The organism is Cryobacterium sp. TMT4-10 (assembly GCF_004403275.1).
Lineage (GTDB): Bacteria > Actinomycetota > Actinomycetes > Actinomycetales > Microbacteriaceae > Cryobacterium > Cryobacterium shii.
This window is the reverse complement of record NZ_SOGU01000030.1, coordinates 1-54,441: the sequence shown is the minus strand read 5'-3', so window position 1 is coordinate 54,441 and position 54,441 is coordinate 1. Positions and strand designations below refer to the sequence as shown.

Below are 54,441 nucleotides of genomic sequence, written 5' to 3'. Positions count from 1 at the left end.
CCGGGCCGCGGCGCGCGTATGCCGCGCTGCGGGCGGTGCCCGCGCTCTGAGCCGCCAACGCGCTGGCCGCGCTGGCCGCGCTGGCCGGGCTGGCCGGGCTGTGATCCCGCCCGCGCCCCTAACGAATTCGACGGAGTTTTTGCCGGAATCGGGCTGAAACAGTCCGGATCCGGGTTTTTAGAGCAGTATCTCCGTCGAATTGGTTCGGCACGGGAGTCAGACGGGAGTCACACGGGAGCTAGACGTCGATGGCGTAGACCAGGGACTCCTGCACCATGCCGAGCCACTCGTAGATGCCGTGCAGGAAGGGCGCCTCGTCCTCGGCGAGGTGAACGACCCCGTCGGGCGAGATCTCCAGGCGTTCGGCCAGGGTCAGGCGCAGATCGGTCAGCGTGCGGAGCCAGGACTGCACGTCGTCCCGGTCGAGGGTGATCGTCGTCGCCGGCTCGTCGAAGTCGTCGTCGTTGAGCGTCTCGGGCGCGTCGTCGGCGATCTCGTCCGCCAACTCCTCTCCGAGTGTGGCGATCACGACGCGAGCATTCCGCACCTTGCGTTCGAGCAGGTCGCCGGCCGTGAACCGGCGGAATTCCGCGGCGGCCTCCGGGTCGTCGGTGTAGGCATCCGGCAGCAGCCGTCGCAGGGCAGGGTCGACCGATGTCCCGAGCGCGTGGGACTCCGCGGCCTCCAGCAGCTCGATCAGCTGGCTTGCGGCCATGCGGAGCAGCCCGACCTCGGCCGGTTCGAACTGCGCGGTCACGCTGCCGGCGCTCTCGCCGGTGGGGCTGGCACGGCCGGCCTGACCGGCCTGACCGGCCTGACCGGCCTGGCCGTCCTGACCGGCATGGCCGCCCTTGCCGGCCTGGCCGTCCTGACCGGCATGGCCGCCCTTGCCGGCCTGGCCGTCCTGACCGGCATGGCCGCCCTTGCCGGCCTGGCTGTCCTTGCCGGCCCGGCCGTTCGAGCGGTCCCGACCGGTTTCCCCTCCTGCGGGCAGGAATTCCATCAGGTCTCGTCCTTGGCGAGGGTGGCCCAGAGCCCGTAGCCGTGCATCGCTTCCACGTGGCGTTCCATCGCTTCCCGGTTGCCGGTCGCGACCACGGCCCGGCCGTTGTTGTGTACCTGCAGCATCAGACGTTCGGCTTCCTCGGCGGAGACGCCGAAGTAGCTGCGGAACACGTAGGAGACATAGCTCATCAGGTTCACTGGGTCGTCCCAGACGATGGTGATCCAGGGGCGGTCGAGGACGACGGCTTCTCGCAGATCGACGCGTTCATCTGTTTTCGGCACCCCTTAAGCCTCACACGGAGTGGGGCGCAATTCCACCCGGTGCGGCGACCGGTGCGGCGACCGGATTCGGCGACCGGATTCCGGGGCTGAGGTCACGGCGCGTGGTGCGGCCGTCCGGCGGCGTGGCCGATGGCGGTCACGGTGAGGGTGATCAGCGCCGACAGGGCGACGCCCCAGGCGATGTTGAACGTCAGCAGCAGCGCCCCGACGCCCGCCCCGAGCAGGATCAGCACGATCGCGGCCAGGCGCCGAAACCACGGCTGGCCTTTGCCGCCGCCGAGCCGCGAGTCCGCCGCGAACCCGGTGATCGTGGACGTGACCACCACGGTCGTGACATCCTTGACCCCGATATGCCGGGCGACGGATGCCTGCAGCCCCATCACGGCGGCCAGAGAACCAGTGATCAGGAGGCCGAACGGGTGCGGCGGCACGCCGCCGCCGGCGAAGAGCACCATTGCCAGGACCAGCATGATCAGGCCCTGCGCGCCGAACAGGACGGTGGCGTGGGTGGACCAGCCGATGGCGACCGGGCGCAGCACCCGTCCGCCGACGGCGGCGCCGAGCATGAAGGTGAACAGGGCCAGCAGGGGCCCGGCCACGGGAAGTCCCGGGGCGCCCGCGATGGCCATCCCGAGGATGACGACGTTGCCGGTCATGTTGCCGGTGAAGACCTTGTCCAGGCCGAGGTATCCGACCGCGTCCGCCACGCCCGTGGAAAATGTCAGGGCCAGCATCAGCCCCAGGTGCAGATTCGCGGGGTGGCGGCGGAGTTTCTCAAGCACGGGGGTCCTATCGGAGAGCGCGACTGCGGGCTGGCGGCGGGCTGGCTGCGGGGTGGCTGCGGGGGTGGGACCGGGGCCGAATCTAGGTCTCATGATTCCACGGATGCCGGGCGCATCGGCGCAGGTCGGCGCAGGTCGGCGCAGCTGCGGCGCGTGGCTGGGCGAGGTCGGCGCGGCGAGCAGCCTGCTGACGAGCGGTCGGTCCGGCCGGTGTTCTCTCCGGTCAGTCTCTCCGGTGGTCTTTCCGGTCAGTCTCTCCGGTCAATGTCGAGACCGGTCTCGAGGTCGGAGCACTCGACCAGGTGGGCGTGGTGGGCCTGCAGATAGGGTCGGGCTCCGGTGTCGGCGCCACTTGATCGGATCAGCTCGGGCCAATGCGCGCGCCCGATCACCACGGGATGCCCCGGTCGTCCGAGGAAACCGGCCTGCCGGAGCGTGTCCGGACCGACGGATGCCTCCGATCCCGTCTTGCCGGCCCTGGTGCCGGGCAGCGGCGCGATGAGGCGTGCCACCGTGCTCGAGCGGAGCCCCGGGACGTCGACCGGCACGATCGCCACGGCTTCGGGCTCCGGCGCAAGCGACGTCGCGGCCCGGAGGCCCGCGCGGAGCGACGCGGAGAGTCCTTCCGCCCAGTCTTCGGCCTGCACCACGAGGACCGGCGGGGTCGGGGCGCCGGTCCTCGTGGCGGTGCCGGGGACATCCGTTGCCCCGGTCAGGGCGAATTCGACCAGGAGCGCCCTGGCGTCGTCGGCTCGGGCGCCGAGCACGACGATCACGGGCGAGCAGCAGGCGTCGGCGAGCGTGCGGATCGTGCGAACCAGCCAGGGGACGCCGTCGCCGCCGCCCGCAAGGGCTTTCGGCAGGCCGTACCGCGAGCCGGCGCCGGCCGCCAGCACGAGGCCGGCGATCGATGTGGGGGAGGAGGGGGGCATGCCTGCCATCGTAGGGCGCGGGCCGGTGGGGAGCCCGGTCGGCACGTCCGGCCCCTCGCACACCCGAGCCTCAGGCTTCCGCACCTCAGGTACCCGAGCCCCTAACGAATTCGACGGAGATTTTGACGATTTCGGGCCGAAACGGATGCTACGGGTCTTTTTAAAGCAGAATCTCCGTCGAATTCGTTGGGTCGCCGCCGGGACGGGACGGGGACGGGACGGGGACGGGACGGGGACGGGACGGGGACGGTGAGGGTGCCCGGGGCGGGGCCAATTCCGGGGCGAGCACCCGGCGGCCGCGCACGTAGACGCCGGTGATCGCCGGCTGGCGGAGAGCCAGCAGCAGCGCGAACAGGGTCTGTTCGGTGGCCATCGCCTCGTCGTCGGCACGGATGCCGCGTTCCAGCACGCTGGCGAGCGGCTCCCAGCGGTCCGGCTCGATCAGCAGGAAGTCGGCGTCCTTGCCCACGTCGAAGTTGCCGAACCGGGTCTCCATGTCCAGCGCGCGCGCCCCGGCCAGTGTGCCCGTGAAGAGCAGAGCGGCGGGGTCGATCGACAGGCCCGCGTCACCGGGCTCGGACAGGTGCACCTTGAAGCAGTCGTTGAGCACCCGCGACACCAGCCACTCGTCGCCGGCGCCGATGTCCGAGCCGATGGCCACGTTCACGCCGAACGACGTGGTGCGCAGCCACGGCATGGTGCCCGAGCCGAGGAACTGCTGCGAGGTCGGGCAGTGCGCCACCGAGGTGCCGGTCTCGGCCAGCCGGGCGAGCTCTTCGTCCTCGCAGTGCACGGCGTGGGCGAGGATGCTGCGCCGCCCCAGCAGGCTCGACCCGCCCCGGGCGGACCCCGGCAGGAACCGGCCGTCGTACGTGTCCAGGTACGTGTCGACCTGGTAGACCGACTTCACGGCGTCGATCTCGCCGGTGCCGGGCCGGTTGTTCTCGTTCAGGTGGCTGTGGAAGTAGACGCCGCGGCCGCGCACCCCGTCGTAGAGATCGCCGAGGCCGGCCAGGGTCGTCGGCGTAACCGACAGGCTGAACCGGGGCACCACGGCCACCTGCAGCAGTGCGGTCGCCGGGTCGCCGGTGTCCACGGCGTGCCAGCGGTCGATCTCGGCCGAGACCAGGTCGAGCGCCTCGGTCTCGCCCGTGAGCAGGGCCCGGGAGGGCTCCGAGCCCACGGTCTGGATGCCGCGGCCGCTGACCAGGCGCAGGCCGGCCCGCTGCGACTCGGCGAACAGGGCGTCCTGGGCGTGGGGGAAGGCCGAGCCGAAGACGAGGGCGCTGGTCGTGCCCGCGGCGATGCGGCGCCGGGTGAAGTCCCGGGCGATGCGCTCACCGAACGCGGGGTCGCCGAGCCGGGCCTCCGCCGGGAAGACGCAGTTGTCGAGCCACTCCAGCAGTTGGCCGCCGCCGTAGGCATCCGTGGAGTAGGTCTGCGGAAAGTGCAGGTGCGTGTCCACGAAGCCGGGCAGGATGAAGCCGCCGCGATTGTCGGTCACCGGCAGGCCCGCGAAGGCCGCGGGCAGGTCGGCGAAGCTGCCCACCCAGGCGATCCGGCCCGTCTTGGTCGTGACCAGGGCGCCGTCCGGCAGGGACACCAGGTTCTCGCGGGCGGTGGCGACCGTGGGGGAGCCGGCGACGTGGAAGATGTGGCCGCGGTAGACCCGGCTGGAGGGTGTCACGGAGGGGTCCGTTCTGGCTGGTGCTGCGGGTATGGCCGGTGGCGGTGCCGCGGGTGACCGCGGGCGGGACGCCCCCAGTGTATTGGGCGACGGCCGGGAGAAACGGCTCCGGCTCAGCCTGCAGCCCGCTCGGGGTGCAGCAGCCGCCAGATCCGGTCGCGGGACATGGGCAGCTCGGTGGGACGGATGCCGATCGCGTCGCGCACCGCATTCGCCAGTGCCGGCGCCACCGGGTTGTACGGCGACTCGCTCATCGACTTGGCGCCGAACGGGCCGAGGACGTCCGACGTGTCCGCGAAGTACACCTCGGTCGGCGGCAGGTCGGCCAGCAGGGGGATGTGGTAGTTGCGCAGCACGCTGGTGGTGACGGTGCCCGCGCCGTCGAGGACGACCTCCTCGTAGAGTGCGGTGCCGATCGCCTGCGCGACCCCACCCTCGATCTGGCCGCGGCACTGCTCCGGGTTCATCACGACCCCGGCATCCGCGGCCTGGATGGACTGCAGGATGCGAACCTCGCCGGTCAGGGTGCTCACGGCCACCCGGAAGGCGTGCACGTTGAACGCCACCGAGCGGCGGGCGCCATCTTCCGCGCCGGTACCGCGCAGAACGGATGCTCCGGCGTGCTCGGCCAGCTCGGCCAGCGGCACGAACGCCGTCCCGCTGCGCAGCCCGTCGGGTTCCAGGGTCCACTCGGCGGAGGCGATCGGCGGGCGTCGCTCGCTGGCGGCCGACCGCAGCCGGGCGGCCAGGTCGTTCGCCGCGGCCAGCACGGCCTTGCCTGCGATGACGATCCCGGCCGACCCGAACGCGCCGGTGTCGTAACCGATGGCATCCGTGTCCGACTGCAGGATCTCGATCCGGTCAGGCGTCGTGCCCAGGGCGGTGGCTGCGAGCTGCGCGTGCACGGTGGTCGTGCCGTTGCCGAACTCGGCCGTGCCCACCCGCACGGTGTAGCGGCCCGGGTTGGCGGCCGTCACGTCACCGAACGTGTCGCCGAACGTGTCGCCGAGCGTGACGGATGCCTGCGCGTAGTGACCACGCGGCGGGGTGGTCGCGATCATGGCGGTGGCCATGCCCTCGCCGACCTTCCACTCCGCGCCGGCGGGGACGGCCTGGCCGTTGCCGCGGGCCAGCGCCGCCTGGGCCAGGTCGAGGCACTGGTCGAGGCCGTAGCTGCCGAAGATCAGGTCCTCGCCCTCCACATGCGTCACCACGAGGGGGTCGGCCGGGCCGACCGAGTTCAGCCGACGCAGGTCGAACGGGTTCAGCCCCACGGTGCGGGCGAGCTCGTCCAGGGCGGACTCGACGCCGAAGATGACCTGGCCGAGGCCGTAACCGCGGAAGGCGCCGGACGGGAGGTTGTTCGTGTAGACGCTCTGCGCATCCACCCGCTTGTTGGGCACCCGGTAGAGGCTGACCGATTCGGAGCTGCCGTGGTACATCACGCCGGGGCCGTGATTGCCGTAGGCGCCGGTGTCGGCGAGCACGCCCAGCTTGAGAGCGGTGAGGCGGCCGGTGTCGTCGGCGCCGAGGGTGACGTCGATGCGCATGGGGTGCCGGGCCGGGGACAGGGTGAACTCGTCGGAGCGGCTGAACTCGTACTGCACCGGGCGCCGGGTCTTCAGCACGGCGAGGGTGACGATGTCCTCGGTCAGGATCTCCTGCTTGCCGCCGAAGCCGCCGCCGACCCGGGCGGTGAACACGCGCAGGCGGAAGGGTTCGAGGTCGAACAGGCGGCAGATCTCGCGGTGCACCAGGAACGGCACCTGGGAGCTGGTGCGCAGGATCAGGCGCTCGCCGGTGCCCTCGTTCTCGCCGTCGGGTCCGGGCTCGAGCCAGCCGATGGTGGCGTGCGTCTCCAGGTGCGTGTGCGCCACCCGCTGGGTCTGCCAGCTGCCGCTCACGGTGTGGGCGGCGCCGGCCAGGCCGGCCGCGATGTCGCCGTACTCGCCGTGCAGCTCGGCCACCAGGTTGTGCTGCGGGTCGGCGAGGCGGCTGGCCGCGGCATCCTTGTCGCCGTGCACCAGGGCGGCGCCGGGCCGGAGCGCCTCGGCCGGGTCGAAGACGGCCGGGAGCGGCTCGTAGTCGACCTCGATCAGCCGGCAGGCGGCTTCGGCGATGGCGACCGTGTCCGCCACGACGGCCGCGACCCGCTGGCCGCGGAACCGCACGACCGGGTCGAGCACGAGGGTGTCGTCCGGGTCGTCGAGGCGGTCCTCGTGCCGGGCGGTGGAGTAGAGCGTTGCGGGGGAGTCGGCGTGGGTGAGCACGGCGTGCACCCCGGGCAGGGCGGCCGCCGCGTCGGTCCGGATCGAACGGATGCGCGCATGCGCCTGCGTGCTCGGCAGCACACTGAGGTGCAGCAGCCCGGGCACCGTGACGTCCAGCGTGTACGGTTCCCGCCCGCTCACCACGCGCTCGCCGGCCGGGGCGCCCAGGGAGGTGCCGACGGTGCCGGGGCGACGGCCGGTCTGGACCACCGGGCCCAGACCGGTGCGGCCGGAGCCGTCGGCGGGGGTGTGCGTGCCACGGATCGCGTCCTCGATGGCGCGGTAGCCGGTGCAGCGGCAGAGGTTGCCCTTGAGCAGGCGAGGGAGGTCGTCCAGGTCTGGTTCGGTCAGGGTGGAGGCGGTCACGATCATGCCCGCGGTGCAGAACCCGCACTGGAAGCCGGCGGCGTCCACGAAGCGCTGCTGGAGCGGGGCGAGGTCGCCGGGCCGGCCGAGCCCGGCGACCGTGGTGACGTCGGCGCCCTCGGCGCGGAACGCGGGGTAGATGCAGGAGTGCACGGGGGTGCCGTCGACCAGCACGGAGCAGGCGCCGCAGTCCCCGGTATCGCAGCCCTTCTTGACCTCGAAGTGCTCCTGGTCGCGGATGAAGGAGCGCAGGCACTGGCCGGGCGCCGGAGTGGCGTCGACCGGTTCACCGTTGATCTGGAACCTCATGGGTGCTCTCCGTTTTCGAGTGCGGCGCCTTCGAGTTCCGCGCGGATCTCCTCGCCCAGCACCCCGCTCACCGCGCGTCGCCAGTCGGCGGCGCCGTGGGCATCCGTGAACCAGTAGTCGATGGCGGCGATATCGCGGGCGAGCGCGCTCGCCGCGGGCAGTGACGGGTAGCGCAGCTGCACCGGGCGCACCGTGCCGGCGGTGACGGTGAGCACGAAACCGCCGGCCGGGTCGAGGCGACCCACGAGCACGGCGCCGGAGCGGCCGAGCGGGGAGAGGGCGATCTTGCGGTACACGGTGCGGGACGCCAGCGAGGAGGCCGGAACGTGAATGGACCGCAGCACGTCGCCGGTGCCGAGCACGTTGGTGGTGTTGCCGGTCACGAAGGCGGCGGCCGGCATCCGTTCGTCGCTGCCGTCGGCGCGCCAGATCAGCACCTCGGCCTCGAGGGCGGCCGCGAGGGTGGTCATCGGGCCGGCGGGCAGGGAGGCGCAGAGGTTGCCGCCGACGGTGGCGACATTCCAGATCTTGAAGGAGCCGTAGAGGGCGGTGCAGCACTGGAACAACAACGGATGCGCCGCCCAGCCGGGCGCGGCCGGCAGCCGGGACAGCTCCGCGAGGGTGCACGTTGCCGCGATCTCGAGGCCGCTCACGCCGCCGGGGTCACCCGGGTCGGTGCCGGTCACCGCGTCGGTCACCGCGTCGGCCACCCCGTCGGCCACCGCGTCGGCCACCCCGTCGGCCACCCCGTCGGCCACCCCGTCGGCCACGGCGTCGGCCGCCGCGTCGGCCACGGAGCCGGTCACCGTGAGCGCCGGCCAGCGCAGCGTCTGCAGGTCGACGAGCCCGGTGAGGTGCACCTGCGGGTCGGCGAACAGATCGGATCCGCCGGCCAGGGGAGCCACGCGGGGGCTCAGGGCGCGCAGATCTTCGCGGCTGCGCGCCGGGGTGATCGTCAGTACGGTGTTCAGGTCCATCGTTCCCCCTGCAGGGCAGTGTGTCGGGCGGTGCTTCCCCGGCGCCGGGTGCCGGGCTCACGCGCTGGATACCTGAAATTATCCGCGCGGAGGCCCCCGCCCGCGAGTCGACGCGCTCGCTCGCGGCATCCTCACGGCCAGGGCCGGGGGTCTGCACCCGGGGCCTCCACCCCGTGCCGCCGTGAACCTGCTTCCCCGCTGTGAACCAATTCGACGGAGATTTTGATCTAAAACGCCCGTTTTCAACGTTTTGGCGCCGATTCGGGCAAAATCTCCGTCGAATTCGTTCGGGGGCTAGTGGTCCAGACCGTGCAGCTGGTCCAGGATGTGGTCGAGCACGTCCTCGAGCAGGCCCAGGCCGTCTTTCACGCCGCCGGGGGATCCCGGCAGGTTGATGATCAGGGTGCGGCCCCGGCAGATCCCGGCGTAGCCGCGGGAGAGCACGGCCAGGGGAGTCGAGGACGAGCCGCGGCGACGCAGCTCTTCCATCAGGCCGGGGAGTTGCCGGTCGAGGAAGGGCAGCGTCTGCTCGGGCGTGTGGTCGTGGGGGCTGACGCCCGTTCCGCCGGTGGTGACGACCAGGTCGCAGCCGGAATCCACGGCCGCGGCCAGGGCTGCGCCGACCGCGTCGCCGTCGGGAACCACGCGGCGCTCCCGCAGCGTCCAGCCGCGCTCGCCGAGCCAGGCGTCGATCACGGGGCCGGTGCGGTCGGGGTAGACGCCGCCCGCCGCCCGGGTCGACGCCACGATCACCTGCGCGAAGCGCGCGGTCCGAGGCTTCGTGGGGCCTTGAGTCGGGGGCTGCGACTGATGCTGCGGCGGGGCCTGCGACGGATGCTCGGACCGCTGCCGGGCAGGAGGCGGCAACGGGGCCGGCGTCATCGCATTGCCCGTCGCCTCGCCCGTCGCCTTGCTCGCTGCTGCGTTCACGTGCTCCATCCTGCCCCACTCCCGTCCGACCGCAGCCTCACCCCCGTCTACGCGCTCTGCCTCGCTCCCGACCGACCGCTGCCTCGCTCCCGTCCACGACCGCTGCCTCGCTCCTCGGTCGGGCCGGTGGGCATTGCCGGGAGGAGGGAATACGCTGGAAGGATGACGTCTTCCGTTCCACCGTCCCCCCGTGCGAACGCTCGCCCGCTGACGGACGAGGAAGTCGATCGCATTCGCAACGATTTCCCGATCCTCGCCCAGCAGGTGAACGGGCATCCGCTCAACTACCTCGACTCAGGTGCCACCTCGCAGAACCCGGTCAGCGTGATGGAGGCCGAGCAGGAGTTCTACGAGCAGCGCAACGCCGCCGTGCACCGCGGGGCGCACACTCTCGCGTTCGGCGCGACCGAGACGTTCGAGGCCGCCCGGACGACCGTCGCCGCCTTCATCGGGGCCCGGGACGACGAGGTCGTCTGGACCTCCAACGCGACCGAGGCCGTGAACCTCGTGGCCTACTCGTTCTCGAACGCGTCGCTCGGCCTCGGCGGCCCGGCGGCCCGGCGCTTCCGGCTCGGGGCGGGCGACGAGATCGTCGTCACCGAGATGGAGCACCACGCCAACCTCATCCCGTGGCAGCAGCTTGCCCTTCGCACCGGCGCGACCCTGCGGTTCATCCCGGTTCTGGACGACGGCACCCTGGACCTGGCCGCCGCGGCCGGAGTCGTCGGGCCTCGCACCCGGGTGCTGGCGTTCACTCACGCCTCGAACGTGGTCGGCACGGTCAACCCGGTCGACGAGCTCGTCGCCCTGGCCCGCTCGGTCGGCGCGCTCGTGCTGCTCGACGCCTGCCAATCGGTGCCGCACATGCCCGTGGACGTGGCCGCGCTCGACGTGGACTTCGCCGTCTTCTCCGGCCACAAAATGCTCGGCCCGACCGGGATCGGCGTGCTCTTCGGCAAGTACGAGCTGCTCGCCGACATGCCGCCGTTCCTCACCGGCGGGTCCATGATCACCACCGTCGACATGCACACCGCCGAGTTCCTGGCACCGCCGCAGCGGTTCGAGGCCGGCACCCAGCGCATCTCGCAGGCGATCGCCCTCGCCGCCGCCGTGGACTACCTGACCGAGACGGGCATGGAGCGCATCGCGGCCAGGGAGGCCGAGTTGGGCCAGCGTCTCGTCGCCGGGCTCACCGACATCCCCGGCGTGCGCCTGCTGGGGCCTCCCCTCGGGGTGGAGCGCATCGGGCTGGCCAGCTTCGACCTGGCCGGCGTGCACGCCCACGACGTGGGACAGTACCTCGACGAGGCGGGCATCGCCGTGCGGATCGGGCACCATTGCGCCCAGCCGCTGCACCGCCGTCTCGGCGTGACCGCGTCGACCCGCGCGAGCACCTACCTGTACACCACCACCGACGAGGTGGACCAGTTCCTGGCGACCCTGCGCGAGGTTGCGCCTTTCTTCGGAGTGCACTCATGACCAACAGCGCCATGCAGCAGCTGTACCAGCAGATCATCCTCGACCACGCCAAGTCCCGGCACGGCGCCTCGCCGGACGAGCTGCCTCCCCTGGCGGAGGCTGCGGCCGCAGCGGATGCCCGGGGGCTGCACCTGACCGAGTCGCACCAGGTCAACACGACCTGCGGCGACGAGGTGACGGTGCGCATGGGCGTGCGCGCCGATCCGGATCGGGCCGACGGTGATGCGGATGGCGATGCGGTGATCGACGAGCTCGTCTGGCGCGGCGACGGATGCTCGATCTCGATGGCATCCGCCTCCGTGCTCAGCGACAGCGTGCGCGGGACCACCGTGGCGGAGTCGCGTGCCCTGCTCGACACCTTCCGGGAGATGCTGCGTTCCCGCGGCACCATCGAACCCGACGAAGAGGTGCTCGGCGACGCCGCCGCCTTCGGGGGAGTCTCCCGCTACCCGGCCAGGGTCAAGTGCGCCATGCTGGCCTGGGTCGCGTTCGAGGCGGCCCTGCTCGGTCCGTAGGACCCGTGCGTCAGCGGCTTGACGCGCGTGGACCGAACGAATTCGACGGAGATTCTGCCCAAATCAGGCTCCAACGGTCGGAATGTCTGTTTTTAGAGCAGAATCTCCGTCGAATTGGTGGGCCGCCGGACCTGCGTCGGGGCGGGCGCACCGCCCGCGCGGTGAGTGAACAACCAGCTGACGTGGGCGGCCCCGCAATTTCGTGCGGGACCCCTTTATCGACGCCGACGGGCGGCGTATTATGAGTAGTCGAAATGCGATAGCCAACGCTCGCCTGGCCGGGATTACAGCCCGGCGAACGAAGAGTACCGGCCACGATTCGCGCCAGCGGCTGTACTGCAGCCGGCACTCTCACCCAGGGAAGCACGCCGCCGTCGGCATCCGATCCGGCGCGGGATCCGTGACCAGTTCGATTGAGGAGCGCTTCCGCCGAATACCTCCAGATGCGCCAAGGAGGCGTTGAACATGCTGAAGGAACTCCACACCGTATTGCCGGCCGCCGATCTCAGACGCGCTCAAGCGTTCTATCACGATGCTCTCGAACTTGACCCCGCCGAGGCCCACGAGGAAAGCCGAACCCTCGTGTACCGCACGGGGGCCGGAGGCACGTTCGAGATCTATGAGACGAGCAACGCCGGCACCGCCCGGAACACCCAGATGTGCTGGACCACCGACGATCTCGATGCCGAAATGAGCCGGCTCCGCGAACGCGGCGTCGTGTTCGAGGACTACGACGTCCCGGGACTGAAGACCGTCAACGGTGTCGCCGCGACGGACGAGATGAAGTCGGCCTGGTTCAGGGACACCGAAGGCAATTTCATCTGCATCTTCCAGATGCTCTAGCCGGGATCGCTCAGTGCTCGCAGAGACCGCCGCAGGCAGGACGCCCTGCACGAGGTGAAGGGCCCGGCAGCGTCCGGGCCCCTCACCGGTCTGTTCCGCTACCAGCCGATGCGGCCTACAGCCCGTCTCGCTGGTGCGCCAGCTCGCGAAGCACCACGGCCACGCGCTCGGCGAAACCCTCGGGGACCTGCTCGGGCAGCGCATCCGTCGGCCACCACCGCACGTCTTCGCTTTCCGGGCTGACCACGGGCGTGGCATCCGTGGGCGCAATGGCCACATAGCCGACGTCCCAGTGCGTGGTGCAGCGGCCGAATCGTGAACTCAGCGCGTGCCGGTGCACGTCGACCGGCGGCGGGCCCGCCGGGCCCGCCGGGCGGAGGCCGGTGATGCCGCCCTCCTCCCGGGCCTCGCGGAGGGCCGCGGCGGCCACGGATGCGTCGGCCGGCTCGACATGGCCGCCCAGTTGCACCCAGAACCGGCCCTTCTTGTGGAAGCAGAGCAGCAGGTGGCTGAGGTGCGGGTTGAAGACGAAGCAACTGGCAGTGACATGCTCGGCGCCGCCATCCCGGTCCAGGGCGGCGTCGCCTCCCGCGCGCACGAACGACAGGTACTCGGCTCGGAGGCTCGCCTGGGCGGGGTCGACGGGCAGCCAGGTGGCCAGGGACGTCTCGAAGGCCTGCGCGGTGTTCGAGTGGATGGCAGTACTCATAGAGGAAGGCTAGCCCTGCGCGGAGGCCACCCGGTCGCGCAGCGCGCTCTCCGTGCCCAGGCGGGCGAGGAGTGCCGCACCGTCGAGGCCGTTCCCGGCCGGCTCACGCAGGTCCAGGTGCGGGTAGAGCGCGCGCAGGCCCGCTTCGAAGGGGGCGGCGATCTCGGGCGCCTGCAACACGGCGCCGAGACCGCAGACGACCGGTGCCCCGAGGGGCCCTTCGCCCACGATTCGCAGCCCGGTCGAGACGGAGAGCACGAGTTCGGCGGCGGCGGCGGCGCAGATTGCGGCGGCGACGGCATCCGTCGGGGCGAGGGCCGTGACGTGGCGGGAGTAGGCGGCGATGCGGCTCACCCGGGCGGGGTCGGCCTGCAGCTGGGTGTAGGCGGTCTCGAGGTTCGGGAAGTCGCCGCGCACGAGTTCGGTCAGGGCGGTGCGGGCGCCGCGGCCGTCGTAGTCGCGCATGACCGCGTCCAGGGCGGCGCGGCCGATCCAGTACCCGCTGCCCGCGTCACCGAGCAGGTAGCCCCAGCCGTCGATGCGGGTCACCCGGTGTGAGCCGACGGCGAGGGTGACGACGCCGGTGCCGACCGCGATCACGGCCCCGAGGGTGTCGCCGAGGGCGCCGAGGTAGGAGGTCACCGAATCGTGGGCGAGTTGCACCTCCCGCACCCCGAATGCGCCCGTCGCGGCCTGCATCTGCACGGCCTGGTCGGTGGAGTTGGTGTAACCGGAGATGCCGGCGCTCACCGTGTGGATCGGCGCCCCGCAGGCCTGGGCGACCTGGGCCACCACGGCGACGAGCTGGGGGATCAGGGCAGAGTCGGTACGGATGCCGTCGAAGTCATAGAGGTCGCCGCGCCTGTCCTCGCGTCGCAGCCGGGCCCGGATGCCGGTCTGGCCGGCATCGATCGCGAGGTGGGAGGCGAGCGGTTGGACAGAGGACATGAACATGCTCCCAAGGTGGCACGACGACGGACGACTCGGCTGCGCGTCCATGAACCTGAGCTTATCTTAGGTGGATTAAGAAAGCATCCGTTCGGGGGACGGGTCGGCGGCGCCTCACCCGCTCCGCCTGGCGTAGTAATCCCGCCAGACCAGGCGATGCACCGGTATCCACCGCGGGATGTCGCGGAGTACCGGGATGAAGGACACCAGCATGAGCAGCAGGCTGAGGACCAGCATCAGGAGCACGATGAGGAGGTCCGCATTCTCGGCGGAGGCGAAGGGTTCCACCTGGTACCAGAAGGAGAACAGCCACAGCCAGGACTGGCCGGGGGTGTTTCCGGTCTCGTTCATCATTCCCCACTGATCCCCGGTCAGATGCGCCGCGGCAGCCAGATCGGGGAAGTAGGTGCCGTCCCCGAGGAAGAGCGTGCCGCGGGTGTAGTCGAAGTTGTAGAACGCGTCCTTCGCCTGCAGCACCCCGTCCAGCGCGCCCTGCTGCGCCATGGTGAGCAGGGCGCCGGTCAGCTCCGGCACGGGGCCGTAGGAGCCCCCGGCCACCCTGGCCGGGTCGTTGTCGGGCGCTTTCGCCAGCGCATCCGTGTAGGCCGTGGCCCAGTCGCCGCGTTGGGTGTCGGACGCGCTGTCCCAGATCGCCAAACCGGCCGGGGGATCGTTCAGCGTCGACAGCGGGCCGGTCACGAGATCTGTGGCCGTGTCGATCGGGATCTGCACGCCGGACAGGCTCTGGAGGTCAAGTGGGCCGATGGTCTGGGTGGCGTCGGGGGTCGAATTGTACGGTGGTCCGTAGCCGGCGGTCTCGCTGGTGCCGGCGAGCTCGGCGGTCGCGGTGGTGACGAAGTCGTCCGGCGCCGCCGCCCAGGATTTCATGGTGATGCTCTTCTCGTCCGGCGACCCGAACACGGCCGACAGGGTGAGGGTGACCAGGCCCACCACGACGAGGGCGACGGTCAGTTCCTTGAACAGGTCGTATTCGCGCACCGCGCCACGCCACGGACGGCGGGCGAGGTCGTCGCTGTCCGTGCCGCGACGGGGTGGGCGTGCCGGCGCGGCGCTCATCGGCCGGCCTCCCCGGGGGTCGCGGTCGTGGCACCGGGTGTCAGCTGGGCATCCGTCTCGGCCGCATCGATCGGCGGGACGACGCCGTGCATGCGCACCTGCAGCACGTGCAGAGCCACGATCGCGCCGACCAGAAGCGGCAGCAGCATGATGTGGAAGCCCAAGATCTGACCGAGGTCGGCCACGTTGAACCAGGCCCCGATACCGGCGGCGTTCAACGCATCCTTGCCTTCGAAGGCGATCCACTGCGAGTCGAAGTTGGTCTGCAGCAGGTAGCCCGTGAAGGCGGCGACGATCGAGATCAGGAATGACACCACGCCCGTGATCCAGGTGAGCGCGCGCCCGCCACGCCAGGCCGCCATCCAGTACTTGCCCCAGAGGTGAACGACCATGGTCATGAAGAAGAGCTCGACGTTCCACAGGTGGGTGCTGTTCACAAACCGGCCCAGGTCCGACACGTGGTACCAGGACGGTCCGTTCAGTGACAGGACGATCCCCGAGACGAAGATGTAGACGAGGGAGACGAGCGCGGCCATGCCGAAGACGTAGATCCAGGATGCGATGTAGCTGGGCTGGTCTTCCGGCAGCAGCTTGTCGGCGGGCAGGTGGCGCAGCAGCCAGCCGCGGGCCTTGCCGGTCCAGGTGTGGTACTCGGCCTCGTCCGGATCCGTGTTCTCCGCTGACGTGCGGGTCGGCTCCTCGCGGAGGCTCGTCGGCGTTTCTTCCCGCTCGGGAACGGCAGGACCAGGGCCAGGGCCAGGACGAACAGAAGGATCATGACGAGGATCACGATCAGATTGCCGAGCTGGATTTGGAAGGCCCCCCAGCCGAGGTAGATGCTCGGACTGTCCAGGCTGGCGAATATGCTGACGAGCACATGCATGAGCAGCTCCGTAACTTGGACGACCTTCGTCGGGGAGATGTCCATCGACGGGCGGTGCTGTACCCGCAAACGTATTCCCCGGGGGCGGATTGGTCGCCATGGTTGACACGGAAGAATTATGAGAATACGTACAGGAATGGAGTCGGCTGGTGGGGCCCAGGCAGCCGACTGGCCGGGCCGGACGGAGCGGGGCCCGGCGGAGCGGCTAGGCGGAGCGGTCGCCGAGCTCCGCGCGGAGCGGCCAGTTCTGGCCCTCCAGGATGATCTGGGCGCAGCAACCGGTGCGGGCGTTAACCACGATCGGGGCCATCAGGTTGACGGTCGTGCCACCCTCGCCCGGGTTGGTCACCACGAGAATCAAGGCGTCGTCGGGTCCGGCGAGTTCGAGCGCCGACGCGTTGTCGTCGCTGATCACGGGGGAGTAGTCGGGCAGGTAGACGGAGGCGTCGAGCACGAACAGGCGGGTGTGGGCATCCGCTGCCGCCTGCAGGGTGAACAGACCGGCCGCCCCGGGGATCTCGGTCAGCGCGAACTCGGTCAGCGGTGCGAGGCCGGGCGGAGGGGAGACGAAAGTCAGCCTGGCGCTCAGTGTGGGCGCATCCGTCGGGTCTGCGGACTGCGGGGCGGCTGTTTTCAGTGCAGTTTTCATCGGAGGAAATCCATCAGGGTCGGCTGGAGCACCTTGGCGGTGACGGCGAGAGCCGACTGGTAGGTGACTTCCTGCAATTTGAGATCGAGGATGGCCTGACCGAGGTCGACGTCTTCGATCGAGGAACGTTGGGCTTCGAGGGCGCCGGTGCGCTGCACGAGGGTGTCTCCTGCCTTCTGAATCTGGGCCTGGCGCACACCGACATCCGCCTGCGCGGAGAGCACGGTCTTCATTCGCGAATCCACGGCGGTGAGGAACGGACCCACGTTGGCCGGTGGCGTCGTGGCCGTGCCACGCAGTGCTGCGCTGATGTTCGTGAGCAGGTCGAACACGGAGACGGGGTTCTCCGCCGTCGCCCCGAAGATCGCGGCGCCGTCTGCGTTCACCGCGACGGTCGTGTCGGCTCCGATGCGACGTTCGACGGTCGCCCCGGCAACACCCGTGAAGCTGAAGTCGGACTTGAACGCGACGCCGGCATCCGAGCTGCCGGCGAAGACGGTGCGGCCGAGGTAGGCCGTGTTGGCCTGCGCGAGCAGATCCTGTTTGAGACTGTCCAGTTCCGCCGCGATCGCTTCCTTCGCGGTGGGCGAGAGGATGTCGTTGACGCCCTGGAGGGTAAGGTCGCGCACCCGGTTCAGCAGGTCGGTGGTCGCACCGAGGGCGGTGTCTGCGCTGGTCAGCCAGCCGTTCCCGTTGTCGGCGTTGCGGCTGTACTGGGTGACGGCGCGCTGCTCGGCCCGCACGGCCAGGGCGTCGGCTGCCCTGGCCGGGTCGTCGGAGGGCCGCTCGATGGCCTTGAGCGAGGATGCCCGCTCCTGGAGCTGGGCCATCCGGGCAAGGTTGGTCTGCAGGTTGCTCTGCGCGGAGCGCATCTGGGTCGACGTGGTGACGCGGGCGATCATGGCTTACCTTCCCACCAGTCCGGTGCGGTTGATCAGGGTGTCGAGCATCTCGTCCACGGCCGTCATCACCCGGGCGGCGCCCTGGTAGGCGTGCTGGAACATGAGCAGGTTCACGTTCTCTTCGTCGAGGTCGACGGAGGCGTTCGAGAGTTGCGCGCTGACCGCGGCGGTCGAGGTGAGGTCGGCCAGCGAGGCGTGCTGCAGCTCGGTTTTGGTCTTGACCGCGAACCCGGTGACGAAGTTCGACCAGTCGGTCGTGGGGGACTGGATCGAGGTTCCGGCCGTCGTGACGGCCTTGCCGGCGCCGAGTTGGGCGATCTGATCGGCGACCGAGCCGTCGAGCTTGCCCTTCGAGAGGTCACCCGTCGCCAGCTCTGCCGCCGTTTTCGGAATCACGCTCAGGCCCGTCGCTGCCGGGACACCGGCCGTGACCTTGAAGAAGTCCCCGGGGGTCGGCAGGCTCGAGTTCGTGCCTGTCTTGTAGATCGTGTTGACCTTGTCGGTCAGGTTCCGGGCGAACGTGTTGTACGACTCGCCAGCCTCGGCGAGGGCGCCGCCGGTACCCGCGCCGGTACCCGAGGTCACGGCCGGGGCAAGCAGGGAGAGTGCGCCGGCGAGTTCGCCACCGTCGACGGCCACGGCGCCGGCGGCGGGCTTCCCGGCCCACTCGAGGTGCACGGTTCCGGTGCCCGCCATGCTCGTGGCGCCGACCGCCACGAGTTTCTGGGCAGAGTCCCCGGTGACGAGCCCGTTGCCGCCGACGAGCACGTCGACGGTGCCGTCACCGCGGTCGACGACCGTGCCCCCGGTGAGGGCGGCGAGGGTCGTGGTGAGCTGGCTGCGCCGGTCGAGGAGCTCATTGGCGCTTCCGCCGCCGGCCAGCTCCGAACGGATCTGGCCGTTGAGCGCGGCCACCTGGCTTGCCGCCCCGTTGATCTCGGCGACCATGCCGTCGACACTGCCGCGCACGCTCGACCACTCGGTGGCTACGGCCTGGTAGCCCTGTGCGATCTGCGTGGTGAGCGCTGCGGCCTGGCTGAGTAGGACGCCGGCGGGGGCGGTGCTTCCGCCGGCGTTCGACACGTCCTGCCAGCCGGCCCAGAACTCCTGCAACTGGGCGGACAGCCCGTTCTCACCCGGTTCGTGCATCGAAGCTTCGACGGCGCTCAGAGCGTTGGAGCGCACCGCTGAGTAACCGGCAGCCGCGGCGGATGACCGCACCTGGGCATCCAGCTGGGCGCTGCCAAGGCGGGCGATGCCGTCGACGCTGACGCCCTGGCCGGCCTGCAGGCCGGCGCTCATCAGGCCGACCCGGGTGGCCGCGTCAACGGCAGAGGTCGAGATGCGCTGGCGGGTGTAGCCCTCTGTGTTGGCGTTGGCGATGTTCTGCCCCACGACCTCGAGCCCTTGTCGGGCGGCGATCAGGCCGGTGTACGCGGTGTTGAGTCCTCCGAACGTGCTCATCGCGGCATCCTCACAAAATCTGGTCGAACAGTCGGGAGCCGGCGGCGCTGGCGTCAGCCGTGCCGCGGGCGTCGTAGGTGCGGGTCGCGGTGCGCACGTCGGCGAGCGTTTCCTGGCTCGAGCGGGCGGCGGCGCGCAGCAACACTTCGTTCGCGTCGCGCAGTTCCTTGATCTGGGTCGTGAGGTCGCCCATGGCCTTGAGGTGCGCGGCCATGATCTCGCTCCAGGGGCCGGCGGGTGCGTGAACGACGAGTTCGCGCAGAGTGGCATCTTCGGCGGTGCCCCACTCGAGGGCGACTGCGGCCACCTCGACCGATCGGGCCAGGCCGGCATCGCGCACGTGTCCCAGCACCTGCTCGACCTCACGGGTGCCCTGTTGCAGCCAGCGGGTCCGGCCGTTGGTCAGGAGGAGTTGCTCCTCGTCGAGCTTGAAGACGAGCAGCTCGAGAAGTTCCCGCTCGCGCCACAGCAACGCTGAAAGTTCATTGGCCCCCACGTCTCCTCCAACTGCCTTTCGATGTCGATTCAGGCTCGGCTCACGCTGGGTCGCATGTCCAGTGCCTCTATTGGTCACTATCGGCAGGGCCGCTCGCACGGTAAGCCGAGACCTTCGATTCAGACTGCCAGTCAGCCGGTGCGGTGTCCACTAAAGAGAGGACACAGTGAGCATCCGTTCTCTGCGACCCCACCCCGTTGAGGGGTGATCTGCCCCGTTGTGGGGGTATTTTCCCCCGTTGTGGGGGGTGCTGCCGGTGGTTGGCCGGGAAAGCGCTCGCCTACGTTTTAAAACAAAGGAAATGTTTTTTCTGGGGGCCCCGAAACCCTGATTCCTTCACTAGTCCTCGTGCTCACCCGGCAAAAGCGAATCAGCTGGCCCAGCCAGTCGATTAGCTCCTCATCCGAAGCAAGCACTCAGGGAGATTCACTGTGAATCGGGCAGAACGCAACAAGCTGGTGATCGACAATCTCCCCCTGGTCGGCTACCTCGTCTCCGAGGTCTGGGCCAAGGCCCGCCACCTCTCGCGCGACGACCTGGCCTCGGCCGGAGCCCTCGCCCTGATCACCTCCGCCGACGCCTTCGATCCCGACCTCGGGGTGCCGTTCGGAGCTTTCGCCCGTCGCCGCATCATCGGCTCCTTCGCTGACGAGATGCGCTCCAACGACTGGGCCACCCGGATGGCGCGCCGCCGCATTAAGGAGACCCGCGCCGTTCAAGAGACGCTGGCTGCGGCTCTCGGCCGCGCGGCATCCGTCGACGAGGTGGCCGCGGCGCTCGGCGTCGACCGGGAGACCGCCCTGGCCGGCCTGTCCGACTCCGAGCGCACCGTGTCCACGCTCGACGACGCCACCGCCGAGTTCCTGGTGTCGGGCACCGAGCTGCCGGAGGATTCCCTACTGTCGGCCGAGCGCCTCTCCTATTTGCGCGCGGCCATCGACGTACTGCCGGACAAGATGCGCGACATCATCCAGCAGGTCTACTTCGACGACCGCTCCGTGAAGGAGATCGCGGCCGATCTCGGCATCACGCACTCCGCCGTCTCGCAGCAGCGGGCCGAAGCCATCCGTCTGCTCCGCGATGGCCTGGGCACGCACTACTCGGACGACGCCGAGGTCGAGTACGTGCCGGAGTCCCGCATCGCGCCGGCCCGTCGCAGCGCTTACCTGGCCCGCCTCGCGGACCAGGCGATGCTCGGCCTGGCGACGGCGTCGGGCACGGCCTATGCGGCGGATACCGGCGATTCTCCGGATTTAGCGCCGCGCGAAGTTTTTTCGGTCAACGGCTAACGCGCTACTTAGCGGGGCCGATAGCTCAAGGTGTCAGGCCATGGATGGCCTGGCTAACACCACCCAATCACGGAGGATTTCATCATGGGTATGCAGGTCAACACCAACCTCGCGGCAAACAACACGTACCGCAACCTCGCCGCAACACAGAACGACATGTCCAAGTCGCTGGAGAAGCTGTCCAGCGGCCTCCGCATCAACCGTGCTTCGGATGACGCGGCAGGCCTCACCATCTCGGAGGGCCTCAAGTCGCAGGTCGGTGGCCTCATGGTCGCCAGCCGCAACGCCCAGGACGGCATCTCGGTTGTCCAGACCGCTGAAGGTTCCTTGAGCGAGGTGCAGTCCATTCTGCAGCGCGTTCGTGACCTCGCCGTTCAGGCCGGTAACGACTCGAACAACACCGACTCACGCACCGCGATCAAGACCGAGGTGACTGCGCTTACTTCGGAACTGACGAGGATCGCGGGTTCGACCAACTTCAACGGTACTCAGCTCCTGGATGGCAAAAAGGGCTCCTTGAGCTTTCAGATCGGAGCGAATGCAGGCAACAGCAGCCAGATCGTCGTTGACCTGTCCAAGGTCGACGTCTCAAAGGTTGCGTCCGCGCTCACGACTTCGTCCGGATCGTCGGGCTCGGCTTTCGCGATCTCGAGCTTCAGCGCTCTGGACGGTTCTGCAGCCAAGTTCAAGAGCACTACTGCGGGTGGAGTTGTGACGTCCGTCACCACGCTGGCGCTGACGGACGCAACAGGTGCCGCTCAGACATCCTTCGCGAGTGTCGACGATTACGCATCAGCCCTCGGTCGGGATGCGGCGTTCTCGGCCAACTTCAGCGTCAGCGTCACGAAAGACACAAACGGCGCGGGAACTGGACTTGTGGTCACCGCTCTGAATGGTGGAACAGTGTCCACCGCTGTAGCAGATTCGGCGGCTGTAGGTCTGGCCAACGGCGGCGCGACGAACGCACCGGCTGCAGCAGGACTTGACTTCTCGACCGCCGCGGGTGCCAAGGCCGCAATCGCGACCATTGACACACAGCTCAACTACGTATCCACCGCTCGCGCCAACCTCGGCGCCGTCCAGAACCGGTTCGAGTCCGTCGTCAAGACGCTCGCCGTCTCGACGGAGAACCTGACCGCTGCCGGTTCGCGAATCCGCGACACCGACATGGCCGCCGAAATGGTCAAGTACACCCGTTCCAGCATCCTGACCCAGGCCGGTACCGCCATGCTCGCGCAGGCGAACCAGTCCAACCAGGGCGTGCTCTCGCTTCTCCGCTAACCCGGAGTAGCAGAACCTTTCGGGAAACCGCACGGTGAACTATGGCTGGTGGTGACCGAGAGATGAACTGGACCTCATCCCTCGGCCGCCACCAGCCATTCACTGTTTCACTCGCTCAATAATCGTCACGATCACAGCCGGAACGGAGATGCGATGACGAACGCAATTGACGGCCTCGTCAGTGGGCTCGACACTACCTCTCTCATCAACTCCCTGATGAAGGTCGAAGCCGCACCGCAGGCGCTGCTGAAGGCAAAGGTCGCCACCTCCCAGACCTTCATCTCAGCGCTCCAGGGACTCAACAGCCAGGTAGCGGCCCTCGGAACCCTCGCCGCGAACGCCGCGAAGCCCGCCGCCCTCGACCTCTACTCCTCGACCAGTAGCTCGCCGACCATCACGACATCCGTCTCGGCCGGAGCCAGCGCCGGCCAACTCGACGTCGTCGTCGGCGCCCTCGCCTCCAGCCAGGTCGAAGTCTCCGCCGCCCTGACCGTCTGGCCTGCCACGCCGCCCGTGCTCACAATCGTGTCGGGCGGGGTGAGCACCGAAATCACCGCAGCGTCGACCTCGCTTGACGACGTCGTCACCGCCATCAACGCTGCCAACACCGGGGTGACAGCGACCAGGGTCGCATCCGGTGTTGATGCTCTCGGGGCCCCGCAGTACCGCCTGCAGTTCACCGGGACGGCCACCGGTGCCGCAAAATCCTTCGAGGTGCACCAGGGAGCCAAAGCCGATGTGGCCCCGGCCAACGATCTTCTCGCCGCCCCCGGTTCCGCGGTCATTCGCACAGCCAAGGATGCGAGCGTCACCCTCTGGGCCGGCACCGGCGCCGCGCAGACCATCACCTCAGCGACCAACACGTTCTCCAACCTGCTCCCCGGCGTTGCGGTGACCGTATCCGCCATCTCGGTCGACCCGGTGACGATCAAGGTCGCCCGCGACGACGCCCAAATCGGCTCCCTGGCTTCGGGCCTGGTCAGTTCCGTCAACGGCATCTTCGCGCTGATCTCGACGAAGTCCGTGGTCGTCAACAGCACCAACGCCGCGGGTGCCGCCGTGATGTCGCCCGGCGTCTTCACCGGTAAGAGCAGTGTGCGGGACGTCAACCAGAAGATCCTCACGGCCGCGTCGGCTCCGGTCAACGGGCACTCCCCGTCCGAGTACGGCATCAGCATTACGAAGTCCGGCACGATGGAGTTCGACGCGGCCAAGTTCGCCACCGTACTGGCCAAGGACCCGACCACCGTCAAAGCTGCCGTGCAGGAGATCGCCGCCCGGGTCGCCGCCGTGGCCACCGCGGCATCCGACAAGTACACCGGGCAGATCACGTCCCAGATCACCGGCCAGCAGTCCACGGTCAAAGACCTCGGCAACCGGATCGATGCCTGGGACATCAGCCTGGCCACCCGCCGGGCGACCCTGCAGAGCACCTACACCGCGCTGGAGACCCAGCTCAGCAAGCTGAAGGCGCAATCGACCTGGCTGACCGCGCAACTCCCGACCACGACCTCGACCACAGGATGATGATGGCTGTTATGAGCATGATGGGCGGGGCGGCAGCCCGACGCGCACAATTCAACCGCGACGCGATCCTCTCGGCCACCCCGGTGCGCCTGCTGACGATGCTGTACGACCGCCTGCTGCTCGACCTGAACCGCGCTGAGGCCGCGCAGGTGGTCGAGAACTGGCAGATCGCATCCGACAACCTGCAGCACGCCCAGGCGATCGTCTCCGAGCTGATGTCGTCGCTCAAGGTGGACGCGTGGGAGGGCGGCGAAGGACTCTTCGCGATCTACACCTACGTGTCGAACGCGCTGATGAGCGCCAACATCCATCGGGATGTCGACCGTACAAGGGAGAGCATCGCCCTGCTCGATCCGCTGCGCCAGACCTGGCATGAAGCCGCCGACCAGCTTCCCGCGCAGACCACGTCGGCACAATTCGGCGGGGAGTACGGCATTGCCTAGGCCGGCGGGAGCCCGCGAGGAATGGCTGCACGTGCTCGACCAGCTCGAAACGAGCCTGGGCTCCGGGGCACGTGACGCCGTGCTCGCCGTGGAGGGGGAGCGCCTCTCCACCGGGGTGCAGTGGCGCGCCCCCGAACACCTCGGCCAGCTGCCGGCCGACCTCGAGAAACGCGCGAGGCGTCTCATCGCCGGCCAGCTCGAACTCATCCGCGAGATCGAGGATGCCCGCCGTTCGGCCGGCATGCACCTCGCCGCCGTCCGCACGATCCTCTCGGCCCAGCGTACCGACCAGTCCGTCTACCTCGACGTCGCCGGCTAGGCATCCGTCGCCCCGCACCCTGCCTAGCCACCCTCGCGACCCTCGCCGAGCCGTGAGTAAAGCTCCTCAAAACGTCGAAAAGAGGAGCGAAACTCTCGGCTCGGCGAGGTCCGGGGGCGGATTCGGCGCCGATGGGGGAATGTCAGTGCCATGCGCGAGCATGGTGGACGACGGATGTCACGTCATGGCTATGGGGGTGGTGACTCCGGTGGAATCAGTCCCATCAGTAACATCGGCCTCATTCGTATCTATCTCCTAAATAAGCTCAGAAGTATGTGAGTAAGTCTCGACATGGCGTTCGATTTGGTCTACACTCGGGGCATGGCAGGAGCATCCGCACCGCAGTCACCAGCTGCCTCGGCCGAGGTGGCAGATTCGCCCGCGCAGCGAATCGAGTTGGCCGCTCGGGCCATTGTCGCCGTCCTCGACGACATCATGTTCCCGTTGCTGAGCGACGCCGACGCCCTGACTGTGCTCGGCGCGGTCGAGCAGCTCGGCCGCCGGGTTGATGCGGCCCGGGTGTCCACGGCGACGGATGTCGCGGACCGTTCCCGCAGCATCCTCGGCCACGACTCCCTCGCCTGGAAGCAGGGCGCGCGCAACGACGTCGACCTGATCACCCGCTTGACCCGGGTGTCGGCGCGGGAAGCGAACCGGCGGGTGCGGCTCGGCGGCAACGTCAGCCAGCGCCGGGCCGGCACGAGCATGCTCCCGCCCTACTACCCGACCGTCGCCGCGGGGCTGACCAGCGGTGACCTCGGCGTCGACGCGGCGGAGGCCATCGTCACGACCCTCGACAAGGTCAGCCCGAGCGTCGCGCCCGACGACGTCCTCACCGCCGAACGGGCTCTGGTTGCAGCGGCGACCGGCGCGATCACCGAAGAGACCCAGGGGTTGCCCGGGGAGGGGTTCGCGTTCTCCGCAGACCTGATCCGGGGCATGGCCGTGCAGTGGCAGGCGCGGCTGGACCCCGACGGCACAGCCCCGAACGAAGACGTCGCCGAACCGCGCAGCACCGTCGGTTTCGGCGTCCTCCGGGACGGCCTTTACCCCTTGCGGGGCGCGGTCACGGCGGAGCTGCGCGGCATCATGAACGGCATTTTCGACACGTACCTGTCCGCGCACGCCGCTCCGGCGTTCCCCACGGAGGAGGAGCAGGCACGGATGGACTCGGGGGCGTTCATCCCCGGGGCAGAGGCCGCCGCTCTCGGCGACGACCGCAACGGCGGCGAGAAGCGCGCAGACATCCTCCGCGGCATCTTCGAGGCAGCGTCCCGCGACCCGGGCACCCCGTCCATGGGCGGCGCGGCCCCGACCGTGATGGTGCACGTGAACGCCGTCGACCTCGCCGACGGGCACGGCGTCGGTTGGATCGACGGGGTCGAGGCCCCGATCTCGATGCGCACCGTGAACCGGCTGATCTGCGCGGGCGGGTACCGCAAGATCGCGTTCGGTGAGCATGGCGAGGTCCTCCACCTGGGCGTCAGGCAACGATTCTTCAACCGGGCCCAACGCCGGGCGATCGCCGCCCGTGACGGCGGCTGCATCATCCCGGGCTGCCCGGTCAGCGCGGCCTGGGCCGAGGTACACCATGTGATCCCGTGGCTACAGCACGGCCCGACGAATATCGACAACGGAGTTCTCTTGTGCTGGCTGCACCACCACAGCATCGAGACCTCCGGGTGGCTCATCCGCATGGTCCGTGGCAAACCCGAGGTCATGGCACCGGTCTGCTACGACTCAGCACGAGTCTGGGTCCCCGCCCAGCAACACCGGGCCACGGCCAAAGCGAAATAGTCCCGCCGATTCGAGCCCGCACGTTGGCGAAGGCGACGGCGAGACCCCCCCCCTTACGAGTCGAGTTCAGATTCCTGCTTACGAGTGCTCGTCGCCGGCCGATAGCTAGGCACGAGCAGGGATAGCTCACCCACAGGCCACGGATCGGCCGTCATGTCTTCACTGACGACGAATCGGGTAACCGTGCTTGAATCCGTGACCGCCACCGCGTTGACCAGCGCACTGGACGGGCTGGCCCTCCGTCAGCGCACCATCGCGAATAACATCGCCAACGTCAACACCCCGGGCTACCACGCCAAGCGCGTCGCCTTCGAGAGCGCCCTGGCGAAGTCGGTCGCGGCCGGCGACGGCCACACCGCCGCCACCACGGCCAGCTCCCTCGAGCCCACCCGGCTCGACGGCAACAACGTGAACCTCGACACCGAGACCCTCTCCAACACCGAGACCGTGCTGCGCTACCAGTTCGCGGCTCAGGCCGTCAACGGACCGTTCACGGCCATCCGCTCCGCGATGCGCACCAACTGAGGGGCGGCCAGTAATGAGCATCGACGCGATCGGCATCGCCGGTACCGGCCTCACCCTGCACCGCAAATGGCTCGACGCGGTCGCCGACAACATCGCCAACATCAACACCGTCACCCCCACCAGCGGCAAGGCCTTCCAGGCCCGCTACATCGTCGCCCAGGAGGGGCAGGGCACGACCGGTGCCTACGTCTCCGGCACGGCTCTCGGTTCCGAGACCGGCATCCTCACCTACGAGCCCAGCAACCCGCTCGCGGATGCGACCGGTTACGTGCGCCACCCCGACATCGACCTCGGCGAGCAGATGGGCGAGCTGATCATGGCCCAGCGCGGCTACCAGGCCAACGCGGCCGTCGTCGACCGCGCCAAGACCACCTACGAAGCAGCACTGCAGATCGGACGCGGCTGATGACCATCGGATCGATCCCCTCCGTGCAGGCCGTGGCCGGCACCGGCTACCTGTCCGGCATTCAGAACACAGGGAACACGCAGGCGACGGACGGCTCCGGCTTCGGCACCGCACTCGCCGGGGCGGTCGACAACCTCCAGGCCCTGCAGTCCACCTCTAACACCCTCGCGGTGCAGGCGGTCACCGGCAACTTGAACGACATCCACTCCGCCACCATCGCGGCCACCCGCGCCCAGGTCACGCTCGAGCTTGTGGCCGCCGTGCGCAACAAGGGTATTGACGCGTTCAACGAGATCATGAGGATGCAGGCCTGATGCCCCGTCCGATCAGCAACGCCCTACAGGGCCTGGGCCGCGGCATCCAGAGTTTCAGCGTGGCCCAGCGCACGGTTGCCATCATCGGCCTCGCGGTTCTCGTGCTCGGCATCTCGGCGCTCACGATGTGGGCGTCGAAGCCGGCCTACACACCCCTTTTCTCGGGGCTGAGCGGCGCCGACGCGAGTTCGATCGTCGACCAATTGCGCACCGACAGCGTCGACTACCAGCTCAGCGACGGCGGGGCCACGATCCTCGTTCCCGAGGCGAGCGTCTACGACGAACGCCTCAAGGCGGCCGCGGCGGGCCTGCCCACCTCGAGCACGGGCGGCTACGCCCTGCTCGACAAGATGGGCGTCACGTCCTCCGAGTTCCAGCAGTCGGTCACCTACAAGCGGGCGATCGAAGGCGAAATAGCCAACACGATCGGTGCCATGAAGGGCGTCAAGACCGCATCCGTGCGGCTGGCCATCCCCAAGGACAGCGTCTTCGTCTCGGAGAAAAGCGACCCGACGGCATCCGTCTTCGTGGCAACCGAGAATGGCGTGAACCTCAGCTCCGACCAGGTTCAGGCCATCGTCCATCTCACCAGCGCATCGATTGAGGGAATGAAGCCCGCCGATGTCGCCGTGATCGACGCGAAGGGCATCGTGCTCTCCGCGGTCGGCACCGGCACCACCGGCGGCGCCGACCAGCAGGCGAGCGATTACGAACAGCGCGTCCGCGGTGCCGTACAGGCGATGCTCGACCGTGTCGTCGGCCCCGGCAACGCCACCGTCGTTGTCGCCGCCGACATGAGCGCCCAGTCCGCCCAGCGGGTCGAGGAATCGTTCACCACGCCCACGAACGCCCCCTCGCTCAACGAAGCCGTAAAAACCGAGACGTACAGCGGAACGGGCGGCGCCGCCGGTTCGGCCGCGGGCGTCCTCGGCCCCGACAACATCGCGGTGCCCGCCGGCGCCGGCAAGGACGGCACGTTCACCTCCTCCGACACCACCAAGAACAATGCCGTGAACAAGGTCACCGAGACCCGGACGATCCCGGCCGGGTCCATGAACCGGCAGACCGTGTCCGTGGCCCTCAATAAGGATGCCGCCGCCAAGCTCAACATTTCCGACGTCACCTCCCTGGTCTCCTCCGCCGCCGGCATCGACACGAAACGCGGGGACGCGGTCACGGTGCAGGTTGTCAGCTTCAACGGTGCCGGGGCCGCCGACGCAGCGACAGCCCTCGCCGCCGCGGACGCCTCTGCCGCGGCCGACCGGTTTGCCGGCATCCTGCGGGTCGCCATCATCACCGTGGGCACCGTGCTCACGTTCATGCTCGGCCTCTTGCTGTATGCGCGCCGCTCACGCCGCCAGAGCCGGGAAGCCATCGAGCTTGACGAGATGATCGAGGCACGGCCTGTCCTGACCGCCCCGGTGGTCCCGTTTCCGATGCCGGCGGCAGCCACTCCGCTCTACATCGACCCGACTCCCACGGTCGCGTTCGCCGGCCTTCCCGACGCCGATCGCATGCGCGTGGAGATCGACGCCCTTGCCCAGCGCGACCCGGGAAAGACGGCCGAATACCTGCGCAGCCTGATGGATGATCGGCAGCCCGTATGATCGACGCGTCCACGGTGCTGACCGGAACCCAGAAGGTCGCCGTGCTGCTGATGAGCATGGAGCGCCAGCACGCGACGGAGGTGATGAAGCAATTCACCGAGAGTGAAGCCGCGGATATCACCGCCGAGATCGTGCAGATGCGCCGGGTCGACCCCGACGTCACCGAAACGGCCGTCCTGGAATTCCACGACCTGACCCAGAAGGGCACGCGCAACTCACGCGGCGGTCACGCCTACGCGGTCGGCCTGCTCGAGGCCTCCTTCGGCGCCGATAAGGCCGCCGGCGTCATGAGCAAGGTGGCGTCCTCGATGGCCGGCAAGGCGTTCGAATTTCTCGACGCGGCCGAACCGATCCAGGTACTCACCCTGCTCGACGGGGAACTGCCGCAGACGATCGCACTGGTGCTCGCGCACCTGCGACCCGAGCACGCCTCTGCGGTGCTCGGCGGGCTGGACAGCCCGATCCGCACCCAGGTCGCGCAGTGCATCGCCGGAATGGGCACGGCTACGCCCGAAGGGATCCGAGTCGTCACGGAAACCCTCAAGGCCCGGGTTGGGACCGTCTCGACGACCCGCGACGCAGTGCAGGTCGTCGGTGGTATTGAGCCTCTCGTCGAGATCATCAACCGTTCTGACGTGGCGACCGAGCGGGCGCTGCTCGAGGCGCTCGACGCCAGCGACCCGGTGCTCGCCGAAGAGGTGCGCTCACGGATGCTCACCTTCGGCGACATCATCAAACTGGAGAACCGCGACGTGCAGCAGGTCCTGCGCGGGATCGATGCCGCGATCCTCGCCATTGCGATGAAGGGCTCTACCGACGGGGTGGTCGAGATCATCCGCACCAACCTCTCCGAGCGCAACCGGGAGATCCTCGACGACGAGGTCAAGGCCATGGCGCCCGTGCGGGTGTCCCAGGTCGAGGAGGCCCGCGCCACGATCGTGCGCGCGATCCGCGACCTCGAGGCCCAGGGGACCATCACCGTCAAACGGGCGGACGAGGACGACTATGTCGTCTGAGGCGCGGTCGTCTGAGGCGCGATTCTCGACGGTGTCGTTCCCGAATCTGCGCGACGTGAACCGTGACCGGGTCGACGAACAGTCCCGCGCCCGCGGCCACGCCGCCGGCTACGCCGAGGGACTGCGCGCCGCCGCCCAGGCGGTCGACGCCCGGATGGCCCGGCTCGACGCCGAACACGCCGCCGTCGTGTTGAGAGGGCAGGCCGAGATCGACCGCGCCATCGTCCTGCTCGGAGCCGCCGCCGCGGCGCTCGACGAGCGCACGGTACCCGTGTTGCGGGAGGCCGAAGCCACCCTGGTCGCGACAGCACTCGAACTGGCCGAGGCGATTCTCGGGCACGAGCTCAGCGACGCCGGCAATTCCTCCCGGTTCGCTCTCGGCCGGGCCCTCGACCACGCGGCCGACGACACCCCCCACACGGTGCGGATGAACCCCGAGGACCTCGACGTGATCGACCGGGCCACCCGGGAGCGGGCCGGCGTCCGTTTCACGGCGGACCCGAGCCTGGTTCGCGGCGACGCGATCACCGAATTCGCGGACGGTTTCCTCGACGCCCGCATCAGCACCGCCCTCGAGCGGGCGAAGGCCGCGCTGCAGGGTGAGACAGCATGAGCCTGGCCACCGCCATCCGTCTGGCTCGCCCTCAACGGGTCGGCGTCGTCTCCTCGATCGTCGGCCTCGGGCTCGAAGTTCGCGGCTTGAACTCGGCGATCGGCGACCTCGTCACGATCGGCGAACTCCGCGAGGTGGACGCCGAAGTGGTGGCCACGACTCGGGACGGCATCCGGTGCATGCCCCTGGGCCGGATGACCGGGATCCGCATCGGGGCCCCGGTCCGTTCCGACGGAACGCCGCACCTCGTGCCCACCGGCACCGGGCTCTTCGGCCGCGTCATCGACGGGCTCGGCCGCCCGATCGACGGCAAGGGTCCGCTCGCCGTTGATTCCTTCGTCTCGATCGACCACGACAGCCCCTCCGCGATGCAGCGCTCGCGCATCACGACCCCGCTGCAGCTCGGTGTGCGCGTGCTCGACACGCTGACGACCGTCGGCAAAGGCCAGCGGATGGGCCTGTTCGCCGGGTCGGGAGTGGGCAAGTCCTCGCTCCTCTCCATGATCGCCCGTGGCACCGACGCCGAAGTCTCCGTGATCGCCCTGGTGGGGGAGCGCGGCCGGGAAGTGCGCGAGTTCCTCGAGGACGACCTCGGTCCGGAGGGCCTCGCACGGTCCATCGTGGTGGTCTCCACGTCGGACGAGCCGGCCATGATGCGGCTGCGCGCCGCCTTCGTCGCCACCCGCATCGCGGAATCCTTCCGCGACACGGGTGCCGACGTGATGCTGATGATGGACTCGCTCACCCGCGTGGCCATGGCCCAGCGCGAAATCGGCCTCTCCGTCGGCGAACCGCCGGCCACCCGCGGGTACCCGCCGTCGACCTTCTCCCTGCTGGCGCGGCTGCTCGAACGGGCCGGCACCGACGAAGCCGGTTCAATCACGGGCGTCTACACCGTCCTCGTCGACGGGGACGACCACAACGAACCGATCGCGGATGCCGCACGGTCCATTCTGGACGGCCACGTCGTGCTCGACCGCAAACTCGCCGTTCTCGGCCACTTCCCCTCCATCGACGCCCTCGCCTCGATCTCCCGGGTCGCCTCCCGGGTCAACGACCCGCACCAGAACCAGATCGCGGGCACGCTGCGCACGGTGCTCGCCGCCCGGCGCAACGCGCAGGACCTGCTGGACGTGGGTGCCTACCGGCAGGGCACGAATCCGCTCGTCGACGCTGCCGTCGCCAACGAGGGCGCGATCAACGCCTTCCTGCAGCAGCGGATGGACGACCAGACCCCGGCATCCGAAGCCTGGGCCCAGCTCGACACAATCAACCGAATCCTGGGGGTCCACTGATGGCACGCGCCTTCGCTCTGGCCGGATTGTTGCGCCTGCGGCACCTGCAACAGGACCAGGCCGCCGCCGACCTCGCCGCGGCCAATGCCCTGTCCCAGGCGAACCTGGCCCGGCGGGACCAGGCCCGGACCGCCCTGGCCGGCCTCCCCAGCCTGGCCAGCGGGGCCGAAACGCTGTCCGCGATCGCCGCTGCACGGGCCTCGGCCCGCAGCATGCTGGCTGAGATGGAGACCCACGGCCGCAACTACCAGTTCGCGGTCGGCGAGGCGCAGCACGTCTTCGACGCCAGGCGCGCCGAATCCGTCGGCCTCGAGAAGCTCTCCGACCGGCATGCGGTCATCGCCCGGGCCGAGGAACTCCACGCCGAGCAAACGGTCCTCGACGAGATCGCGTCCAGCGGCTGGCACCGGGCCCGGCGTGGGGGCCGCTCATGAGCATGGTCGACGCCCTCAGCCGGATCGGCCAGATCCAGGCCGCCCTCGAACAGTTCAACACCGTGCAAGGCACCAAGGCTGCGGCGGCGACCGCCGCTTCGGCCGGCGCGTCGACGTTCGCCAGCGCGCTCGCCTCCGCGACCGGCACGTCCGCGACGGGCTCCGCCAGAGCGACACCGGCAACGGGAAGCGCCACCGGCACCGACATCGTCGCCGCCGCAGAGAAGTACCTCGGGGTGCCCTACGTCTTCGGTGGGGAGGACGGGAGCGGGATGGACTGCTCCGGACTCGTGCAGACGGTATATGCCGACATGGGCATAACCGTCCCGCGCCTCGTGTCCGGGCAGATGAAGATCGGCACCGAGGTCGGTTCCCTCGCCCAGGCCAAGCCGGGCGACCTCATCGTCACCGGCGGCGGTGAGCACATCCTGATCTACGCCGGAAACCACAAGGTCATTCACGCGCCTTACGAGGGGCGCACCGTCTGCCTCGTCGAGGCCTACATGGACGACTCGGACATCGACACCATCCGGCGGGTCATCCCGGATGCGCCGGCGGCCCCAGCCTCGGCTGCCGGCACCACCGACCTCGTCGGGGCGGCCCTGGCCTCCCTGATGAACGGCAGGTCCTGATGAGTGGCGCCGTCGGGCGTCTTCTGTCAGCACTCACACCGGCCACCACGCCTCGTGGCGTCCCGGATGTGCGCGTGGGGCAGGGTGCGGGCGCCTTCGCATCCGTTTTTGAGGGCACCCTGGCCGCTGCGTCCGCACCGGCCAGCGCGCTGGCAACGTCCGGGGATCAATTGCCCTCCACGCCCCATCAGGCAACGGATGCCGCGGACTCCACGTCAGCGGACTCGGATCCGACTGCTGTTCAGCCGGCCATACCCATCGGCATGGCCGTACCGGTGCCCACACCTCTGCCCGCGCCGGTGCCTGTGCCGGTGCCTGTGCCGGTGCCTGTGCCGCTCGCGCCTTCGACGGCCGTCCAGTCGGCCGTCCAGCCGGCGGGGGAGACCGAGGGGGGAACGACCGGCACCGCTCCGACCGAGCCGTCGCCACTCCCTCCGGCGGCGTCCGATGCCGATTCGCCGACCGCGGAGTCCACGCCGGCCGCCGGCCCGGCTCACGGCAGCGGCTCAGCACCGGGCTTTCCGGTCCCGGCCGCACCGGCGGCCGCGGCCGCTCCTCCCGCACCGGCTCCTCCCGCACCCGCTCCTCCCGCACCGGCTCCTCCCGCACCGGCTCCTCCCGCACCGGCTCCTCCCGCACCCGCCTCCACCCCCGCGGCGGCTGATCTTGCCTCGGTCGCCGCACCGTCCGGCCCGACAGCCAACACCCCCGCGTCCGGGCCTACATCTGCTGCGGTCGACGCGTCCGCGTTCGCTGCGGTCGCCGCTGCGGTCGCGGCGACGGACGCCCCCGCAGCGGCGGAGCCACGCCGCAACCTCGATCCGGACCTGAACTCCGCCGCGACCCTACGCCCCGTCGTCGTGGGCAGCGCCACGACACCGAGCACGCCCGCGGCAGCGTCGGCCGTCCCGTCCAACGTGCCCGCGGCATCCGTGCCGGTCGTGCCACTGACGACCCAGGTCGCCCGCACCCTGTTCACCCTCGCCGGCGCCGCGGCCGGCGACCACGTGATGACGATCCAGGTCAGCCCCGACAACCTCGGCCCGGTGACCGTGCGGGCCCACCTGGGCGCCGACGGCATCCGGGTCGAACTCTTCGTTCCCACCGACCTCGCCCGCGACGCGCTGCGCGCCATTCTGCCTGACCTGCGCCGAGACCTCGCGAGCGGCGGGCTGAATGCCCAGCTCGACCTCTCGAACCGCGACCAGGCATCCGGCGACGGGGCCGCCCGCCAGTTCGCTGCGACGCCCGTCCGTCCGGCTCAGGCCCGCGAACCGGCCGAACCGGCCGTGTTCCACGCGGTTCGGTTCAGCAACTCCCACACCATCGACGTACTGGCCTAGAGAAGAAGAAACGAGATCCCGTGACCATCGACGCAGTCGCCGCCACCACCGCCACCACCGGCATGTACACCACGACCCCCACCCGCACGCCGAAGCAGGCCCTGGACTCCGAGGCGTTCATGGCGCTCCTCGTGACGCAACTGCGCAACCAGGACCCCAGCTCGCCGATGGACACCAACCAGATGATCTCCCAGACCACGCAGCTCGCCATGATGGAGAAGCTCTCTGCCCTGTCCACCACCGCGGACGAGAACTTCTCCCTGCAGATGCGGGTCGCGGCGGCTGCCCTCGTCGGCCAGGACGTCACCTACACGAAGGCCGACGGCACCAGCGCCACCGGCACCGCGTCGGCCGTGTCCTACACCGGCACCGTGCCCCAGGTCACGATCAACGGCACGAGCGTCGCCCTCGACGCGATCTCCGGCGTCACCGCCGGACCCGTCGCGGCGCCCGCCATCTGACCGGCTCGTTCCCACCTCACCGACTCCACCGTTTTCGTCCGACTCCCGCTCTTCTCCTGACGTTTTCCTCCTGAAAGGCAGCACCCATGCTTCGTTCCCTGTACTCCGGTATCTCCGGCCTCCGATCGCACCAGACCATGCTCGACGTCACCGGCAACAACATCGCCAACGTCAACACAACGGCGTTCAAGGCATCCGCGACCCAGTTCCAGGACACCCTGTCGCAGCTCAGCCAGGGCGCCGGCGGCCCGCAGGCCGAGGTCGGCGGCACCAACCCGGCGCAGGTCGGACTCGGAGTCAAGGTCGCCGGCATCTCCACCAACTTCGCGCAGGGCTCGTCCCAGGCCACCGGCAAGGCCACCGACATCATGATCTCCGGCGACGGATTCTTCGTCACCCAGCTTGGCGGCGAAACCCTGTACAGCCGCGCCGGAGCCTTCGACTTCGACGCCCAGGGGCGGCTCGTCACCCCGGCAGGCGCCATCGTGCAGGGTTGGAACGCCGTCGGCGGCGTCATCAACCAGGGTGGAACGACGGGGAACATCACGTTGCCGCTGCAGACCGTCTCGGCAGCCACGGCAACCACGACTGCATCCGTCGGCGGCAACCTCCCGTCCGACGCCGCTGCCGGCACCGTGTTCAGCCGAGACGTGAAGGTCTATGACGGATCCGGCACGGCCCGCTCCCTCGACCTGACATTCACGTCCACCGGCCCGGGCGCCTGGACGGTCACGGGACTCGATGGCGCGACCGCATCGACATCCGCCGCTCTGACCTTCGCCGATGGCAAGCAGACCTCCGCGACCACCAACATCACGTTCGGCAGCGGCGCCATCACGGTGGACCTGTCCGCCGTCGAGGGATTCGCCGGCCTCTCCACCGTTGCCGTCAACGACCAGAACGGCAAAGCCGCCGGCACGCTGAAGTCCTTCACCCTGGGCAAGGACGGCACCCTGGTCGGTTTGTTCAGCAACGGCGGCCAGGAAGCCATCGGCCGGATCGCCCTCGCGACCTTCTCCAACCCCGGCGGGCTCGAGAAGGCCGGCTCCTCGGAGTACCGGTCCACCTTCAACTCCGGCAATGCGGCCCTGGGCGCCCCCGGCACCGGCGGACTCGGCTCGCTGACCGGGGGAGCGCTCGAGATGTCCAACGTGGACCTCTCCCAGGAGTTCACCAACCTCATCGTCGCGCAGCGCGGCTTCCAAGCCAACGCGCGCATCATCACCACGTCCGACGAGGTACTCCAGGAACTGACGAACCTGAAGCGCTAGGCGTCTAACCAATTCGACGGAGATTCTGCCTGAAAAGTACCCTTTTCGGGGTGTGCGGGCCCGATTCCGGCAAAATCTCCGTCGAATTCGCTCGCCAGCTGCCCGACGTCGGAGCCCGCGGCGGCCGGGACGGGGTCCTGGGGCCCCGTGAACGTCGTCCCGGCCGAAACAGCTAACCCTGCGGTCGGGGCGGCCGACAGTGCAGCGTGACGGTCACACGGGTCGTCAACTGGCAGGGACGGTTCCCATGATCGTAGTGACTCGGCTGAATGACAGTCAGTTCGCGATCAATCCCGACCTGATCGAACGCATCCATGCCAGCCCCGACACCACGCTCGTGATGGTCGACGGCGCCAAGTTCATCGTCACGGAGAGCCTCGAGGACGTGATCGAGAAGATCGCCCGCTTCCGGGCGCACGTGATCTCTCTCGCGTACCTCACCGAGGACTCCCAGTACAGCAGTGGGGCCAGGACCCTGGAAATCGTCGGCGGGCCGCATGCCATCGCGCACGTCATCGAACCGGGCAGCACCGTTCCCTCCCGGCCCCGGAGAATCTGATGGATCCGGCAACCCTGGTCGGGATCGCCCTCGCCTTCGGCTCCCTGTTCGCCATGATCACGATCGAGGGCGGCCATCTCTCCTCGATTCTCCTGCCCGCGCCGATGGTGCTCGTCTTCGGGGCGACGATTGCGGTCGGCATCGCCGGCGGCACGATCAGGGACGCGATTTCCGCGTTCAAGGCCATCCCCGGCGCCTTCATCGGCAAGACCACCCCGCCGCAACAGGTCATCGACCAGGTCGTCGGCCTGGCGGAAAAGGCCCGCAGTGCCGGACTTCTGGCCCTTGAGCAGGAGGCCGACAACGTCAATGACCCCTTTCTGCGCGGCGCCCTGCAGAACATCGCCGACGGCACTGACGGCGATGAACTGCGCATCCTGCTCGAAGACGAACTCGCGACCGCCACCAAGGCCAGCCGCAATGCGTCCAAGTTCTTCACCAGCCTCGGCGGATACGCCCCGACCGTCGGCATCATCGGCACCGTCATCTCACTCACCCACGTGCTCGAGAACCTCGACACTCCCTCGACCCTGGGCCCGATGATCGCGGCCGCGTTCGTGGCGACCCTGTGGGGGCTGCTCTCGGCCAACTTCCTCTGGCTGCCGATCGGTAACCGGCTCAAGCGATTGAGCGACATCGAGGTCGAACGGATGACCCTGCTGCTGGAGGGCGCCCTCGCCGTGCAGGCCGGGAGCCAGCCACGGCTGCTCGGAGAGCGGTTGCGGGCCATGGTCCCGGCGACCCCCGCCAAGACGGCCAGGTCCGCGAAATCCGGGAAGCCCGACAAAGCCGGCAAGGCTGACAAACCTCTGCCCAAGGCCGCATGAGCGGGCATGGCCGCGGTAGCGGTCGCGGTCGCAGCCGCGGCCTCGAAGAAGAGCACGTCGAACACGTCGACGAGCGCTGGATGGCGTCCTACATGGACATGGTCACCGTGCTGATGTGCATGTTCATCGTGCTTTTCGCGATGTCCACCGTCGACCAGGCGAAATTCCTCCAGCTGAAGAACTCCCTCGCGACCGGATTCGGTGTCGTCGACGTGGGCAAGGTGGACACCGCCAAGGGGGTCGTCGTCACCAAGGACAAGGCGAACCAGGGCGAGGTGACCGGGTTCACGAAGCTGGATCTCGCCGTGGCGGAGGTCGCGGATCTCACGGCGGCGCAGAAGGCACTGCAGGATGCCGTCGACGCCAAGGGCCTCGGCCAGCTGGTGCAGTTCACGATCGACTCACGGGGACTCACGATCGGCCTGGTCGGCTCGGAGGCGTTCTTCGCCCCCAACCTTGCCAACTTCAGCCCGCAAGCCGAACAGGTGCTCGACGCGATCGCACCGGTCCTGGCCTCGAACACCCGCGAGGTGAAGATCGAGGGGCACGCCGATCGGCACGGCGTCACCCTCAACTACCCGACCGACTGGGAGCTGTCCTCCGCCCGCGCAACTGCGGTGCTCAGACGTCTGGTCGAGTCGGGCGGCGTCGCCCAGGAACGGATCTCCGCGGTCGGCTTCGGGTCGGCACGGCCTGTCGCCGACGGGGGGGACCTGGCAGCGATGGCCCAGAATCGGCGGGTGGACGTCGTGCTGCTCTCGAACCAGCCCGACGACATCCGTGCACTCATCCCCTCGGTCCTGGACGGCACGGCCACCGAAACCGGGGTTCCGGCAAACGGAACGACAACGACCGGGGCCGAAACATCCGTGGCGGTCACTGCTAACTGATTGCCGTCGCCGGTCGATAGTCACCGACGTGACGGTCCAGGAACAGGTGAAAATTGGCGTGCCCGCTTCTGCGACGCGCCCGGTCGAGGTGTACGACTTCCGTCGGCCGACGACCCTCGCACGCGAGCACTCCCGCGTGCTCGAGCTTGCCTTCGAGACGTTCGCCCGCCAGTGGGGCACCCAGCTGACCGCGAAGGTTCGCGTCATGTCCCAGGTCAAGTGCGACGGCGTCATCATGCGCACCTACGACGATTACGCGGCATCGCTCCCATCGACGACCGCCATGGTGCTGTGCTCGGTCGAGGGCATTATGGCCAAGGTCGTCATCCAATTCCCTACCTCGGCGGCCCTGTCCTGGGTCAGCCACATGCTCGGCGGCACCAGCAATGCGCCCCTCCCGGAGCGGGCGTTCACCCAGATCGAGCAGGCCATCGTGCGCCGGCTCGTGGACGATGCGCTCGAGGATCTGCGCTACTCGCTCGGGTCCCTGCTCGTGCACCAGATCTCCGTGGGCACCATCCAGTACAACTCCCAGTTCGCCCAGGCGGCCGCCACCGCCGACCTGATGATCGTGGCCACGTTCTCGATGCGGATCGGGGAGGGCAGCGCCGTTGCGACGCTGGCCATCCCCGCCGACGCACTACTGCCGCAGCTCGTCGAGTCGAACCCCGCCGGTGCCTCAGAGGACCCGGAGCAGCTTCTGCAGGCCCAACTGGCCTGGGTGCCGGTGGACGTTTCGCTGCAGCTGGCCCCGATCCGGGTGCTGCCGAGCGTCATCCTCGGCCTCGCGGTCGGCGATCTTCTGGCCGTGCCGCACTCCACTCACCGTCCCCTCGACGTCGTCGTCGACGGTCTGCCGCTGGCCCGCGCGGCCCTCGGTTCCAACGGTTCCCGCCTGGCCTGCATCGTCATCGATACCGAGGAATGAACATGAGCCCTACCTCCACCACCCTGCACATGGCGGCCGTTGACGCCCTCCTCGGTGTCCTGCCGACCCCGAGCCGGCTGCGAGCCGAGCCCTGCTCCGGCGCCGCCCTCGCGGGCCGGCTCGGTGCCGCGGTCGTCGCCTCCTTCGTCGGGGCGACATCGGCCGACCTCGCGGTGGTCCTGGCCGATCCGGCCTCACTCGACGCGGCCGGCGGCCAGGAGTCCTCGCTCGTCTCCCGCCAGGATGTGCTCCGTCCCGCCCTCGAAAACGCGGCAGCCGTGCTCGGCGTCGGCGTGCTCGGCGACACGAGGGTCGAAGACGCGACCGCGCTCGTCTCCGACGCCAACACGGTCGTCTACGAGCTCACCGGCGACGGGGCCGTCACCGGCTGGTTCGCGATCCGCCTGCGCGACAACGGGCCGGCCGGGCAGAACGGCCGTGCATCCCAGTCCGTCGTCGGCAAGCTCGGCCGCATCAACAGCGTCGAAATGGCGCTCACGGTCGAGATCGGCCGCACCCGGATGTCGGTGCGGGACGTGCTCGCCCTCGAGCCGGGCGCCGTCATCGAGCTCGACCGTTCCGCCGGGGCACCCGCCGACATCCTCCTCAACGGCCGCCTGATCGCCCATGGGGAGATCGTCGTCGTCGACCAGGACTACGCCGTGCGCATCACCCAGATCCTCGACGTGGCCGAGAGCCTCACCTAAATGGACACCGTCGTCGTTGCCCTTCGGGTCGCCCTGTCCCTGGCCGCTGTGCTCGGGCTGCTCTGGGTGCTGCAGCGACGGCTGACCAAATCCGCGCGCGGCGGCCGCAGCGCCAACCTCGTGACCGTGGTCGGACGCCAGGGCCTCGGCCAGAAGGCATCCGTGGTGGTCGTCGACATCGAGGGGCGCAGGTTCGTGCTCGGCGTGACCGAACAGTCCGTGAGCGTGCTCCATACGGGCGAGCAGACGGATGCCCCGGCCGACTTCGCCCGCGAACTCGCCGATGCCGGGCGAGGCGACGCCGAGCTGGCCCCGCCCTTCATCCTTCGTCCCCGCCGCGACCGGCCGGCACCCGGCCGCCTGGCCGGCTCGATCCTGTCCCCGGCGACCTGGCAGCATACCGCCGCCGCGCTGCGGCAGAACCGGTGACCTGGGTAACCGTGACCAGCACAGGCCGGCGCCGGGACATCGCCCGGTACCTGGTGATGGCGGCCCTCGTTCTCGTGATCGTCGCGGCCATCGTCATGCTGGTCACGACCGCGGGCCACGCCGCACCGATCGACCCCGTCACCCCGACCGCTCCGGCCACGCCCGCCCCGCCGAGCGGCGGCGGACTCAACGTGCAGATCAACGGCCCGGACGGCGCCCCCTCCTCGGCGATCGTCACCCTGATCGGCATCACGCTGTTGTCGGTCGCGCCGGCCCTGCTGCTGATGATGACGAGCTTCACAAAGATCTTCGTCGTGCTCGCCATGACCCGCAACGCGCTCGCTCTGCCGTCGATCCCGCCCAACCAGGTTCTCGCCGGACTGGCGCTCTTCCTGTCGCTGTTCATCATGGCGCCCATCCTCACCGACATCAACGACCACGCCTTGCAGCCCTACCTGAACGGCGCGATGTCCTTCGACGACGCCGTCACGCTCGGGTCCGGGCCGCTGCGCACGTTCATGCTCGCGCACACCCGCGAGGAAGACCTGGCCCTGATGACTCGGGCCGCCGACCAGGCCAACCCTGTGAGCCGGGACGCGGTGTCGTTGCTCACCCTGATCCCCGCCTTCATGATCTCCGAGCTGCGCGCCGCGTTCATCATCGGTTTCGTCATCTTCATCCCGTTCCTCGTGATCGACCTGGTCGTGTCCGCGGCGCTGATGTCGATGGGCATGATGATGCTGCCGCCGGTGATGATCTCGCTGCCGTTCAAGATCCTGCTCTTCGTGCTCGTCGACGGCTGGGGGCTCATCATCACGACCCTGATCACCAGTTACCGGGGTGGCTGAGTGGACACCAACGCCGTCCTGGACATCGGGATGCAGGCCATCATCATCGCCGGCAAGCTGTCCGCCCCGATCCTGATCACCGCCCTCGTCGTCGGGTTCGCCATTTCCCTTCTCCAGTCGATCACCCAGATCCAGGAGGTGACGCTGTCCTTCGTGCCCAAGGCGATCGCGGTCTGCCTGGCCCTGCTCATCTCCGGGCACTGGATGATCTCCGAGATCGTCGCCTTCACCAACGCTCTCTTCGAGAAGATCCCCTCACTCATCGGCGGCGGCTGACGTGGATCTCACCCTCGACTTCGCCTGGATCGAAGCGGTCACCCTCGCGGGCGTGCGAATGGTGGCCTTCATAGTCGTAGCGCCGCCGTTCTCCTATAACGCGTTTCCGCTGCGCGTGAAGGGAATGCTGGCGCTCGGCCTCGCCCTGGCCGTCTCCCCGCGGGTCACCCCCGGGTACGTCTCGCCTGACACCGCCGGTTTCATCGTCGCGCTCCTGCTGGAGCTCCTGGTCGGCGGAGTGCTGGGTTTCCTCGTGCTCGTGATTTTCTCGGCGCTGCAGTCCGCGGGCAACCTGATCGACATGTTCGGGGGCTTCCAGCTGGCCCAGGGCTTCGACCCGCAGGCCATGGTCAACGGCGCCATGTTCACCCGGCTCTACCAGATGACGGCCCTCGCACTCCTGTTCGCGTCGGGCGGGTACCAGCTCATCATCGGCGGCCTCAGCCGCACCTTCGACGCGCTCCCGCTCGGGGGAGGGCTCGACCTCGCCGTGCCGATGCAGGCCGTCACCGCCGCCGTGGGCCAGATGGTCCTCGCGGCCGTTCAGATCGCCGGCCCGCTCATCGTCGTCCTGTTCCTCGCCGACGCCGGCCTCGGCCTGCTCACCCGGGTCGCCCCGGCCCTGAACGCCTTCGCCCTCGGCTTCCCGCTCAAGATCCTGATCACCCTCACCCTCGGCGCGGCCGGTTTCGTCGCGCTTCCGCGGATCGTCTCCTCGCTCACCGGCGACGCCGTGAGCACGATGCTGGGGGTGAAATAGATGTCCGACTCCGGTGAGAAGACCGAACAGGCGACCGAGAAACGGATGCGCGAGGTCCGGTCCAAGGGTCAACTCTCCAAGTCCCAGGACCTGACTGCATGGCTCGGGATCGGTGCGGCGGCGGTGATGACCCCGGTGACCGTCGGACTGGCCGCGCAGGCGGGAACCGGTCAGATGCTGAACATCCGGATGCTCATCGCCCGCCCGGACCCGGACCTCGCCGTGCAGATGCTCGGGGAATCGCTCGGCTCGATGGCGGGCATCCTCACGCCGATGCTGGCGACCGTCTTCGTCGTCGTGTTGGGCGGGGCCGTCGCACAGGGCGGGGTGCACTTCAAAAGGGTGGCCGGCAAGTATGAGCAGTTCAACCTGGTCACCGGCCTCGGGCGCACGTTCGGCGGTCAGGCCGTGTGGCAGGGGGTCAAAGCCCTGCTCAAGACCATCGCCGTCGGCGTGGTGCTCACCCTGGTGATCCAGGGGCTCACCCCCGTTCTGATGACCGCCGGCGGTCTGCCGGTGACAGCCCTGATCGACGCGGCGACGGGCGGGGCGGTCTCGCTGGTGCAGTCGGCCGTCATCGCCGGCCTCGTGCTCGCCGCGGCCGACGTCTTCGTCGTCATGAAGCGCAACCGCAAACGCACCCGGATGACCAAGAAGGAGGTCACCGACGAGAACAAGAGTTCCGAGGGTGACCCGCAGGTCAAGTCCCAGCGTCGATCGCGCCAGCTGGCGATGAGCCGCAATCGGATGATCGCCTCGGTCGCGACCGCCGACGTCGTGCTCGTCAATCCCACCCACTTCGCCGTCGCGCTCAGATACGAGCCGGGCAAGTCCGCGCCCCGCGTGGTCGCCAAGGGGGCCGGCGTGATCGCCGCCCGCATCCGCGAGCAGGCGGAAACCGACGGGGTGCCGATCGTGCGGGACATCCCGCTCGCCCGCGCCCTGCACAGCGCCTGCGACCTCGGCCAGGAGATCCCGATCGAGCTTTACAACGCGGTCGCCCGGGTGCTCGCCTTCGTGCTCGCCCTGAAGGCGCGCGGCTCCGGCGCCTCGACCGGCGTGCACACCATGAACGACCTTGCCCCGGCTTCAGGAGGCCTCCGATGAAAAGCACGTTCGCCAAGCTCGCCGTCCCGATCGGCGTCGTCGGCATCATCCTTCTGCTGGTCGTTCCGGTGCCGGCCGTGCTCCTGGACGTGCTGATCATCATCAACATCCTGCTCGGGCTGGTGGTGCTGCTGACGACCATGTTCGTCAAGAAACCCCTCGATTTCTCCGTGTTCCCCTCTCTGCTGCTGGTGGCCACCCTGTTCCGCCTGGGCCTGAACGTGGCCTCGACCCGGCTCGTCCTGGGCGACGGCTACGCCGGGCAGGTCATCGCCTCCTTCGGCCAGGTCGCGGTCGGCGGCTCGATCATCATCGGTGCCGTGATCTTCCTGATCCTGGTCGTGATCCAGTTCGTCGTCGTCACCAAGGGAGCTGAGCGGGTGGCGGAGGTCGGGGCGCGCTTCACCCTGGACGCCATGCCGGGCAAGCAGATGGCGATCGACGCGGACCTGAACGCCGGCCTGATCACCGACATCCAGGCCCGGGAACGCCGAGCCGAGGTGTCCGCCGAAGCCGACTTCTACGGCGCCATGGACGGCGCGTCCAAGTTCGTGAAGGGCGACGCGATCGCCGGGATCATCATCATCATCATCAACCTGGTCGGCGGTATCGCGATCGGCATGGTGCAGCGCGGCCTGTCGATCACCGATGCCATGAGCACCTACTCGCTCCTCACCATCGGCGACGGCCTCGTCACCCAGATCCCGGCCTTGCTGATGGCGGTCTCCACCGGCATGATCGTGACGCGTTCCAACGTGGAATCCGACATCGGCGCCACCGCATCCGCGCAGCTCACCCAATCCCGCAACGCCCTGATGATCGCCGGCGCCGCCGCGCTGCTGATGTCCCTCATCCCGGGCATGCCGATCATCCCCTTCGTCGTGATCGGGGTGGGCCTGATCGTGTTCTCCCAGCGGATCAAGGCGGGCGAGGCCCGCGAGCAGGCGGGGCGTGAGGCCGCTGTGAGCCTGGAGAGCCAGGCACCCCGGTCGGACACCCCTGAAGACCTGATCGAGACGATGCGGGTGCACGCCCTCGAGATCCTGCTCGCCCCCGACCTCGTGGACCTGGTCTCCGGCGCGCAGGATGACCTGCTCGCGCGGGTGCGCGCGCTGCGCCGCAAAATCGCGATGGACCTGGGCGTGGTCGTACCCCCCGTGCGCACCCGGGACAGTGTTGAACTGCCCTCGTCGACGTATGTGATCCGGATCGCGGGGGTCGAGGCCGGGCGCGGACTCGCCCCGGCCGGCAAGGTCCTCGCCCTCGGCGACTTCCTCGACGGGCTGCCCGGCACCGCAACGGTCGAGCCCGTCTTCGGGCTGGCCGGCAAGTGGGTGCCGAGCGAGATGCGGCACAGCGCCGAGATGGTCGGCGCGACGGTCATCGACCGGGTCTCGGTGCTGATCACCCACCTGTCCTCGATCATCACCGGCAACGCGGCGCGGCTCCTCACCCGGGAAGACGTGCGCGTGCTCACCGACGGCGTGCGGCAGGTCAATCCCGCCGCCGTCGACGACCTCATCCCCGGGATGCTCTCCCTCGCCGAGGTGCAGCGTGTGCTGCAGGGTCTGCTCGTCGAGCTCATCCCGATCAACGACCTTCCCCGCATTTACGAGGCGCTCTCCCTCCGGGCCAAGGTCTCGGCCGACCCGGAGGGGCTGATCGAGGCTGCCAGGCAGGCGCTCGGCCCGGCGCTCACCGCCCAGTACCTCGACGAGGGACTGCTCCGCGTGATCATGATCGAACCCGCTCTCGAGCAGTCCATGCTCGAAGGCATGCGCCCCTCCGAGCAGGGCTCCCAGATCATGCTGGAGCCGCACCGGATCGACGCCATCCTCGGTTCGCTCAAGTCCTCCCTGGCCGCGGTCGAGGAGAGCGGCCTGACCGCCGTACTGGTCTGCGCTCCCGCCCTGCGACCGGCGATCCGGCGCATGGTGTCGGCCCAGGCCGGCGGGCTGCCCGTGCTGTCCTACCTCGAGGTGACGAGCGCGAACGTCGGCATCGAGACCGTGGGGGTGGTCCGTGGAACGGAAACGATTTCAGCTTGAGGGTGCCAGCCTGCCGGAGCTGAAGGCTCGCGTGTTCTTGGAGCACGGAGCGGATGCCCGCATCGTCGCGGCCGAGCGGGTCACCGTGGGCGGCATCCATGGATTCTTCGCCCGCCGTCATCTCGAGGTGACGGTCGAGGTGCCCGTGCCCACGCGCCGGCGACGTGCAGCCCATGTGCAGCCGGATCGGCAGACGCGACTCGGGCTCGCGGCACTGCTGGACGAGGCGGACGAGGCCGAAGCCCGCCTGCAGGCGGTGGCGGAACCGCGCCTGTCGACCGCCTCCGACGACTTCGCCCACCTGATGGACGAACTCACTTTCACGACGGCCGGTCCGGTGACGGATGAGCGCGGCCCGGGGCCTCAGATCGTACCCGTACCGGCCACACGGGTGCCGGCAGCAGCCGCCCCGCCACGCCGCCGCGTCCGTTGGCCGGGCACGGTGATCTCGTGCTGATCATCGGTCGGGCCGACGCGGCGTTCCCGGTCGCGCGGGCGATGGCGTCCCGGAGCGGCGCCGGATCATCCCCTCTGGTCGCCGGTGTGCTGTCTACGGCGAGGAGCGGACGGGTCACGGACCGGCGCACGGCCCTGGCGGCCCGAGCCCGCGCGGTGGATCAGGGCGAGACGGTCTTCGTGGCCTTCGGCCTGGAGTCCGATGACGAAGCCGGGGAGGCGGCTGCGGACGAGGCCGCGATCCTGGCTGCGGTGGGCGCAGACCAGGTCTGGGTGGTCGTGGATGCCGGCCGCAAGGCCGAGGACACCGCCGCCTGGGTATCGCGCCTGTCCGCGCACCTCTCCCTCGACGCGGTCGCCGTGATCGAGGCCGGGTCCACAGCGTCGCCGGAGACGATCGACGAGTTGGGACTGCCGGTGGGGTGGATCGACGGTTCCGAGGCGACCTCGGCGACGATGGCGGGTTTGAGGCCGAGCCTCACCGACCGGGCCAACCGGTCAAGCTAGGCTGAACAGGTGCTGGTTCTAACACGCAAACAGGGGGAGAAGATCCTCATCGGTGATGACATCGTCATCACCGTCCTTGATGTGCGCGGTGACAGCATCCGCATCGGAGTCGATGCCCCGCGCGGGGTCAAGATCCAGCGCGACGAGGTACTGCGTGCCGTCACCGAGGCGAACATCGCGGCGAGCCAGGCCGGTCAGGCCGACCCGGATGCCGAGGCCCGACTGAAGGCCACCCTCGGCCTCCTCACCCCGCCGCCCACACCGGCCGGCTAGCACCCACGGCCGGCTAGCGCACGTCTAGCTGACCCACGTCTCCTCGCAGCCTGCGCCAGTGCGCGTGCGCTCGCCTGCACCAGCGCGCGTTCCCCCAACGAATTCGACGGAGATTTTGCCCGGACCGGCGCGAACGGGGCCGAAACGGACCGGAATCGCACTTCGGCGACAAAATCTCCGTCGAATTGGTTCCACGCCGTGCCGGGGGCGACGGATGAGACGGACGAGACGCGAACGGCCTCAGTACGGCGACGTTTCCGTCGCCGTACTGAGGCCGTTCGCGAGGCTGTCCCTGTCGTTACGCCGGGACGTGGTCCAGGCGTGCAACGCCGATCTTCGAGTCAGCCATGCCGTAGAACACGAACAGCTGCCCGTCGATCTCCTCGATCGCGGTCGGGAAGACGACGTTCGGCACGATGCCGCTGATCTCGTCGGGCGTCTCCGCCTTGAGAAGCGGCTCGCTGGTGCGCTGCAGAATGATCGTGGGGTCGTCGGCGTCGAGGATCATCGCGCCGGCGGCGTAGTTGACCTTCTGCTGCTGCGAGAACGCTCCGTCGATCGTGCCGGTGACACCGTGGTGCATCAGCAGCCAGCCCTCCGGTACGCGCAGGGGGGCCGGTCCGCCGCCGATCTTGAGCGCTTCGAACGGGAATTCCGGGCCGGCCAGGAACTTGTGGCCGCCCCAGAAGGTGAGCCTCGTCAGGTCGGCGAGCACGTCGGCGACGGGCACGTAGCTGATCCAGATGCTCTGCCTGGTGTCGGTGACGCCGGCCGGGACCCGCACGCCCTCGCCGGGCTTGACCTCGCTGAGGTCCCACATCGGGCGGTGCAGTACGGCGAAGCTTTCCACGCCGTTCGGGCCGGAGACGGGCTCCGGGAAGAACACGGTGTCCTTGTTGTGGAACAGGTTCAGGTCCATGTCCAGCGCGTCGTCGTAGGCGAAGAGAGCCGGGCCAAGCCGGCGCCATTCGCGCAGGTCCGATGACACGGCGACGGCCGTGCGCGGGCCGAGGGGGCCGTAGGCGACGTAGGTCATGACGTGCAAACCGAGGCGGGGGATGAACGTGACCCGGGGGTCTTCGACGCCGGCGTTGTTCGCGCCGCGCTCCCAGCCCCGGTCGGGCTCGAGGACGATGCCCTCGCGTTCGACGCCCGTGGGGACGCCGTCCGTGATGATGACCCGGGCCAGGCCGACCCGGGAGACGTTGCCCGTCGCGACGAGGCGGGGGAGCAGGTACAGGGTCCCATCCGCGGTGTGGCCGGTCCCGGGGTTCAGGACTCCTTCGGCCTCGAGGGCGTTGCCCTTTTCCGGCGTCATGATGATGCCCATGCGGGTCAGTCGGTAGGGGAATTCTGTGGGGGTGGGCATGTCTAACCTTTCACGCCGGAGCCGATATTGTTCGACACGAAGTGCCGTTGGAAGAGGATGAACAGAAGCACAGCAGGACCGGCGAGGACGCAGGCCCCGGCAAGGACCGCCCCGAACGGGTTCGCCGCGGTGGCCGCGACGTTGCTGAGGTAGTTGGCGAGTGAAACCGCGAGCGGCTGGAGGGACGCCTCCTTGGTGATCAGGAATGGCCAGAGGAATTCGTTCCACGGGCCGATGAAGGTCAGGAGCACGACGGTCAGCAGGGCGGGCCGAACGAGAGGCAGCGCGATCCGGCGGAGAATGCGCAGCTCGCCGGCCCCGTCGATCCGCGCGGCATCGAAGAGTTCCTTCGGGATCTGCAAGAAGTACTGTCTGAAGATGATCACGGCCGTGGAGTTGATGGCGAACGGCAGGATCATGCCCACGTAGTTGTCCGCGAGACCGTAGTCCCTGGCGATCATCACGTACAGCGGGATCATCAGGAGCTGGAACGGGACCACCTGCACCAGCAGGGCGAGCGCGAAGGTGACCCCGCGGCCGCGCCACTGGAGCTGGGCGAGGGCGTAGCCCACGAGCACCCCGAACACCACGGTGCAGAGGATCACACCGCCGGTGAAGATGCCCGAGTTGAGCAGCCCCTGCATCAGGTTGATCCGGCTGTTGATGTCGCCGTAGTTGGCCAGGGTGAGGTTCGCCGGATTCGGGAAGGCGCCGGCGACCGACGGGTCGGGCGTCTCCTGCAGCGAGCCGATGACCATGTAGTAGAACGGGAACAGGAACACGAGTGCCCCCACGGCCAGGACCACGCCGCGCAGGATGTTCTGCTTGCGGGTCATGATTCGTCACCTCCCGCGAGCTTGCGCTGGATGAACGCGAGGATGAGGACTCCGATCACGAGGATGACTCCGATCGCGGCCGCCGTGTCGGGCGACCCCTGTTCGATTCCGCGCTGGTACATCATCAGTACGGGTGAGGAGGATGCCCCGTTGGGGCCGCCGCCGCCGGTGAGGAGGTACGGCTCCGTGAAGAGATTCGCCCCCGTGACGGTGGAGAGCAGCAGCACGAGCACGGTGGCGGGACGCACGCCCGGCACGGTGACCGAGAAGAAGCTGCGGATCTTGCCGGCACCATCGGTCGCGGCGGCCTCGTAGAGTTCCTCCGACACGTTCTGCAGGGCGGCCAGGTAGAGCAGGATGAAGAATCCGAGGCCCTTCCAGGTCACGAAGATCGCGATGGTGGGCATCGCCCAGGTCTCGTTGATCAGCCAGGGCGGGTCGGGTGCGAGCGGCCCGAGAATCTCATTGACCAGGCCGTTGCCGCTGAACAGGAAGATCCAGACGCCCACGACCGCGACGCTCGCGGTCACATACGGCACGTAGTACGACACCCGCAGGAACGTGCGGAATCGCACGGCCTTGTTCAGGGCGTTGGCGAGCACGAGGGAGAGGACGACCGTCAGTGGGACGTTGATCAGCAGGAAGATCCCCACGTTGCCGAACGAACGGATGATGGCCGGGTCGCTGAGCACTTCCCGGAAATTGTCGAGGCCGACGAAGGGCCGGTCGACCTGGGCGCCTGGAGCGGCGAAGAAGTAGTCGTGGAAGGACATCCAGAAGGCGAACACGAGTGGGTACGCGAAGACCGCCAGGACGAAAATGAGGTAGGGCGTGCTGAGCAGGAGCCCGAAGGGGTTCTTTCCCAGTAAGGGGCGCCTGCGGCGCCGACGGGCGCCCCCGCCGGGAGGTGTTTGTGACCTCCCGGCGGCGGGCCGTTGTGCTGTCGAAGTGGACATTGTCGGGTTACGGCTGGGCGATCAGTTTGTCGATCTTGGCTGCCGCGCCGTCCAGGGCTGCGGGGATCTCACCCTCGCCGCTGATGACCGTCTTGGTGTACATGTCACGGAATGCCTGCCATGCGGCCACGGAGTTGGGGACGTTGGGCACCTCGACCGTGCGGGACGCCTGGTCACCGAACTGCTCGTAGGCCGGGTTGGCCGCGAAGTACTCGGGGAACACCGTGGTCAGGTCCTGGCGCAGCGGCATCTGGCCGGTCAGGTCGAGCAGCTGGCCGTCCTGTTCCTCGCTGGTCGCGAATTTCAGCACGTCCCAGGCGGTCGCCTGGTTCTTGCAGGCCGTGAACATGCCCACGTTCTTCGCATCGCTGAACGTGAAGGTCTCCTGAGCGGGTGTGCCCTCACTGGTGGGAACGGGAACCGCGCCCCAGTTGACGGCATCCTTGTACACCGACACGGCCCACGGGCCGACGATGGACATGGCCGCCTGGCCATCGGCGAAGGAGTCGCCCTGGTACTGCTCCTTGCCGGCGAGACCCTCGGCGTACAGGGTCTTCCAGAACTCCGCCACCTTGGCGCCGTCGGGGGTGTTGAAGGTGGACTTGCCGTCTTCGATCAGCTGCGTGCCACCCGTCTCGGCGGCGTACAGCGGGTAGAAGTCGAACCAGCTCTGGAAGAACTGGCTGGTGGGCGCCGGGTAGATGGCGTTGGGTGCTGCGCCGCTCTCGACCAGGGTGCGCGAGGTGGCGAGGAACTCGTCGTAGGTGGCGAGCTTCGGGTTCTCCGGGTCGAGGCCGGCTTTGGCGAACATGTCTTTGTTGTAGAAGATCATGACGGGGTTGGATTTCCACGGCATCTGGTAGAACTTGCCGTCGGCGCTCTTGTACTGCGCGGCAGCGTCGCCGGTGCGCTTCTCGATGTACGCGGTACCGTCCTTGAAGCTGGACAGGTTGACGAGACCACCCTGCTTCTCGAATTGCGGCACGGCGACGGGCGCCGTGTTGAAGACCAGGCACGGGGCGTTGCCGGCCGTGATGGCGGCTCCGATGACTTCCTCGCTGCTCTTGCCGGCCGGAATCTCCTGTGCCTTCACCTTTTCATCCGGGTTCTTGGTGTTCCAGGCCTCCACCATCTGTTTGCCCCAGGCGATTTCGGACTCGTTGTTCGAGTACCAGATGGTGATCGGTCCACGACTCGTGGCGGCATCCCCGGATGCCCCACCGGACGCGCAGGCGCTGAGCGCCAGGATCGCGGTGGCCGAAGCCGCCGTGACGGTAAGCAGACGCCTCGCCATTCGATTGTTGTGCATTTCGTTCTCCATTTCTGCTCCGCAGCAGCCTTGCTGCGGGAGGTCTATGTGGGCTACCAGGGATTGAGTGGTGGTGCGGTGGAGCCGCGGATCACGAGCCGGGCGGCGGGGAGGTCGACGTCGTCGGCCGTTCCGTTCTCCATCAGGGCGAGCAGCGTGGTCGCCGCGGCCCGGCCCCAGACCATGGGCGCGGCACTGACGGTCGTCAGCGGCGGGTACACGTAGCGGGAGAAATCGATGTCATCGTAGCCCGTGATCGACAGGTCCTCGGGAACCCGGATGCCGAACTCGTGGGCGACTCCGAGGCCCGCGATGGCCATCGGGTCGTTGGCGAAGACGATCGCGGTCGGCGGCCGGTCCTGGGTGAGGAGCCGGCGGGTGGCGTCCGAGCCGTCCGCCATGGAGAAGTCCGTTTCGACGGTCTGGCCCTCGGGCAGTCCCGCGTCCCGGAGCGCCGCGGCGAAAGCCTCCCGGCGCCTGCTGCCGTGCAACAGGGCCGAGTTGCCCGCGACGTGCGCGATGCGGCGGTGGCCGAGGGTGACCAGGTGCGCCACCGAGGCGGCGATCCCCGGGCTGTCGTCCACGGATACGGCGGGAAACGGGCTGTCGCCGTCTGGGCGGCCGAGCGTGACGGCCGGGAGGCCCAGTTCGGACAGGAGCGGAATGCGGGGGTCGTTGTGTCGCAGGTCGCTGAGGAAGACGCCGTCGACCCGGCCGTCGGCGACGAGTGAGCGGTAGGTCTTCACTTCCCTCGCCTCGTCGGGCACGACGCTGAGCACGAGGGTGCGGCCCTGGTCGGTGAGGATGCTCTCGACGCCCGCGATGAAGGAGGTGAAGAACGGGTCGGAGGCGAGCACATCGGGGTTCCGGGCGATGACGAAGCCCAGGGCGAAGGAGCGCTGGGTGGAGAGCGACCGGGCGCGGAGGGAGGGCTTCCAGCCTAGTTCGGTGGCAACCTGCAGGATGCGGGCGCGGGTCTCGGCGGCGACGCCGGGGCGGTCGTTCAGGGCGAAGGACACGAGCCCCTTGCTGACGCCGGCCTGCTTGGCGACGACGGCGATCGTGACTTTCTCGCGGTTCACGGGTGGCCTCCTCATTGACAGCCGATCCAACTGAACCGGTTTAGAGGAAGGCTATACCGGTTTAGTCCGCCTCGTCAAGGTCCGGCCCGGATCCGCCCCGCACCCCGGGCGGCGGTTTCCGTGTCCCGGGTCCCCGCCCCATTGAAGGCCCGTCTCCCGCGGCCTATCGTGAGGGCACCATGGAATGGTTCGATGCGGGAGACTATGAGGTCGCGCGGCAGGTACTGCAGCGCGGCGTTGCGGCGTGCTATCTGATCGGCTTCGTCTCGGCAATCAACCAGTTCCCCGTGCTGCTGGGCGACCGAGGTCTGCTCCCGGTGGCCCGGTTCACCCGGCAGGTGCGATTCCGCCAGTCCCCGAGCCTGTTCCACTGGCGCTACTCCGACCGGATGCTGCGCGTGCTTGCGTGGTCGGGGGCCGGTCTGGCGGCGGCCCTGGTGGCCGGCCTGCCCCAACTCGCACCGCCCTGGCTGCCGATGGCGTGCTTCCTCCTGCTCTTCGCCGCCTACCTGTCGATCGTCAACGTGGGCCAGACGTTCTACTCGTTCGGCTGGGAGAGCCTGCTGCTGGAGGCCGGCTTCGTGGTGGCGTTCCTCGGCTCCAACGACGTGGCTCCTCCGCTGGTCGTGATCCTGTTCTGCCGCTGGCTCCTGTTTCGCCTGGAGTTCGGCGCCGGCCTGATCAAGATCCGCGGCGGCCAGGAGTGGCGCGACCTGACCGCTTTGTACTACCACCACGAGACCCAGCCGATGCCGAACCCGGTCAGCTGGTTCGTGCACCACCTGCCGAAGTGGTTCCACCGCGGCGAGGTCCTGGGCAACCACTTCGCCCAGCTCGTCGTGCCGTTCTTCCTGTTCGCGCCCCAGCCCCTCGCATCCGTTGCCGGCCTGATCGTGATCCTGACCCAGGGCTGGCTCGTGCTCACCGGCAACTTCGCCTGGCTCAACTGGATCACCATCGTGCTCGCCTTCTCCGCGATCGACGACACGAGCATCCGGTTCGTGCTCGGCCTGGCCCCGCCGGCGCCGGCGGGGGAGACGCCGCTCTGGTTCGTCGTCGTGGTGCTCGCCGCGACCGGGTTCCTGCTGGTGCTGAGCTGGTGGCCGCTGCGCAACCTGTTCGCCCGCCGCCAGCTGATGAACGCGAGTTTCAACCGCTACCACCTGGTGAACGCCTACGGCGCTTTCGGCACGGTCACGAAGGAGCGCTTCGAGGTGGTCGTGGAGGGCAGCGACGCCGCCGACCCCGGCGACGAGTCCGGGTGGCTGGCCTACGAGTTCCGTGGCAAACCGGGCGATCCGGCGCGGATGCCCCGCCAGTTCGCGCCGTACCACCTCCGGCTCGACTGGCTGATGTGGTTCCTGGCGCTCGGAACCCGCGACACCCGGTGGTTCGAGATGCTCCTGGCCCGGCTGCTCGAGGGGGACCGGGCGACACTGCGGATGCTGCGCGCGAACCCCTTCCCGTCCGGCCCGCCCCGGTACGTGCGTGCCCGGGTCTTCCTGTACCGGTTCTCCACCCCAGCCGAGCGTCGCGCGACCGGCGACTGGTGGGTGCGCTCCGAGGTCGGAATGCTCGTGCCCCCCGTCTCCCTTCCCGGAGGGACCCGTGCCTGACGTCAACGTGGTCGGTGCCGGACCCAACGGCCTCGCAGCCGCGGTCGTGCTGGCCCGGGCCGGCCTGTCGGTGCAGGTGATCGAGCAGTCCGGGGCGGCGGGCGGGGCCCTGCGCACGCAGGAGCTGACCCTGCCGGGATTCCGGCACGACGTCGGCTCCGCCGTGCACCCCGCCGCCCTGGCCTCCCCGTTCTTCCGGGAATTCGGCTTGACCGGGCGGGTGCCGTTCATCGTCCCCGAGATCTCCTACGCGCATCCGCTGGACGGCGGGCAGGCCGCGGTCGCCTGGCTGAACCTCGACCGCACGGCCGACGCCCTGGGCCGGGACTCGCGTGCTTGGGCGCGGGTGTTCCAGCCCCTGCTGAACCGCCTCGACGGCGTGGTGGGCTTCACCGGCAATCAGCTGCTCCGCTGGCCCGACGACCCCGTGGCCGCGGCCGCCTTCGGCGCACGGGTGCTCCTGCTCGGCACGGCGGCCCGGCGCCTCGTGTTCCGGACAGAGGCGGCGGCGGCGCTCTTCGCCGGCGTGGCCGCCCACACCCCCGGCCGGCAGCCGTCCCCGGCCTCGGCGGGCGCGGGG

At 69.0% G+C, this 54,441-nt stretch carries 58 protein-coding genes; 37 read left to right on the top strand and 21 right to left on the bottom strand.

Translation table 11 applies throughout. The annotated features are described in order from the left end of the window. Nucleotides 1-238: 238 nt before the first annotated feature. The 8 genes from E3T42_RS16990 to E3T42_RS04520 all read right to left on the bottom strand — a co-directional run bounded on the left by E3T42_RS16990 (nt 239) and on the right by E3T42_RS04520 (nt 9,540). The gene (locus E3T42_RS16990) at nt 239-1,003 is read right to left on the bottom strand and encodes a DUF2017 domain-containing protein (RefSeq protein WP_198416043.1); all 765 of its coding nucleotides are present in this window, start codon (nt 1,001-1,003) and stop codon (nt 239-241) included. After that, the gene (gene clpS / locus E3T42_RS04555; RefSeq protein ID WP_241975831.1) at nt 1,003-1,287 is read right to left on the bottom strand and encodes an ATP-dependent Clp protease adapter ClpS; all 285 of its coding nucleotides are present in this window, start codon (nt 1,285-1,287) and stop codon (nt 1,003-1,005) included. Before clpS ends, E3T42_RS16990 begins: the two co-directional genes overlap by 1 nt. Before the next feature lie 92 nt (nt 1,288-1,379). Further along, nucleotides 1,380-2,069, bottom strand: coding sequence for a YoaK family protein (locus tag E3T42_RS04550; protein WP_241975830.1), 690 nt, complete (start codon nt 2,067-2,069; stop codon nt 1,380-1,382). A gap of 248 nt (nt 2,070-2,317) precedes the next feature. Further along, nucleotides 2,318-3,001 carry an NTP transferase domain-containing protein gene (locus E3T42_RS04545; RefSeq protein ID WP_134367501.1) on the bottom strand — a complete coding sequence of 228 codons (684 nt, stop codon included), beginning with the start codon at nt 2,999-3,001 and terminating at the stop codon, nt 2,318-2,320. Between the two features lie 160 nt (nt 3,002-3,161). Continuing rightward, complete coding sequence (locus tag E3T42_RS04540) at nt 3,162-4,688, bottom strand: amidohydrolase family protein (RefSeq protein WP_134402558.1); 1,527 nt, start codon at nt 4,686-4,688, stop codon at nt 3,162-3,164. Between the two features lie 113 nt (nt 4,689-4,801). Continuing rightward, nucleotides 4,802-7,633 (bottom strand): molybdopterin cofactor-binding domain-containing protein, encoded by a 2,832-nt coding sequence (locus E3T42_RS04535; RefSeq protein WP_134402557.1) that lies wholly within the window; start codon nt 7,631-7,633, stop codon nt 4,802-4,804. Then, nucleotides 7,630-8,610 carry an FAD binding domain-containing protein gene (locus tag E3T42_RS04530; protein WP_241975829.1) on the bottom strand — a complete coding sequence of 327 codons (981 nt, stop codon included), beginning with the start codon at nt 8,608-8,610 and terminating at the stop codon, nt 7,630-7,632. Before E3T42_RS04530 ends, E3T42_RS04535 begins: the two co-directional genes overlap by 4 nt. A 294-nt stretch (nt 8,611-8,904) precedes the next feature. After that, nucleotides 8,905-9,540 (bottom strand): molybdenum cofactor biosynthesis protein B, encoded by a 636-nt coding sequence (locus tag E3T42_RS04520; protein WP_370261721.1) that lies wholly within the window; start codon nt 9,538-9,540, stop codon nt 8,905-8,907. 162 nt (nt 9,541-9,702) lie between these two features. Between E3T42_RS04520 and E3T42_RS04515 the strand changes: the two genes are divergently transcribed. The 3 genes from E3T42_RS04515 to E3T42_RS04505 all read left to right on the top strand — a co-directional run bounded on the left by E3T42_RS04515 (nt 9,703) and on the right by E3T42_RS04505 (nt 12,377). Further along, a complete protein-coding gene (locus E3T42_RS04515; protein WP_134367495.1) occupies nt 9,703-11,019 on the top strand; it encodes an aminotransferase class V-fold PLP-dependent enzyme in 1,317 nt (438 codons plus the stop codon). Beyond that, nucleotides 11,016-11,534, top strand: coding sequence for a Fe-S cluster assembly sulfur transfer protein SufU (sufU, locus tag E3T42_RS04510; protein WP_134402556.1), 519 nt, complete (start codon nt 11,016-11,018; stop codon nt 11,532-11,534). The genes E3T42_RS04515 and sufU overlap by 4 nt, the downstream gene beginning before the upstream one ends. A gap of 465 nt (nt 11,535-11,999) precedes the next feature. Beyond that, on the top strand, nt 12,000-12,377 hold the full coding sequence (locus E3T42_RS04505) for a VOC family protein (RefSeq protein WP_134367491.1): 378 nt from the start codon (nt 12,000-12,002) through the stop codon (nt 12,375-12,377). A 115-nt stretch (nt 12,378-12,492) separates the two neighbouring features. Here the strand turns inward: E3T42_RS04505 and E3T42_RS04500 are convergent, their stop codons facing one another. The 8 genes from E3T42_RS04500 to E3T42_RS04465 all read right to left on the bottom strand — a co-directional run bounded on the left by E3T42_RS04500 (nt 12,493) and on the right by E3T42_RS04465 (nt 19,505). Then, the gene (locus E3T42_RS04500) at nt 12,493-13,086 is read right to left on the bottom strand and encodes an NUDIX domain-containing protein (protein ID WP_134402555.1); all 594 of its coding nucleotides are present in this window, start codon (nt 13,084-13,086) and stop codon (nt 12,493-12,495) included. A 9-nt stretch (nt 13,087-13,095) separates the two neighbouring features. Continuing rightward, on the bottom strand, nt 13,096-14,034 hold the full coding sequence (locus tag E3T42_RS04495; protein ID WP_134402554.1) for an N-acetylglucosamine kinase: 939 nt from the start codon (nt 14,032-14,034) through the stop codon (nt 13,096-13,098). A gap of 114 nt (nt 14,035-14,148) precedes the next feature. Further along, entirely contained in the window at nt 14,149-15,111 is a 963-nt protein-coding gene (locus E3T42_RS04490; RefSeq protein WP_241975828.1) for a hypothetical protein, read from the bottom strand. Beyond that, the gene (locus E3T42_RS16985) at nt 15,108-15,647 is read right to left on the bottom strand and encodes a cytochrome b N-terminal domain-containing protein (protein WP_198416914.1); all 540 of its coding nucleotides are present in this window, start codon (nt 15,645-15,647) and stop codon (nt 15,108-15,110) included. Before E3T42_RS16985 ends, E3T42_RS04490 begins: the two co-directional genes overlap by 4 nt. A gap of 552 nt (nt 15,648-16,199) precedes the next feature. Next, entirely contained in the window at nt 16,200-16,643 is a 444-nt protein-coding gene (gene fliW / locus E3T42_RS04480; protein WP_241975827.1) for a flagellar assembly protein FliW, read from the bottom strand. Next, on the bottom strand, nt 16,640-17,545 hold the full coding sequence (gene flgL / locus E3T42_RS04475) for a flagellar hook-associated protein FlgL (protein ID WP_134402552.1): 906 nt from the start codon (nt 17,543-17,545) through the stop codon (nt 16,640-16,642). Before flgL ends, fliW begins: the two co-directional genes overlap by 4 nt. Before the next feature lie 3 nt (nt 17,546-17,548). Continuing rightward, the gene (gene flgK / locus E3T42_RS04470) at nt 17,549-19,009 is read right to left on the bottom strand and encodes a flagellar hook-associated protein FlgK (RefSeq protein WP_134402551.1); all 1,461 of its coding nucleotides are present in this window, start codon (nt 19,007-19,009) and stop codon (nt 17,549-17,551) included. 10 nt (nt 19,010-19,019) lie between these two features. Beyond that, nucleotides 19,020-19,505 (bottom strand): flagellar protein FlgN, encoded by a 486-nt coding sequence (locus E3T42_RS04465; protein WP_134402550.1) that lies wholly within the window; start codon nt 19,503-19,505, stop codon nt 19,020-19,022. A 431-nt stretch (nt 19,506-19,936) separates the two neighbouring features. Between E3T42_RS04465 and E3T42_RS04460 the strand changes: the two genes are divergently transcribed. The 32 genes from E3T42_RS04460 (at nt 19,937) to csrA (ending at nt 46,693) form a co-directional block, all read left to right on the top strand. Next, complete coding sequence (locus E3T42_RS04460; RefSeq protein ID WP_134402549.1) at nt 19,937-20,794, top strand: sigma-70 family RNA polymerase sigma factor; 858 nt, start codon at nt 19,937-19,939, stop codon at nt 20,792-20,794. 84 nt (nt 20,795-20,878) lie between these two features. Beyond that, the gene (locus E3T42_RS04455; protein WP_134402548.1) at nt 20,879-22,075 is read left to right on the top strand and encodes a flagellin; all 1,197 of its coding nucleotides are present in this window, start codon (nt 20,879-20,881) and stop codon (nt 22,073-22,075) included. 153 nt (nt 22,076-22,228) lie between these two features. Continuing rightward, entirely contained in the window at nt 22,229-23,602 is a 1,374-nt protein-coding gene (fliD, locus tag E3T42_RS04450; RefSeq protein ID WP_134402547.1) for a flagellar filament capping protein FliD, read from the top strand. 11 nt (nt 23,603-23,613) lie between these two features. Continuing rightward, the gene (gene fliS / locus E3T42_RS04445) at nt 23,614-24,045 is read left to right on the top strand and encodes a flagellar export chaperone FliS (protein WP_338144964.1); all 432 of its coding nucleotides are present in this window, start codon (nt 23,614-23,616) and stop codon (nt 24,043-24,045) included. Then, complete coding sequence (locus tag E3T42_RS04440) at nt 24,038-24,364, top strand: hypothetical protein (protein WP_134402545.1); 327 nt, start codon at nt 24,038-24,040, stop codon at nt 24,362-24,364. The genes fliS and E3T42_RS04440 overlap by 8 nt, the downstream gene beginning before the upstream one ends. A 321-nt stretch (nt 24,365-24,685) precedes the next feature. Continuing rightward, a complete protein-coding gene (locus tag E3T42_RS04435; protein WP_166789195.1) occupies nt 24,686-26,161 on the top strand; it encodes an HNH endonuclease signature motif containing protein in 1,476 nt (491 codons plus the stop codon). Between the two features lie 183 nt (nt 26,162-26,344). Next, nucleotides 26,345-26,686, top strand: coding sequence for a flagellar basal body protein (locus E3T42_RS04430; RefSeq protein WP_134402562.1), 342 nt, complete (start codon nt 26,345-26,347; stop codon nt 26,684-26,686). 13 nt (nt 26,687-26,699) lie between these two features. Continuing rightward, on the top strand, nt 26,700-27,092 hold the full coding sequence (locus tag E3T42_RS04425) for a flagellar basal body rod protein FlgC (RefSeq protein WP_134402543.1): 393 nt from the start codon (nt 26,700-26,702) through the stop codon (nt 27,090-27,092). After that, a complete protein-coding gene (gene fliE, locus E3T42_RS04420; protein WP_134402542.1) occupies nt 27,092-27,406 on the top strand; it encodes a flagellar hook-basal body complex protein FliE in 315 nt (104 codons plus the stop codon). The genes E3T42_RS04425 and fliE overlap by 1 nt, the downstream gene beginning before the upstream one ends. Further along, on the top strand, nt 27,406-29,013 hold the full coding sequence (gene fliF / locus E3T42_RS04415; protein WP_134402541.1) for a flagellar basal-body MS-ring/collar protein FliF: 1,608 nt from the start codon (nt 27,406-27,408) through the stop codon (nt 29,011-29,013). The genes fliE and fliF overlap by 1 nt, the downstream gene beginning before the upstream one ends. Next, a complete protein-coding gene (gene fliG, locus E3T42_RS04410; RefSeq protein ID WP_134402540.1) occupies nt 29,010-30,029 on the top strand; it encodes a flagellar motor switch protein FliG in 1,020 nt (339 codons plus the stop codon). Before fliF ends, fliG begins: the two co-directional genes overlap by 4 nt. A 31-nt stretch (nt 30,030-30,060) precedes the next feature. Beyond that, on the top strand, nt 30,061-30,642 hold the full coding sequence (locus E3T42_RS04405; protein ID WP_160141000.1) for a FliH/SctL family protein: 582 nt from the start codon (nt 30,061-30,063) through the stop codon (nt 30,640-30,642). Next, nucleotides 30,639-31,937 carry a FliI/YscN family ATPase gene (locus tag E3T42_RS04400; protein WP_134402538.1) on the top strand — a complete coding sequence of 433 codons (1,299 nt, stop codon included), beginning with the start codon at nt 30,639-30,641 and terminating at the stop codon, nt 31,935-31,937. Before E3T42_RS04405 ends, E3T42_RS04400 begins: the two co-directional genes overlap by 4 nt. After that, nucleotides 31,937-32,371, top strand: a complete 435-nt coding sequence (locus E3T42_RS04395) for a hypothetical protein (protein ID WP_134402537.1) — start codon at nt 31,937-31,939, stop codon at nt 32,369-32,371. Before E3T42_RS04400 ends, E3T42_RS04395 begins: the two co-directional genes overlap by 1 nt. After that, on the top strand, nt 32,368-33,003 hold the full coding sequence (locus tag E3T42_RS04390; protein ID WP_134402536.1) for a C40 family peptidase: 636 nt from the start codon (nt 32,368-32,370) through the stop codon (nt 33,001-33,003). The genes E3T42_RS04395 and E3T42_RS04390 overlap by 4 nt, the downstream gene beginning before the upstream one ends. Nucleotides 33,004-33,863: 860 nt before the next feature. Then, on the top strand, nt 33,864-34,346 hold the full coding sequence (locus tag E3T42_RS04375) for a flagellar hook-length control protein FliK (protein WP_134402533.1): 483 nt from the start codon (nt 33,864-33,866) through the stop codon (nt 34,344-34,346). A gap of 20 nt (nt 34,347-34,366) precedes the next feature. Further along, nucleotides 34,367-34,807, top strand: coding sequence for a flagellar hook assembly protein FlgD (locus E3T42_RS04370; RefSeq protein ID WP_134406101.1), 441 nt, complete (start codon nt 34,367-34,369; stop codon nt 34,805-34,807). Nucleotides 34,808-34,893: 86 nt separating this feature from the next. Continuing rightward, entirely contained in the window at nt 34,894-36,078 is a 1,185-nt protein-coding gene (locus tag E3T42_RS04365) for a flagellar hook protein FlgE (protein ID WP_134402532.1), read from the top strand. Between the two features lie 247 nt (nt 36,079-36,325). Further along, nucleotides 36,326-36,637: a flagellar FlbD family protein gene (locus E3T42_RS04360; RefSeq protein WP_134402531.1), complete on the top strand. Its 312-nt coding sequence runs from the start codon at nt 36,326-36,328 to the stop codon at nt 36,635-36,637. Continuing rightward, a complete protein-coding gene (locus E3T42_RS04355; RefSeq protein WP_134402530.1) occupies nt 36,637-37,464 on the top strand; it encodes a motility protein A in 828 nt (275 codons plus the stop codon). The genes E3T42_RS04360 and E3T42_RS04355 overlap by 1 nt, the downstream gene beginning before the upstream one ends. Next, nucleotides 37,461-38,354 carry a flagellar motor protein MotB gene (locus tag E3T42_RS04350; RefSeq protein ID WP_134402529.1) on the top strand — a complete coding sequence of 298 codons (894 nt, stop codon included), beginning with the start codon at nt 37,461-37,463 and terminating at the stop codon, nt 38,352-38,354. The genes E3T42_RS04355 and E3T42_RS04350 overlap by 4 nt, the downstream gene beginning before the upstream one ends. A gap of 28 nt (nt 38,355-38,382) precedes the next feature. Further along, nucleotides 38,383-39,282, top strand: a complete 900-nt coding sequence (locus E3T42_RS04345) for a flagellar motor switch protein FliM (RefSeq protein ID WP_241975826.1) — start codon at nt 38,383-38,385, stop codon at nt 39,280-39,282. A 2-nt stretch (nt 39,283-39,284) separates the two neighbouring features. After that, on the top strand, nt 39,285-39,989 hold the full coding sequence (gene fliN, locus E3T42_RS04340; RefSeq protein WP_134402528.1) for a flagellar motor switch protein FliN: 705 nt from the start codon (nt 39,285-39,287) through the stop codon (nt 39,987-39,989). Next, nucleotides 39,990-40,418 (top strand): flagellar biosynthetic protein FliO, encoded by a 429-nt coding sequence (gene fliO / locus E3T42_RS04335; protein ID WP_134402527.1) that lies wholly within the window; start codon nt 39,990-39,992, stop codon nt 40,416-40,418. It abuts the gene before it with no gap. Nucleotides 40,419-40,474: 56 nt separating this feature from the next. Then, nucleotides 40,475-41,266, top strand: coding sequence for a flagellar type III secretion system pore protein FliP (gene fliP / locus E3T42_RS04330; RefSeq protein WP_134402559.1), 792 nt, complete (start codon nt 40,475-40,477; stop codon nt 41,264-41,266). Next, nucleotides 41,267-41,542, top strand: coding sequence for a flagellar biosynthesis protein FliQ (fliQ, locus tag E3T42_RS04325; RefSeq protein WP_134402526.1), 276 nt, complete (start codon nt 41,267-41,269; stop codon nt 41,540-41,542). Nucleotide 41,543: 1 nt separating this feature from the next. Continuing rightward, nucleotides 41,544-42,302 (top strand): flagellar biosynthetic protein FliR, encoded by a 759-nt coding sequence (locus tag E3T42_RS04320; RefSeq protein WP_134402525.1) that lies wholly within the window; start codon nt 41,544-41,546, stop codon nt 42,300-42,302. Continuing rightward, nucleotides 42,303-43,409: a flagellar biosynthesis protein FlhB gene (locus tag E3T42_RS04315; protein ID WP_134402524.1), complete on the top strand. Its 1,107-nt coding sequence runs from the start codon at nt 42,303-42,305 to the stop codon at nt 43,407-43,409. Further along, complete coding sequence (locus tag E3T42_RS04310; protein WP_134402523.1) at nt 43,406-45,457, top strand: flagellar biosynthesis protein FlhA; 2,052 nt, start codon at nt 43,406-43,408, stop codon at nt 45,455-45,457. The genes E3T42_RS04315 and E3T42_RS04310 overlap by 4 nt, the downstream gene beginning before the upstream one ends. Beyond that, nucleotides 45,432-45,914 (top strand): hypothetical protein, encoded by a 483-nt coding sequence (locus E3T42_RS04305; RefSeq protein ID WP_134402522.1) that lies wholly within the window; start codon nt 45,432-45,434, stop codon nt 45,912-45,914. Before E3T42_RS04310 ends, E3T42_RS04305 begins: the two co-directional genes overlap by 26 nt. Then, a complete protein-coding gene (locus E3T42_RS04300) occupies nt 45,908-46,420 on the top strand; it encodes a hypothetical protein (protein WP_134402521.1) in 513 nt (170 codons plus the stop codon). Before E3T42_RS04305 ends, E3T42_RS04300 begins: the two co-directional genes overlap by 7 nt. A gap of 9 nt (nt 46,421-46,429) precedes the next feature. After that, nucleotides 46,430-46,693, top strand: a complete 264-nt coding sequence (csrA, locus tag E3T42_RS04295) for a carbon storage regulator CsrA (RefSeq protein ID WP_134402520.1) — start codon at nt 46,430-46,432, stop codon at nt 46,691-46,693. A gap of 298 nt (nt 46,694-46,991) precedes the next feature. On the opposite strand, the gene E3T42_RS04290 is transcribed toward csrA, so the two are convergent. Genes E3T42_RS04290 through E3T42_RS04270 form a run of 5 tightly spaced genes read right to left on the bottom strand, consistent with a single transcriptional unit; the run spans nt 46,992 to nt 52,245 of the window. After that, the gene (locus E3T42_RS04290) at nt 46,992-48,062 is read right to left on the bottom strand and encodes a glycosidase (protein WP_134367483.1); all 1,071 of its coding nucleotides are present in this window, start codon (nt 48,060-48,062) and stop codon (nt 46,992-46,994) included. A gap of 2 nt (nt 48,063-48,064) precedes the next feature. Next, on the bottom strand, nt 48,065-48,898 hold the full coding sequence (locus tag E3T42_RS04285; protein WP_134367481.1) for a carbohydrate ABC transporter permease: 834 nt from the start codon (nt 48,896-48,898) through the stop codon (nt 48,065-48,067). Next, a complete protein-coding gene (locus E3T42_RS04280) occupies nt 48,895-49,854 on the bottom strand; it encodes a carbohydrate ABC transporter permease (protein ID WP_134402519.1) in 960 nt (319 codons plus the stop codon). The genes E3T42_RS04285 and E3T42_RS04280 overlap by 4 nt, the downstream gene beginning before the upstream one ends. Nucleotides 49,855-49,861: 7 nt before the next feature. Beyond that, nucleotides 49,862-51,163 carry an extracellular solute-binding protein gene (locus tag E3T42_RS04275; RefSeq protein WP_370261701.1) on the bottom strand — a complete coding sequence of 434 codons (1,302 nt, stop codon included), beginning with the start codon at nt 51,161-51,163 and terminating at the stop codon, nt 49,862-49,864. A gap of 53 nt (nt 51,164-51,216) precedes the next feature. Next, on the bottom strand, nt 51,217-52,245 hold the full coding sequence (locus E3T42_RS04270; RefSeq protein ID WP_241975825.1) for a LacI family DNA-binding transcriptional regulator: 1,029 nt from the start codon (nt 52,243-52,245) through the stop codon (nt 51,217-51,219). A 179-nt stretch (nt 52,246-52,424) separates the two neighbouring features. On the opposite strand from E3T42_RS04270, the gene E3T42_RS04265 reads away from it, so the two are divergent. Beyond that, nucleotides 52,425-53,861: a lipase maturation factor family protein gene (locus tag E3T42_RS04265; protein ID WP_134367476.1), complete on the top strand. Its 1,437-nt coding sequence runs from the start codon at nt 52,425-52,427 to the stop codon at nt 53,859-53,861. Continuing rightward, nucleotides 53,854-54,441 (top strand): NAD(P)/FAD-dependent oxidoreductase (locus E3T42_RS04260; RefSeq protein ID WP_134402517.1); only part of this gene is annotated, 588 nt, incomplete at its 3' end. The genes E3T42_RS04265 and E3T42_RS04260, both read left to right, overlap by 8 nt.

What these genes read in the sequence shown, in the direction of transcription:
- fliO (WP_134402527.1), top strand. Translation starts at nt 39,990, where the DNA reads ATGGACACCGTCGTCGTTGCCCTTCGGGTCGCCCTGTCCCTGGCCGCT.
- E3T42_RS04505 (WP_134367491.1), top strand. Translation starts at nt 12,000, where the DNA reads ATGCTGAAGGAACTCCACACCGTATTGCCGGCCGCCGATCTCAGACGC.
- E3T42_RS04490 (WP_241975828.1), bottom strand. Translation starts at nt 15,111, where the DNA reads ATGAGCGCCGCGCCGGCACGCCCACCCCGTCGCGGCACGGACAGCGAC.
- E3T42_RS04280 (WP_134402519.1), bottom strand. Translation starts at nt 49,854, where the DNA reads ATGTCCACTTCGACAGCACAACGGCCCGCCGCCGGGAGGTCACAAACA.
- E3T42_RS16990 (WP_198416043.1), bottom strand. Translation starts at nt 1,003, where the DNA reads ATGGAATTCCTGCCCGCAGGAGGGGAAACCGGTCGGGACCGCTCGAAC.
- E3T42_RS04425 (WP_134402543.1), top strand. Translation starts at nt 26,700, where the DNA reads ATGAGCATCGACGCGATCGGCATCGCCGGTACCGGCCTCACCCTGCAC.
- fliG (WP_134402540.1), top strand. Translation starts at nt 29,010, where the DNA reads ATGATCGACGCGTCCACGGTGCTGACCGGAACCCAGAAGGTCGCCGTG.
- E3T42_RS04530 (WP_241975829.1), bottom strand. Translation starts at nt 8,610, where the DNA reads ATGGACCTGAACACCGTACTGACGATCACCCCGGCGCGCAGCCGCGAA.
- fliF (WP_134402541.1), top strand. Translation starts at nt 27,406, where the DNA reads ATGCCCCGTCCGATCAGCAACGCCCTACAGGGCCTGGGCCGCGGCATC.
- E3T42_RS04285 (WP_134367481.1), bottom strand. Translation starts at nt 48,898, where the DNA reads ATGACCCGCAAGCAGAACATCCTGCGCGGCGTGGTCCTGGCCGTGGGG.
- fliS (WP_338144964.1), top strand. Translation starts at nt 23,614, where the DNA reads ATGAGCATGATGGGCGGGGCGGCAGCCCGACGCGCACAATTCAACCGC.
- E3T42_RS04390 (WP_134402536.1), top strand. Translation starts at nt 32,368, where the DNA reads ATGAGCATGGTCGACGCCCTCAGCCGGATCGGCCAGATCCAGGCCGCC.
- E3T42_RS04365 (WP_134402532.1), top strand. Translation starts at nt 34,894, where the DNA reads ATGCTTCGTTCCCTGTACTCCGGTATCTCCGGCCTCCGATCGCACCAG.
- E3T42_RS04315 (WP_134402524.1), top strand. Translation starts at nt 42,303, where the DNA reads ATGTCCGACTCCGGTGAGAAGACCGAACAGGCGACCGAGAAACGGATG.
- E3T42_RS04535 (WP_134402557.1), bottom strand. Translation starts at nt 7,633, where the DNA reads ATGAGGTTCCAGATCAACGGTGAACCGGTCGACGCCACTCCGGCGCCC.
- fliN (WP_134402528.1), top strand. Translation starts at nt 39,285, where the DNA reads ATGAGCCCTACCTCCACCACCCTGCACATGGCGGCCGTTGACGCCCTC.
- E3T42_RS04545 (WP_134367501.1), bottom strand. Translation starts at nt 3,001, where the DNA reads ATGCCCCCCTCCTCCCCCACATCGATCGCCGGCCTCGTGCTGGCGGCC.
- E3T42_RS04500 (WP_134402555.1), bottom strand. Translation starts at nt 13,086, where the DNA reads ATGAGTACTGCCATCCACTCGAACACCGCGCAGGCCTTCGAGACGTCC.
- fliP (WP_134402559.1), top strand. Translation starts at nt 40,475, where the DNA reads ATGGCGGCCCTCGTTCTCGTGATCGTCGCGGCCATCGTCATGCTGGTC.
- fliE (WP_134402542.1), top strand. Translation starts at nt 27,092, where the DNA reads ATGACCATCGGATCGATCCCCTCCGTGCAGGCCGTGGCCGGCACCGGC.
- E3T42_RS04495 (WP_134402554.1), bottom strand. Translation starts at nt 14,034, where the DNA reads ATGTCCTCTGTCCAACCGCTCGCCTCCCACCTCGCGATCGATGCCGGC.
- E3T42_RS04395 (WP_134402537.1), top strand. Translation starts at nt 31,937, where the DNA reads ATGGCACGCGCCTTCGCTCTGGCCGGATTGTTGCGCCTGCGGCACCTG.
- E3T42_RS16985 (WP_198416914.1), bottom strand. Translation starts at nt 15,647, where the DNA reads ATGGCCGCGCTCGTCTCCCTCGTCTACATCTTCGTCTCGGGGATCGTC.
- fliD (WP_134402547.1), top strand. Translation starts at nt 22,229, where the DNA reads ATGACGAACGCAATTGACGGCCTCGTCAGTGGGCTCGACACTACCTCT.
- E3T42_RS04435 (WP_166789195.1), top strand. Translation starts at nt 24,686, where the DNA reads ATGGCAGGAGCATCCGCACCGCAGTCACCAGCTGCCTCGGCCGAGGTG.
- E3T42_RS04350 (WP_134402529.1), top strand. Translation starts at nt 37,461, where the DNA reads ATGAGCGGGCATGGCCGCGGTAGCGGTCGCGGTCGCAGCCGCGGCCTC.
- fliW (WP_241975827.1), bottom strand. Translation starts at nt 16,643, where the DNA reads ATGAAAACTGCACTGAAAACAGCCGCCCCGCAGTCCGCAGACCCGACG.
- E3T42_RS04360 (WP_134402531.1), top strand. Translation starts at nt 36,326, where the DNA reads ATGATCGTAGTGACTCGGCTGAATGACAGTCAGTTCGCGATCAATCCC.
- E3T42_RS04515 (WP_134367495.1), top strand. Translation starts at nt 9,703, where the DNA reads ATGACGTCTTCCGTTCCACCGTCCCCCCGTGCGAACGCTCGCCCGCTG.
- E3T42_RS04310 (WP_134402523.1), top strand. Translation starts at nt 43,406, where the DNA reads ATGAAAAGCACGTTCGCCAAGCTCGCCGTCCCGATCGGCGTCGTCGGC.
- flgK (WP_134402551.1), bottom strand. Translation starts at nt 19,009, where the DNA reads ATGAGCACGTTCGGAGGACTCAACACCGCGTACACCGGCCTGATCGCC.
- sufU (WP_134402556.1), top strand. Translation starts at nt 11,016, where the DNA reads ATGACCAACAGCGCCATGCAGCAGCTGTACCAGCAGATCATCCTCGAC.
- E3T42_RS04290 (WP_134367483.1), bottom strand. Translation starts at nt 48,062, where the DNA reads ATGCCCACCCCCACAGAATTCCCCTACCGACTGACCCGCATGGGCATC.
- E3T42_RS04400 (WP_134402538.1), top strand. Translation starts at nt 30,639, where the DNA reads ATGAGCCTGGCCACCGCCATCCGTCTGGCTCGCCCTCAACGGGTCGGC.
- E3T42_RS04355 (WP_134402530.1), top strand. Translation starts at nt 36,637, where the DNA reads ATGGATCCGGCAACCCTGGTCGGGATCGCCCTCGCCTTCGGCTCCCTG.
- E3T42_RS04265 (WP_134367476.1), top strand. Translation starts at nt 52,425, where the DNA reads ATGGAATGGTTCGATGCGGGAGACTATGAGGTCGCGCGGCAGGTACTG.
- E3T42_RS04275 (WP_370261701.1), bottom strand. Translation starts at nt 51,163, where the DNA reads ATGCACAACAATCGAATGGCGAGGCGTCTGCTTACCGTCACGGCGGCT.
- E3T42_RS04455 (WP_134402548.1), top strand. Translation starts at nt 20,879, where the DNA reads ATGGGTATGCAGGTCAACACCAACCTCGCGGCAAACAACACGTACCGC.
- flgL (WP_134402552.1), bottom strand. Translation starts at nt 17,545, where the DNA reads ATGATCGCCCGCGTCACCACGTCGACCCAGATGCGCTCCGCGCAGAGC.